This is a genomic window from Immundisolibacter sp. (assembly GCF_014359565.1).
Classification (GTDB): domain Bacteria; phylum Pseudomonadota; class Gammaproteobacteria; order Immundisolibacterales; family Immundisolibacteraceae; genus Immundisolibacter.
The window spans coordinates 1-56826 of the sequence record NZ_JACIZD010000009.1; the positions used below are offsets into that span (position 1 = coordinate 1).

The 56826-nt window shown below is 71.1% G+C and carries 49 protein-coding genes (1 of these 49 only partly in view); 29 read left to right on the forward strand and 20 right to left on the reverse strand.

Annotation, left to right across the window (positions count from 1 at the left end; translation table 11 throughout):
* Positions 1–339 precede the first annotated feature (339 nt).
* The 16 genes from H5U26_RS10545 to H5U26_RS10620 all read right to left on the reverse strand — a co-directional run bounded on the left by H5U26_RS10545 (position 340) and on the right by H5U26_RS10620 (position 18936).
* On the reverse strand, positions 340–996 hold the full coding sequence (locus tag H5U26_RS10545) for a hemolysin III family protein (RefSeq protein ID WP_290619418.1): 657 nt from the start codon (positions 994–996) through the stop codon (positions 340–342).
* A 447-nt stretch (positions 997–1443) separates the two neighbouring features.
* Positions 1444–2817, reverse strand: coding sequence for a glucose-6-phosphate dehydrogenase (gene zwf / locus H5U26_RS10550; RefSeq protein ID WP_290619420.1), 1374 nt, complete (start codon positions 2815–2817; stop codon positions 1444–1446).
* 23 nt (positions 2818–2840) lie between these two features.
* Entirely contained in the window at positions 2841–3821 is a 981-nt protein-coding gene (gene gnd / locus H5U26_RS10555) for a phosphogluconate dehydrogenase (NAD(+)-dependent, decarboxylating) (protein WP_290619421.1), read from the reverse strand.
* Positions 3822–4027: 206 nt separating this feature from the next.
* Positions 4028–4762: a hypothetical protein gene (locus H5U26_RS10560; protein ID WP_290619423.1), complete on the reverse strand. Its 735-nt coding sequence runs from the start codon at positions 4760–4762 to the stop codon at positions 4028–4030.
* 246 nt (positions 4763–5008) lie between these two features.
* A complete protein-coding gene (locus H5U26_RS10565; protein ID WP_290619425.1) occupies positions 5009–6463 on the reverse strand; it encodes a glycosyltransferase family 39 protein in 1455 nt (484 codons plus the stop codon).
* Positions 6442–7950 carry a glycosyltransferase family 39 protein gene (locus H5U26_RS10570; protein ID WP_290619427.1) on the reverse strand — a complete coding sequence of 503 codons (1509 nt, stop codon included), beginning with the start codon at positions 7948–7950 and terminating at the stop codon, positions 6442–6444. The genes H5U26_RS10565 and H5U26_RS10570 overlap by 22 nt, the downstream gene beginning before the upstream one ends.
* Positions 7940–9568: a glycosyltransferase family 39 protein gene (locus tag H5U26_RS10575; RefSeq protein ID WP_290619428.1), complete on the reverse strand. Its 1629-nt coding sequence runs from the start codon at positions 9566–9568 to the stop codon at positions 7940–7942. The genes H5U26_RS10570 and H5U26_RS10575 overlap by 11 nt, the downstream gene beginning before the upstream one ends.
* The gene (locus tag H5U26_RS10580) at positions 9565–10392 is read right to left on the reverse strand and encodes a hypothetical protein (RefSeq protein ID WP_290619430.1); all 828 of its coding nucleotides are present in this window, start codon (positions 10390–10392) and stop codon (positions 9565–9567) included. The genes H5U26_RS10575 and H5U26_RS10580 overlap by 4 nt, the downstream gene beginning before the upstream one ends.
* Positions 10392–11504, reverse strand: coding sequence for a Gfo/Idh/MocA family oxidoreductase (locus H5U26_RS10585; RefSeq protein WP_290619432.1), 1113 nt, complete (start codon positions 11502–11504; stop codon positions 10392–10394). Before H5U26_RS10585 ends, H5U26_RS10580 begins: the two co-directional genes overlap by 1 nt.
* Complete coding sequence (locus H5U26_RS10590) at positions 11494–12165, reverse strand: VTT domain-containing protein (RefSeq protein ID WP_290619434.1); 672 nt, start codon at positions 12163–12165, stop codon at positions 11494–11496. Before H5U26_RS10590 ends, H5U26_RS10585 begins: the two co-directional genes overlap by 11 nt.
* A gap of 16 nt (positions 12166–12181) precedes the next feature.
* Positions 12182–12904 (reverse strand): glycosyltransferase family 2 protein, encoded by a 723-nt coding sequence (locus H5U26_RS10595; RefSeq protein WP_290619437.1) that lies wholly within the window; start codon positions 12902–12904, stop codon positions 12182–12184.
* Positions 12897–14009, reverse strand: a complete 1113-nt coding sequence (locus tag H5U26_RS10600) for a DegT/DnrJ/EryC1/StrS family aminotransferase (RefSeq protein ID WP_290619439.1) — start codon at positions 14007–14009, stop codon at positions 12897–12899. The genes H5U26_RS10595 and H5U26_RS10600 overlap by 8 nt, the downstream gene beginning before the upstream one ends.
* A 152-nt stretch (positions 14010–14161) precedes the next feature.
* On the reverse strand, positions 14162–15460 hold the full coding sequence (locus tag H5U26_RS10605) for a HAMP domain-containing sensor histidine kinase (RefSeq protein ID WP_290619441.1): 1299 nt from the start codon (positions 15458–15460) through the stop codon (positions 14162–14164).
* Positions 15450–16169 (reverse strand): response regulator transcription factor, encoded by a 720-nt coding sequence (locus H5U26_RS10610; RefSeq protein ID WP_290619443.1) that lies wholly within the window; start codon positions 16167–16169, stop codon positions 15450–15452. The genes H5U26_RS10605 and H5U26_RS10610 overlap by 11 nt, the downstream gene beginning before the upstream one ends.
* Positions 16170–16366: 197 nt before the next feature.
* Positions 16367–17815: a cardiolipin synthase gene (cls, locus tag H5U26_RS10615; protein ID WP_290619445.1), complete on the reverse strand. Its 1449-nt coding sequence runs from the start codon at positions 17813–17815 to the stop codon at positions 16367–16369.
* 11 nt (positions 17816–17826) lie between these two features.
* The gene (locus tag H5U26_RS10620) at positions 17827–18936 is read right to left on the reverse strand and encodes an S-(hydroxymethyl)glutathione dehydrogenase/class III alcohol dehydrogenase (RefSeq protein WP_290619447.1); all 1110 of its coding nucleotides are present in this window, start codon (positions 18934–18936) and stop codon (positions 17827–17829) included.
* A 143-nt stretch (positions 18937–19079) separates the two neighbouring features.
* On the opposite strand from H5U26_RS10620, the gene H5U26_RS10625 reads away from it, so the two are divergent.
* Positions 19080–19664: a Uma2 family endonuclease gene (locus tag H5U26_RS10625; protein ID WP_290619449.1), complete on the forward strand. Its 585-nt coding sequence runs from the start codon at positions 19080–19082 to the stop codon at positions 19662–19664.
* A 78-nt stretch (positions 19665–19742) separates the two neighbouring features.
* Here H5U26_RS10625 and H5U26_RS10630 read toward each other — a convergent pair whose 3' ends face one another.
* A complete protein-coding gene (locus tag H5U26_RS10630; protein ID WP_290619451.1) occupies positions 19743–20291 on the reverse strand; it encodes a hemerythrin domain-containing protein in 549 nt (182 codons plus the stop codon).
* 135 nt (positions 20292–20426) lie between these two features.
* Here H5U26_RS10630 and H5U26_RS10635 point away from each other — a divergent pair, with 135 nt between their 5' ends.
* The 13 genes from H5U26_RS10635 to H5U26_RS10695 all read left to right on the forward strand — a co-directional run bounded on the left by H5U26_RS10635 (position 20427) and on the right by H5U26_RS10695 (position 33155).
* Positions 20427–21563, forward strand: coding sequence for a 4Fe-4S dicluster domain-containing protein (locus H5U26_RS10635; protein WP_290619453.1), 1137 nt, complete (start codon positions 20427–20429; stop codon positions 21561–21563).
* Positions 21560–22027: a cyclic nucleotide-binding domain-containing protein gene (locus tag H5U26_RS10640; RefSeq protein ID WP_290619455.1), complete on the forward strand. Its 468-nt coding sequence runs from the start codon at positions 21560–21562 to the stop codon at positions 22025–22027. Before H5U26_RS10635 ends, H5U26_RS10640 begins: the two co-directional genes overlap by 4 nt.
* Entirely contained in the window at positions 22024–22854 is an 831-nt protein-coding gene (locus H5U26_RS10645; protein ID WP_290619457.1) for an FAD/NAD(P)-binding protein, read from the forward strand. The genes H5U26_RS10640 and H5U26_RS10645 overlap by 4 nt, the downstream gene beginning before the upstream one ends.
* 1 nt (position 22855) lies before the next feature.
* Complete coding sequence (locus H5U26_RS10650) at positions 22856–23641, forward strand: hypothetical protein (RefSeq protein WP_290619459.1); 786 nt, start codon at positions 22856–22858, stop codon at positions 23639–23641.
* Positions 23638–24933 carry a Ni/Fe hydrogenase subunit alpha gene (locus H5U26_RS10655; RefSeq protein WP_290619461.1) on the forward strand — a complete coding sequence of 432 codons (1296 nt, stop codon included), beginning with the start codon at positions 23638–23640 and terminating at the stop codon, positions 24931–24933. The genes H5U26_RS10650 and H5U26_RS10655 overlap by 4 nt, the downstream gene beginning before the upstream one ends.
* Positions 24934–24936: 3 nt before the next feature.
* The gene (locus H5U26_RS10660) at positions 24937–25407 is read left to right on the forward strand and encodes a hydrogenase maturation protease (RefSeq protein ID WP_290619463.1); all 471 of its coding nucleotides are present in this window, start codon (positions 24937–24939) and stop codon (positions 25405–25407) included.
* Complete coding sequence (locus H5U26_RS10665) at positions 25389–25649, forward strand: hydrogenase/urease maturation nickel metallochaperone HypA (protein ID WP_290619465.1); 261 nt, start codon at positions 25389–25391, stop codon at positions 25647–25649. Before H5U26_RS10660 ends, H5U26_RS10665 begins: the two co-directional genes overlap by 19 nt.
* Positions 25649–27958: a carbamoyltransferase HypF gene (gene hypF / locus H5U26_RS10670; protein ID WP_290619467.1), complete on the forward strand. Its 2310-nt coding sequence runs from the start codon at positions 25649–25651 to the stop codon at positions 27956–27958. The genes H5U26_RS10665 and hypF overlap by 1 nt, the downstream gene beginning before the upstream one ends.
* Before the next feature lie 3 nt (positions 27959–27961).
* On the forward strand, positions 27962–28195 hold the full coding sequence (locus H5U26_RS10675) for a HypC/HybG/HupF family hydrogenase formation chaperone (RefSeq protein WP_290619469.1): 234 nt from the start codon (positions 27962–27964) through the stop codon (positions 28193–28195).
* 119 nt (positions 28196–28314) lie between these two features.
* Entirely contained in the window at positions 28315–29664 is a 1350-nt protein-coding gene (locus H5U26_RS10680; protein ID WP_290619471.1) for a chloride channel protein, read from the forward strand.
* On the forward strand, positions 29661–30749 hold the full coding sequence (gene hypD / locus H5U26_RS10685) for a hydrogenase formation protein HypD (RefSeq protein ID WP_290619473.1): 1089 nt from the start codon (positions 29661–29663) through the stop codon (positions 30747–30749). The genes H5U26_RS10680 and hypD overlap by 4 nt, the downstream gene beginning before the upstream one ends.
* A 2-nt stretch (positions 30750–30751) precedes the next feature.
* On the forward strand, positions 30752–31798 hold the full coding sequence (hypE, locus tag H5U26_RS10690) for a hydrogenase expression/formation protein HypE (protein ID WP_290619475.1): 1047 nt from the start codon (positions 30752–30754) through the stop codon (positions 31796–31798).
* A gap of 166 nt (positions 31799–31964) precedes the next feature.
* The gene (locus tag H5U26_RS10695; RefSeq protein WP_290619477.1) at positions 31965–33155 is read left to right on the forward strand and encodes a hypothetical protein; all 1191 of its coding nucleotides are present in this window, start codon (positions 31965–31967) and stop codon (positions 33153–33155) included.
* Positions 33156–33260: 105 nt separating this feature from the next.
* Here H5U26_RS10695 and H5U26_RS10700 read toward each other — a convergent pair whose 3' ends face one another.
* Positions 33261–33539 (reverse strand): hypothetical protein, encoded by a 279-nt coding sequence (locus H5U26_RS10700; RefSeq protein WP_290619479.1) that lies wholly within the window; start codon positions 33537–33539, stop codon positions 33261–33263.
* A gap of 349 nt (positions 33540–33888) precedes the next feature.
* On the opposite strand from H5U26_RS10700, the gene purE reads away from it, so the two are divergent.
* A complete protein-coding gene (purE, locus tag H5U26_RS10705) occupies positions 33889–34392 on the forward strand; it encodes a 5-(carboxyamino)imidazole ribonucleotide mutase (RefSeq protein ID WP_290619481.1) in 504 nt (167 codons plus the stop codon).
* Positions 34392–35501: a 5-(carboxyamino)imidazole ribonucleotide synthase gene (locus H5U26_RS10710; RefSeq protein ID WP_290619483.1), complete on the forward strand. Its 1110-nt coding sequence runs from the start codon at positions 34392–34394 to the stop codon at positions 35499–35501. Before purE ends, H5U26_RS10710 begins: the two co-directional genes overlap by 1 nt.
* 244 nt (positions 35502–35745) lie before the next feature.
* Here the strand turns inward: H5U26_RS10710 and H5U26_RS10715 are convergent, their stop codons facing one another.
* A complete protein-coding gene (locus H5U26_RS10715) occupies positions 35746–36657 on the reverse strand; it encodes a patatin-like phospholipase family protein (protein WP_290619485.1) in 912 nt (303 codons plus the stop codon).
* 88 nt (positions 36658–36745) lie between these two features.
* Between H5U26_RS10715 and H5U26_RS10720 the strand changes: the two genes are divergently transcribed.
* Positions 36746–39409, forward strand: coding sequence for an AMP-binding protein (locus H5U26_RS10720; protein ID WP_290619487.1), 2664 nt, complete (start codon positions 36746–36748; stop codon positions 39407–39409).
* Here the strand turns inward: H5U26_RS10720 and H5U26_RS10725 are convergent.
* Positions 39372–40649, reverse strand: coding sequence for an MFS transporter (locus tag H5U26_RS10725; protein WP_290619489.1), 1278 nt, complete (start codon positions 40647–40649; stop codon positions 39372–39374). The two genes, H5U26_RS10720 and H5U26_RS10725, sit on opposite strands and share 38 nt — an antisense overlap.
* A gap of 107 nt (positions 40650–40756) precedes the next feature.
* Between H5U26_RS10725 and H5U26_RS10730 the strand changes: the two genes are divergently transcribed.
* The 12 genes from H5U26_RS10730 to H5U26_RS10785 all read left to right on the forward strand — a co-directional run.
* Complete coding sequence (locus H5U26_RS10730) at positions 40757–41602, forward strand: alpha/beta hydrolase (protein ID WP_290619491.1); 846 nt, start codon at positions 40757–40759, stop codon at positions 41600–41602.
* Between the two features lie 4 nt (positions 41603–41606).
* Complete coding sequence (gene hpaH / locus H5U26_RS10735) at positions 41607–42428, forward strand: 2-oxo-hept-4-ene-1,7-dioate hydratase (protein WP_290619493.1); 822 nt, start codon at positions 41607–41609, stop codon at positions 42426–42428.
* Between the two features lie 105 nt (positions 42429–42533).
* Positions 42534–43754: an MFS transporter gene (locus tag H5U26_RS10740; protein WP_290619495.1), complete on the forward strand. Its 1221-nt coding sequence runs from the start codon at positions 42534–42536 to the stop codon at positions 43752–43754.
* 143 nt (positions 43755–43897) lie between these two features.
* Positions 43898–44545 (forward strand): LexA family transcriptional regulator, encoded by a 648-nt coding sequence (locus H5U26_RS10745; protein WP_290619497.1) that lies wholly within the window; start codon positions 43898–43900, stop codon positions 44543–44545.
* The gene (gene imuA / locus H5U26_RS10750; protein WP_290619499.1) at positions 44542–45156 is read left to right on the forward strand and encodes a translesion DNA synthesis-associated protein ImuA; all 615 of its coding nucleotides are present in this window, start codon (positions 44542–44544) and stop codon (positions 45154–45156) included. The genes H5U26_RS10745 and imuA overlap by 4 nt, the downstream gene beginning before the upstream one ends.
* Positions 45157–45172: 16 nt before the next feature.
* Complete coding sequence (locus H5U26_RS10755; RefSeq protein WP_290619501.1) at positions 45173–46603, forward strand: DNA polymerase Y family protein; 1431 nt, start codon at positions 45173–45175, stop codon at positions 46601–46603.
* An 8-nt stretch (positions 46604–46611) separates the two neighbouring features.
* Positions 46612–49713, forward strand: coding sequence for an error-prone DNA polymerase (locus H5U26_RS10760; protein WP_290619503.1), 3102 nt, complete (start codon positions 46612–46614; stop codon positions 49711–49713).
* Positions 49714–49837: 124 nt separating this feature from the next.
* Positions 49838–50914 carry an efflux RND transporter periplasmic adaptor subunit gene (locus H5U26_RS10765; protein ID WP_290619505.1) on the forward strand — a complete coding sequence of 359 codons (1077 nt, stop codon included), beginning with the start codon at positions 49838–49840 and terminating at the stop codon, positions 50912–50914.
* Entirely contained in the window at positions 50911–53988 is a 3078-nt protein-coding gene (locus H5U26_RS10770) for an efflux RND transporter permease subunit (protein ID WP_290619506.1), read from the forward strand. Before H5U26_RS10765 ends, H5U26_RS10770 begins: the two co-directional genes overlap by 4 nt.
* Positions 53989–53990: 2 nt before the next feature.
* The gene (locus H5U26_RS10775; RefSeq protein ID WP_290619507.1) at positions 53991–55355 is read left to right on the forward strand and encodes an MFS transporter; all 1365 of its coding nucleotides are present in this window, start codon (positions 53991–53993) and stop codon (positions 55353–55355) included.
* 61 nt (positions 55356–55416) lie between these two features.
* On the forward strand, positions 55417–56283 hold the full coding sequence (gene prmA / locus H5U26_RS10780) for a 50S ribosomal protein L11 methyltransferase (protein ID WP_290619508.1): 867 nt from the start codon (positions 55417–55419) through the stop codon (positions 56281–56283).
* Positions 56280–56826, forward strand: partial view of a zinc-ribbon and DUF3426 domain-containing protein gene (locus H5U26_RS10785; protein WP_290619509.1) — the 5' portion only. Its footprint extends 134 nt past the window's final position; 547 of the gene's 681 nt are visible here — the first part of the coding sequence; its start codon is at positions 56280–56282; its stop codon lies beyond the right edge, outside the window. Before prmA ends, H5U26_RS10785 begins: the two co-directional genes overlap by 4 nt.

The window sequence follows — 56826 nt, forward strand, 5'->3', positions numbered from 1 at the left end:
AAAACCCAAAAACACGCCCCTGGCCCGATCCGTTCCACCTTACCTGTGCAGGCTCAGGCCGCAGGGCCACCGCCTCGGATACTGTTCGAACTGAAGATCAGGGTGATGGCCGGCGGCTTATCTGAATTACAGGTTCAACAGACCGCAGCGCTTCCTCAGCCTGTCCAGCCATCGCTCCGGGGATCAGCCGGAGAACGTTCCCCCAGGGGGAGGAGGAGCGTCAAGACGTAAGCGGTTCCAGGGGGCGCTACCGGTACGGCTGGCCCGGTAATCCCGGATTCCGATTCGCTGCATACAAGCTACGTATTGTCGGTACCCGGCGCCATGTTCACTGGCGTGTCACGCGGCATACCAGAGAACGGCGAAGTAATGGCACGTGGCGCCCGCCATGACAAACAGATGCCAGATCAGGTGGCCGTATCGCAGCCTGGAATCGGTTGCGAAAAAGGCCACCCCGGAAGTGTAGAAAAGCCCGCCCGCCAGCAACCAGAGCAGGCCCGCTACAGGCATTCTTTCGAGCATCGGATCGACGGCAATCACGATCAGCCATCCCATCAGCACATAAAGACCGGTGGAAAGTACCGGGTGGGATATCTTGTCGAATATCTTGAGTGTCACTCCGGCCACGGCAACACTCCAGACAAGCCAGACCAGCGTCCAGCCCCACGCACCACGCAGCACCCCGAGCGTGAACGGTGTGTACGACCCGGCGATGAGCAGAAAGATAGCGGAATGTTCGATGACCCGAAAAACGTCCTTGGTCCTGCCTGTGGGTAGCGCGTGATATAACGCTGAGGAAAGATAAAGAAGGATCATGCTAGCGGCGAAGACACTGGTGGCGACCATGAATCCGGTGTCTGCATGCCGTGCCGCGTTTGCGACGAGAAACGGAGTTCCGATAAGTGCGGCAACCAGCCCGGTGCCGTGGCTGATGCTGTTTGCCCATTCTTCCGCTCGTGATTGTTCGCGCTTGGGTTTGGCGAGCGATTTGTTCACGACGTGTCATCCTCCGCAGGCTGCGTTTAGCCGTGCTGGCCTGCTCACTACGCGGATTGGGGGAAACCTGAATAAATTCACCCTGGATTTCTCGGCGTTCGCCATCGGAAAAGTGCGGTTTTCCGATGGCTCACACGATCAGCAGCGTACAGCCGCTCATCTTGGTGGCGCGTCCCTGCGCTGCGGGAAACGAAGCGTTTCCCTGGCGATCTGGAAACCCAGCTACGCGCAACCCTGAGCGGCGCGCAGCAGCGCCAGATACAGGTCAGCGTGGTGGACGTGGCCAAGCCGGTGCGTTGAGAGTAGAGGCAAACTCGGACTTGGGCATCTGGGATGAATACCCAGCCGCGGCCCGGATTGCGTCGGCGCAGCAAGGCCCGTGAATCAAGGGGTTTGTTCCGACTGCCGGCCGGGCTGCATCAGCAAGGGTCGGCAGTTCGTGCGCGATCAGGCCGGATTGCGCCAGCCCCCAATCGACCCCACCAGGCGATCGGCTTCGCGCGGACCCCAACTGCCGCGCTCGTACCGGTACACCGGCCCTTCGGTGTGCAGCACCGGGTCGACGATGGCCCAGGCGGCCTCCACGCCGTCCTGGCGCGAGAACAGCGTCGGGTCGCCGCGCAGCGCGTCGCCGATCAGGCGCTCGTAGGCCTCGCGCGCCTCGGGCGTGGTGTCGCACATGAAAAGCTCTTTTTCCTCGCCGGCCATGTACTCGCCGGGGCTTTTGCTGCGCGCGCCGATGGCGATCGACACCTGATCCGGGCCCAGGCGAAAGCGGAAGTAGTTGGACTGCGGCGGGATCGGTTCCTCGAACACCTGCTGCGGGGGTGCCTTGAGCACGACCACCACTTCGGTGGCGCTGACCGGCAGGCACTTGCCGGCGCGCAGGAAAAACGGCACGCCCTGCCAGCGCCAGGTGTTCAGGCGCAGTTCCAGCGCGGCGTAGGTTTCCACGGTCGAGTGCGGTGCCACGCCCGCTTCGTCCAGATAGCCGCGGTACTGGCCGCGCACCAGGCTTTGTACGGTCAGCGGCGGGATGGCGCGCAGCACGCGCAGGCGCTCGTCGCGCTGTGCCTCGCCCCAGTAGCCGACCGGCGGGTCCATGGCCAGACTGGTCAGCACCTGCAGCAGGTGGTTCTGGACCACGTCGCGCACGGCGCCCAGTTCCTCGTAGAGCGTGCCGCGGCCCTCCACGCCCAGCGTCTCGGCCATGGTGATCTGCACGCTCTCGACGTGGTCGCGGTTCCAGATCGGTTCCAGAAAGCTGTTGGCGAAGCGGAAATACAGCAGGTTCTGCACCGGCTCCTTGCCCAGGAAGTGATCGATGCGGTAGATCGCTGGCTCCTCGAACACCGTGTGCAGGGTTCGGTTCAGTGCCTGCGCCGTGGCCAGATCCCGCCCGAAGGGCTTTTCGATCACCAGCCGGGCGCCGGCGGCGCAGCCGGAAGAACCGAGAAATTCCACCACCGGCCCGAACAGGCTCGGCGGGATGGCCAGATAGAACAACGGATGCTTGGCATCGCCCAGGGCGGCCTTCAGGCGCTCGAAGGTGGCCGGGTCGTGGTAGTCGCCGTCCACGTAGCGCAGCAGCTCCAGCAGGCGCGTTGCTTCCGGCGAGGTCGCCTCGCCGCTGCGTGTGGCCAGACTGTCGCGCACCCGCTCGCGGTACTGCTCCAGCCCCCAGCCGGCGCGCGACAGGCCGATCACCGGCAGGTCCAGATGGCCGCTGCGGATCATGGCCTTGAGCGCCGGGTAGAGCTTGCGGTGAGCCAGGTCACCGGTGGCGCCGAACAGCACCAGGGCGTCGCAGGTTTCGGTCATGGGGATAGCGTCCGGGGTGCGGGTTATTTTTCCTGGTGACCGCCGAACTGCCAGCGCATGGCCGACAGCAGGCGGTCGGCGAAGTCCGCCTCGCCGCGCGAGTCGAAGCGGCCATACAGCGCGGCGGAAATTACCGGCATGGGGACTGCCGTGTCGATGCCGGCCTTGAGCGTCCAGCGGCCCTCGCCGGAATCGGCCACGCGGCCCTCGAACCCTTGCAGGCCGGGATCGTCGCCCAGCGCCGCGGCGGTCAGGTCGAGCAGCCAGGAGCCGACGACGCTGCCGCGCCGCCACAGTTCGGCGATGGCCGGCAGGTCGAAGCGGTAACGGTAGCGCTCGGCGTGCTCGGTGCTGGCGTCCGGCGCCAGGCCGGCCCCGGCGTGCTGCAACAGGTTGAAGCCCTCGGCGTAAGCCGCCATCAGGCCGTATTCGATGCCGTTGTGCACCATCTTGACGAAATGGCCGGCGCCGGACGGTCCGCAGTGCAGGTAGCCGTCCGCGGCGCTGCCAGTCGCCTCGACCTTTGGCGCAATGCCGGACCGCCCCGGCGCCAGGGTTTCGAGCAGCGGTTTGAGGCGATCCACGGCCGCCGCTGGGCCGCCGAGCATCAGGCAGTAGCCGCGCTCCAGCCCCCACACACCGCCGCTGACGCCGGCGTCGACGAAGTCGATGTCGGCCGAGCGCAGCGCCTGTGCCCGGCGAATGGCGGCCTCGAACGGCGAGTTGCCGCCGTCGACGATGCAGTCGCCTGCCGTCAGCAGGGACGCCAGCGCGGTGACGGTTTCTTCCACCGCGCCCGCCGGCAGCATGATCCACACCGTGCGCGGCAGCGTCAGTTTTTCAACCAGTCCCGCCAGGGATGAGGCCGCGACTGCGCCCAGCGCGACGAGTTCCTGCGCCGCTGCCGGGTTGCGGTCGAACACCACACACTGATGGCCGCCGGCGAGTAGCCGGCGGACCATGTTGGCGCCCATCCGGCCCAGGCCGATCATGCCGATTTGCATTGGTCATTTCCCACTGTTGAGGCAGTCCACGCCGGTCTGACCGACGTTGCGGGCCGTCCGTGACGACGGCTTAGACCAGCCGTGATGCCCTTCGGCGGTGATGCTGCCACGGCTCGCCGACGCCGGCGTTGCAGGACGGCGGCGGGCGCTTAAAAGGCCTTGGACCAGGTGTCCAGTCCCGGCAACACCGCGTGTGTAAACCATCCTCAGTGCGCGTTGCGGGCCGGGGGTGACCTGAACAGCAGCAGGCACAGCGTGATGAACGCCAGCAGCACAGCGCTGGCGGCAAAGCGATCCAGGCCGAGCCCACCGCTGGCCAGCGGTTTGTCCAGGAAGTCGCCGACCACGGCGCCGAGCGGGCGGGTCACCACGAAGGCCGACCAGAACAGCACGGTGTGCGACAGCCGCGTCCAGCGGTAGGCGCCGGCCAGCGCGATCAGCAGACCACCGAACAGCGCCATGGCGCCCAGGTACCCCAGACCCGCGGTGTCAGCGGTCCAGTCGCCCAGTGCCGTGCCCAGCGTTTGCGACAGCATGATGGTGAGCCAGTAAAACGCCTCCGCCGCGGGTGTGCCGACCGAACTGATGGTCACCGTGCCGAGCGTGCGCCGCCAGGTGGCGAGCGAGGCGATCAGCAGCAGCGCCAGCAGCAGGCTGCCGCCCGGATAGCCGATGCCCAGCGAGCGGGTGGCGAAGTCGGCCAGCGTCGTGCCCAGCATGGTGCTGGCGATCAGGGCGCTCCAGTACAGGGCCGGATGAAAGCGCCGGGCGACCGTCTGCGCGACTACGCCGGCCGCGAACACCACGGCGAAGATGCCGGTGGCGGCCAGATACCCCAGACCCAGCGACATGGACAGTGCGTCGCCGCCGGTCTCGCCCAGCGTGGTGGCGGCGATCTTGACCACCCAGAACAGCAGCGTGACTTCGGGCACCTTGCTCATGCGCGATATCGGCCAGAAAGCACCACGGGCGCCCGTGGCCGGCTGCCGCTGCGGGGCGGCCCAGGGACATTGGCAGACGGCCAGTTAACGCGGCGTCAAGGCGGCGTGAAGAATGCGTTACGGCCTGAGACGCACCGGTCACATCGCGGATGGTTGGGGGTAGATGCGTGTCGCACCCTTCCGGGAAACGGCCGGCAGCCAGCATGGCGTAACCGTGGCGGCGGAGCAGTGCCGCCGATGTCGCCGTCACGGTGCGCGATCGGCGGTGGGGGTCGAGCAGTCGGCGGCAAGCGTCAGTATTTGCGCGCTGCGCCGGCGCTTGAGGTACGGAGTGAAGCGCTCGCTGGCGCAGCGTTCGATGCCTTCCGGCAGCGCCGGCAGGCGCGCGTCTTCCATGACCAGCCGCACTGGGCCATGCGCCGCCTGCGCGCGCAGCCCGGCGGCGTCGACCACCGGAATCGGTGCGCCGTAGTAGTAGAGCAGCCGCGCATCGACCGGCGCGAGGCTGAGCACTGGGCCGGGACTGGCGCGCAGCGCCGCGGCCAGTTCGCCGAGACCCGTGTAGCGGTAGCGGTACAGCCGCGCCTCGCCGAAGGCGTAATAGCCGGCCCAGCCGACTGTCAGCAGCAGGCCGCCCAGGGCGATGACCTGCCAGCGCCGTCGCGACACGGCAGCGAAATCGGCCAGGCGCACGCCGATCAGTACGGCGGCGGCCGGATAGGCCGGCAGCAGGTACTTGGCGTGCTTGTTGGCCAGCAGCGACAACACCAGCAGCGGCAGCAGCAGGCCGGACAGATGCAGCCGGCCGGCCGGTGTGGCCCGCCAGACCCGCCAGCTGGCCCGCGGCGTGGCCAGCACGATCAGGCTCAGCGGCGCAAAGTCGCCCAGCAGCCACAGCAGGTAATTCCATGGCGGATCGAAGGCCATGCCATAGGCCTTGCCGGCCAGATCGGTGGCCGCCACCGGCGCCCACACCGCCGCGCCGAGCTTGGCCGTCACCAGCGCATACCAGGGCAGGGCAATCAGCAGCGCCAGCGCCCAGCCGCGCCAGTGGCCGAGCGCGTCGAGCGCCGCCCGCTGGCGGTGAAACAGGTAATGGCCAAGCAGCGGCGCCGGAAAGAACAGCAAGGCCACCGGCCCTTTGGTCAGCAGCGCCAGGCCCAGCAGCGCGTAGGCCAGATCCAGCCAGTGCCGGCGCCGATCGCTGAGCAGCCAATGGCTGGCTGCCAGCCAGGCGCCGCCGGCCAGCGCCGCGAACAGCATGTCGATCTCGGCGCGCCGGGCGAACATGCTGAAGCCCACGTTGCACAGCAGCGCCAGCACGGCAAAAGCCGCCGCCCATGAAGCGGTCGGCGTCTGGCGGCGCACGGCGCCATGCAATCCGGCCAGCAGCGCCAGCGCCGCCAGCGCCGAGGGCAGGCGCACCGCCCAGGCGTCGGCGGCGCCGCGCAGGTGGGCCACAGCCAGGCCCAGCCAGTAGTGCAGCGGCGGCTTGTCAACGTACACCGCGTCGTTCAGGCGCGGCACCAGCCAGTCGCCGCTGGCGTGCATGGTCTGGATCACCGCCGCGCGGCGGCCCTCGTTTTCCGACAGCAGCGGCAAGGCGCCGAGCCGCCACAGCAGCACGGCCAGCGCGAGCAGGGCGACGGTCGCGCCGTAGCGGCGCGCCGGTTGGGTGATCAGGGTCGGTTCAGCCGCCACAGGCTCAGCTTGGGTTGGATGAGGAGGGCCTCGGCCTGCCAGCCGGGCGGTGGATCGAAGCGCTCGCCGGGCGCGAACAGGTACAGCGTGCCGCGCGCCGGCAAGTGTGCCGCCAGGTCGCCGGGCTCGACCGTCGGCACCAGCGCCTGCGCATAAAAGGCCAGTTCCACCTCGCGCAGGCCGAGCGCCAGCAGCGGCGCCCGGCCACGCGCGGCCTGGCCGGCCGCGCGCAGTTGCGCTGCAGTATCCGCATGGCGCGATAGGCCATAGGCTTCGCCCAGCCGGAAGGCACCCGTCATGACCACCGCCAGCAGCAGGGCGCCGGTCATGGCCTGCCGCCGACCGAGCCAGAGCAGGGCCACGCCGGCCAGCAGCGGCGCCAGCAGATAGCGCGCTCCGAGCAGCCAGGCGAAATAGCCGCCGGCGGCCAGCAGCAGGGCCGCGAAGCCATAGGCGGCCGCTTGCCAGGCGCGCGGCCGCGGCAAGCCGCTTGCCAACGTCTGACCGCACAGGATCGCCAGCGCCGGCGCCAGCAGCAGCGCGTACTGGATCTGCTTGTTGGTGTTGAGGCTCAGGACCACGAAGGTCACCAGCAGCCAGATCAGCACATAGCCCTGCAGGGCATCGCTCGGCCAGCGCCGGTAACGCCAGGCCAGGACCGGCAGCAGCGCCGACCACGGCGCGAAGTACAGAAACACCCGCGGCAGGTAGTACCAGGGCGGGCCGGGGTGGTCGCCGTGCAGATAGGTCTCGCTGATTTCGCGACCGAGGATGGCGGCCGTCGCCTCCGGGTGGTGCCGCCACAGCCACAGATACCAGGCGCCGCCGACGATGATCAGCAGCGCCACGCCCGGCGGCCAGATCAGCGTCCGCAGGCGCGTCCAGTGCCGGTTCAGGCCACACCACACGAGGCCCGCGAGCAGCGGCAACACGGCCGGCGGCAGACCCTTGGCCAGCGTACCGCCGGTGATGGCGGCCCACAGCACGGCCCGGCTGCCGGGCGCCGGGCGCGCCTCGCGTATCGCGGCCCAGGCGGCAAACGCGCCCAGGCTCACGAACAGCAGCAGCAGCGGATCGGTCTCGCCGGTATGGAAAAAACGCAGCGTGATGTGGCTGGAGGCCAGCACCGCCAGCGCGCCCAGCGCCGCCGGCTCGCCGAACTGGCGCCGCGTCCAGGCGGTCACCAGCAGCATCACACCGATCGCCGCCAAGGCCGCCGGCAGGCGGGCGGAGAACTCGTCCACGCGGCCGAGCAGGCGGTAACTGGCGGCGGTCAGCCAGTAGGCCAGCGGCGGCTTCTGGAAACGCAGCTCGCCGTTGAAGCGCGGCGTCAGGTAATCGCCGCTGGCGAGCATCTCGCGCGCCGTCTCGGCCACGCGCAGCTCCTGGCTGCGGCTGATCGGTAGCGCGCCCAGTTGCCACAGGCAGCTGAGCGCCGCCAGCAGCAGCGCGATGGCGGCCGTCCGCCAGCCCGGATCAGTCACCACACAGGTGTTCCTCGGACAGATCGGACGCCAGCAACCTGACCGGCCACAGGCGCAGCGCGCCGCCCCGATAGGGCTGGGCATGAACGCCCGGCGGGGCGGCTTGCCAGCGTTCACACGGATAGACCACGTAACCGTCCCTGTGGGCAGCCGCCCAGGCGGGCAGTTGTTCGTCATGCAGGATGGTGAGCGGTTGGCGCAGGCGACCGAGGAACTGGAACTGGGCGTGGTATTTGCCGACGTGGGCGACCGGTGCGCCGTGCGCCTGCGCGGCGGCGATCCGTTCGGCGAATGCCGTCAGTCGGTAACGGGGAGCCAGTGCCTGCATGGCGCCAGCATAGAAGATGCCGAAACCCAGCGCGAAGACGAGGCCGGTGCGGTAGCTCGCGGTTATGGGATCGCTGCGCTGCGGCCAGCCGATCAGTGCCGCCGCGAGCAACAGCGCGACCGGCACATAGGAAGGAACGTGCCCCATCCATTCCTGTGTCGGGCGAGACCCTTGCAGGTGCGGTAGCACCAGCACGGCCAGGCCGCACACGGCCAGCAGCAGTGCCAGCGGCAGGCCGCTGCGCCGCGTGGTGGGCGTTTCGAGGTCGGCGAGCGCGCGCGCGGCGAGGACCGCCGCCGGCGCCAGCAGCGGCAGCAGGTAATGCGCCTGCTTGCCGCTGATGAGGCAAAAGATCAGCAGCGCGGGCAGCGTCGCGGTCAGGCAAAAGCGCACGCCGGCGTCGCCCGCGCCGCGCAGGCGGGCCAGTCCCCGGTACAGCGGCGGCCACAAGGTCCACGGCAGCGGCAGCGCCGGCAGCAGTTGCAGATACCACCACCAGGGCCGGCGGTGCGAGTAGCTGTGCACCAGCCGGTCGCTGGTCTGGTGGATGCCGATGGCAGCGCCGTAGCTGGCGCCGGCGCGACCGATCGCCGGCCACAGCCAGGCGGCGAGGATGGCCGCACCACCCAGCAGGCCCAGCAGCAGGCCGCCGTACCAGCGCCGCCACTGTCCGGTTTCGTTGCGACCGGCCCACCACCACGGCGCCAGCAGGGCCGCCGGCAGCGTGTGCAGCAGGATTACCGGGCCCTTGGTCAGCAGCCCGCCGCCGATGCCGAGCGCAAACCAGGCCCAGCGTCCGCGCCCCAGCGGCGGCGCAACCAGGGCGTTCAGGCACAGCAGGCTGAACACCGACAGCAGCGTGTCGAACATCACGGCGCCCGTGAACACCTGCCACAGCAGAGCGCTGGCCAGCAGCCAGGGCGCCAGGCGCGCCGCCTTTGGCTGCTGCGGCCACAGGTGTGCCGCCAGCCGGGCCGTGAGCAGCAAGCCGGCCATGGCCGCCAGCGTCGGCGCCAGGCGCGGCCACCATTCGTTGACGCCCAACAGCGCCCAGCCGGCCTGCATGAGCCAGAACAGCAGGGGCGGCTTGTCGACGTATACGGCGCCGTTCTTGTACGGCACGATGAAATCGCCGCGCAGCCACATTTCCCAGGCCACCGACAGGTAGCGGGTCTCGTCGATCGGCAGCAGCGGGCGGCACCACAGCCACAGCAGGCCGGTGAGCAGGGCCAGCGCCAGGGCCGGCCAGGCGCCGCTCGCCCAGCCGGGCGCGCAGGGTTGGGAGCCGCTCATCGTGGCGCCAGGTGCAGCAGCCGGTCGGCGCCCGTCTCTGCCAGGTACAGACCGCCATCGGGCGCCAGCGCGATGCCCTGTGGCTGGCGCAGGTGGCGGGCGATGACCTGCCGGCGGCCGTCCTTGATGCGTACCAGCTCGCCACTGCGGTTCTGGCTGATGACGGCCCACAGGCTGCCGTCGGCGCCGCAGGCGAGCTGGTCGATGCCGTCCAGATCCCCGGCCAGGGTCTGGAGGCCGGCCGGACCCCAGGCCAGGATGCGCCCGCGACCGGATTCGGCGATGCCGATGCGGCCGTCCGGCAGCGTGCACAGGCCCTCCGGCCGGTCCAGGCCGTCCACCAGCGATACCGGCGCGGCGCCCTCGCGCAGCAGCCACAGGTGGCCCTGCGGTTGATCCTGTGCCACCAGCAGACTGCCGTCCGCACGGCGCAGCACGCCCTCCGGACTGTTCATGCGTCCCAGGACGCGCAGGGTCGCGTTGGCAAGGTCGTATTCCATGACACGGCCGTCGTCTTCTTCTTCGGTCACGATCACGGTTCCTGGCCCCAGCAGCAGGCCATCGGGCTCGCCAAAGTCACCGAACACGACCCGCGGTCCGGTCGCAGTCAGTTCGAGCAAGCGGCCGGGCCGGGTTTGCGTGGTGACGTAGCGCGGCCGGCCGTCCTTGTCGAGCGCCAGACTGTCCGGCCGTGGCAGGTCGATCGTGTCGACCAGCTGCCAGCCGGTGGCCAGCCGCAATGGCCACAGCACGCCGTAGCCGGCAGCGCCCAGCACCGCCAGGGCGCCGAGCGCAGCCAGCGCGCTGCAATGGCGGCGTGGCATCAGGCGATCGCCCGGGGCGGCCGCTTTTTCGCCGTCAGCGGTACCCGGCCAAGCGGCGAGTGCTGCGGTGGGCTGCCCGGCACTACCGTGCCGCCGCCGACCCCGGCCTCGTACAGTGCCGTCAGCAGGGCGATGTTGCGCCGGCCTTCGGCGCCGTCCACCAGCCAGGGGTGCGGCGGCGCGCCGCGCAGGGTGTCGATCACCGCCTTCAGGTAACGGGCGTGACCGTTGCCGTATTCGTTCTTTACCGCCTCGCTGGCCGCCTGCATCACCTGCTGCGGATCGTCGCCGTCACCGGCGAAGCGCCACTGGGCCAGTTGATTGACGGCGATGCCGGCGATGACCACCGAGCCGTGTTCCCCAAGCACGCTGAGCGACCCTTCCAGATTGTCCGGGCGCGCCGCCACGGTGGCCTCGTACACGCCGAGTGCCCCGGAGCGAAAGCGCAGCAGGGCGGCGGCGGTGTCCTCGACCTCGATGTCGAGCAGGCGCGTGGCGATCTGGCACTGCACCGACTCCACCGGGCCCATGAACCACTGCAGCAGGTCCAGGTGATGGCTGGCCTGCTGCGACATGACGCCGCCGTCCAGCGCCCAGGTGCCGTGCCAGTCGTCCTGCTCGTAGTAGTCCTGGTGGCGGCACCAGCGCACGCGCACGGTGCCGAGCACCGGCGTGCCGAAGCGCTCGGCTTCCAAGGCCCGGCGTGCCGCCTGCACCGGCGTGTTGAAGCGGTTCTGGTAGACCACGTACAGCGGCGCGTGGTGGGCGGCGCAGGCGCTGATCATGGCGTCGCAGTCGGCCACCGTCAGCGCCATCGGCTTCTCGACCACGATGGCGCGCCCGTACTGCGAAAGGTCGACCACCACCCGCGCGTGGTAACCGGTGGGCACCAGCACGTGGATCAGCTCGATCTCGGGGTGCGCGGCCAGCATGGCGTGGTAGTCGGCGTAGCCCGGCACGCCGTGGGCGGTGGCAGTGCTTGCAGCCTTGGCCGGATCGCTGTCGCACACCGCCACCAGGCGCGCCTCGCTCATTTCGGCGATGGCGTCGAAGTGCTTGTAGGCGACGCGGCCACAGCCGACCACGGCCACGGCGACCGGTTCATGCTTCATAGTGTTCTCCAGGTTCGATTTCCCGCCAGCGGCGGTACACGTGCAAGCCGCCGCCGGCCAGCGCCAGCAACATCAGCGCGGCGGCCGCCACCTGTGCCAGCGACACCCACAGCGAGGTCTTGCCAAGGCCGCTGCCGAGCAGGGCCAGCGGTATGCCTTCCGGCAGAAAGCCCAGAAAGGTGCCGAGCAAGAACACACCGACCGGAGCGTGCCGCACGCCCAGCGCGAGGCTGATCACGGCGCTGGCGATCGGCAGCTGCCGCAGCACGAACACCGCCAGCACCGTGCGCTGATCCAGCAGCCGGCGCAGGCCGGGATGATGGGCCAGCCGCGCCTGCACCCAGGCGCGGCCGGCCGAACGGGCAGTCGAGAAGGTAATGACCGCGCCGAGCGTGGCGCCTAGCTGGGCGTACAACAGCCCGGCGGCGAAGCCGAAGGCCATGCCACCCAGGAAATACAGCGCCAGGCGCGGCACGCCGATGGCGCTGAGCAGTCCACCGCCGAGCACGAACCACAGCGGCGCCAGCGCGCCCTGGCGGTCCAGCCAGGACTTGATCTGCTGATAGTCGTCGAGCCGTGTACCCAGCGACGTGCCGTGCAGCAGGAACAGCACGGCCAGTACCGCGGCCACCAGCAACAACGGCCGGTAACGCGCGCTCATGCGCCGAAAGTGCGCATCAATCTTCCGACACGCGATCCACGCGCAGCGCCCGGCGCTGATACCAGCGCACACCGAAGCAATCGGCCAGGCCCCGCCACAGGCGGTTGTTGATGCCGTACTTGGACACGCCAAAGCGGCGCGCGCGGTCGTTGATGGGGATTTCGGTGACTGCGCCACCCTGCGCCTTGATCAGCGTCGGCAGGAAGCGGTGCATGCCGTTGAAGACCGGTATCTCGACCAGCGCCCGGCGCCGGATCAGGCGATAGGTGCAGCCGGCATCGCGCAGCCGGTCGCCGGTGATGGCGGCCCGAAAGCGGTTGGCGGTGCGCGAGGCAAAGCGCCGCAGCCAGCCTTCCTGGCGCTCGGCCCGGTAACCGCACACGCAGTCCAGGTCGGCGCGCAGCGCCGCCAGGTAGCGCGGAATGTCGGCCGGGTCGTTCTGCAGATCGGCGTCCATGGTCAGCACCAGCTCGCCGCGGGCGGCGCGAAAGCCGGTGGCCTGGCCGGCGCTCTCGCCGCTGTTGATGCGGTGCGTGAGCACGCGCACGCGCGGCTCGGCGGCGGCCAGGCGGGCCAGCACCTGCGCGCTGGCGTCGGTGCTGGCGTCGTTCACGAACAGCACCTCCCAGGGCCGGCCGAGCCCGTCGAGCACCGGCGCGAGCTCGGCCAGCAGTGGTTCGAGGTTGTCCTGTTCGTTGTAGACCGGGATCACCACCGACAGCTGCGGCGCCTCAGGCATGGAACGCCTCCACGGCGTCGCACACGCGCTCGACCTCGGCCGGCGTCAAACCCGGAAACATCGGCAGCGACAGGCAGCTGGCGCAGGCCTCCTCCGCCACCGGCAGGCTGCCCGGCCCCAGATTGAGGCGTGCGTAGGCAGGCTGGCGGTGCAGCGCGATCGGGTAGTGCAGGCCGGTACGTATGCCCAGCTCATGCAAATGCGCGGCCAGCGCCTCGCGCTGCTGGGTGCGCACCACATAGACGTGGTAGATGTGCTCGGCGCCGTCGCGCTGCACCGGCAGCTGCAGCCAGTCCAGGTGCCCCAGGCGTTGCCGGTACTGGTCGGCGATGGCGCGCCGGGCCTCATTCCAGGCCGCCAGGTGCGGCAGGTTCACCCGCAGCAGCGCCGCCTGCAGCGTGTCCAGGCGGCTGTTGGTGCCCTCGAAGTCGTGGCGGAATTTGTCCTCCCGGCCGTGGTTCGAGTACATGCGAATCTTCTTCAGCAGCGCCGGGTCACGGGCGATGACGGCCCCACCGTCGCCGAAACCGCCCAGGTTCTTGGACGGGAAAAAACTGTACACGCCGGCGTCGCCAAAGCTGCCGAGCGCCTGGCCGTGCAGCTGCGCACCGACCGCCTGGGCGCAGTCCTCGACCACCCACAGCGCATGCGCGCGCGCCAGCGGCAGCAGCCGGTCCAGGTCCGCGGCGTGGCCATACAGGTGCACCGGCACGATGGCGCGGGTGCGCGGCGTGATGCGCCGGGCCACGTCATCCGGATCGAGCGTGCAGGTGTCCGGCTCGATGTCGGCGAACACCACCTGCGCGCCGGCCAGGGTCACCGCCTCGGCGGTGGCGATGGCCGTGTGCGCCGGCACGATCACCTCGTCGCCGGGGCCGATGCCAAGCGCATGCAGTGCGGCGTGCAGGCCGGCCGTGGCGTTGGCGACGCCGACGCTGGCGGCGACACCGAGCGCGGTGGCGAATTCCGCCTCGAATACCCGTACCGCCTTGCCGCCGATGAAGTCGCAGTCGGCGAGTGTCTGGCAGGCCGCCGCTTGCAGTGCCGGCAGCAGCGGTGCGTACTGACGGCGCAAATCGACCAGCGGGACGGGTGCATCCGGCATCAGGGCTTCCCGAAGTGGGGTGGAGGGTGCGCGCATGCTAGTGAGCGCACCGTCAAGGCCGCGTCAGGGAACCGTCAGGAAAGCGTTAAGGAAACGCTGAAGTGTTCAGCGCTTCGTTAAGCAAGGGGCATTGCAGGGCACCGGATTCGACGTCACTGCTGCCGGTGTGAGACCTCGCCGCCGAACCACAACTCGAAGCGCATCCCCGCGGGCAAGACCTGCGCCTGCACCTGCCAGCCGCTGCGTTCGCAGATGCGCTGCACGATGGCAAGGCCGAGTCCTTCGCCGCCGGGTATTTCCGGCGCCAGGCGCCGGTGGCGGTCGAAGGCCCGGGGGATGTCGCTTTCCTGCAAGCCCGTGCCGCTGTCCTGCACCACCACCGCGTCGGCGCGTACGGTGATGTGTACCGTGCCTTCCGGTGCGTAACGGACGGCATTGTCCAGCAGGTTGCGCACGGCGACGGTGAGCAGGGTGGGCGGACAGTTCAGGCTCGGTTCGGCCTGTTCCTCCACCACGATGGGCGGCGTGCCGGGCGCCGCCTGTGCGCGTATGCGCCGCACTTCCGCCTGTACCACGGCGTTTACCGAACAGGGCGGGTGCTGACCGGGCGGGGCGGCGGTAGGCGTCCGGCTCAGGGTCAGGAAGGCATCGATCAGGTCCTGCATTTCCTGTGCCGCGAGGTGAATGCGCGTGACGGCGCTGCGCGCGCGTGGCAGAAGTTCCGAGCGGGCCAGCAGGGTTTCGGCAGCGCCGGCGATGATGGCGGCCGGCGTGCGCAGCTCGTGGCTGACGTCGCTGGTGAACAGCCGTTCGCTGGCGATGAACCCCTGCAGTTGCCGCAGGCGCTGTTCGAACACGCGTGCCAGTTGGCCGATCTCGTCGTCGGCAAAGCCGGTTGCCAGGTGCCGGGGGGCGCGCGCCGGATCGGCCCGGCGCACGCGTCGCGCGAGGCGGACCACCGGCTCGAGCACGCTGCTGGCGATCAGTCGGGCGAGCAGGAGCGCCGCCAGCACGGACACCACGGTGCCGCCCAGCAGCACCGCAAACCAGCCCCGCTCCCTGTTTTCCAGCGCGGATGCGTCCCTGACCAGGTAATAACGCCGACCGGCGTGGTCCCGGCGCACCACATGATAGGTGTCGTGGCCGTCGAACACTTCGCGCCAGCCGCGTTCCTGCTGGGCCAGGAACGGTGGCAGTTGCCCTGCCGGCATGTCTGGCGTGACGTAAAGGCGTGTCCGGTTGGCGAGGGTCAGCGGCTGCGGTTGCGGCGTCTCGCCCAGGTGGTTGATCCACCAGTGCAGATCACCTTCGAGCTGGCTCACGAACAGGTTTTCCTCGAATTCCTCGATGGCTACGAACGTGACCAGCGAGAACAGGCCCGACACCGCGGCGGTCATCGCCACAAAGGCCACCACCAGCCGCTGGCGCAGCGGCGTGCGCTTAATCGCCACCGGGCGCTGCCAGGCGGTAACCGATGCCGCGGACGGTTTCGATCAGCGGGCTCGCAAACGGCCGGTCGACCGCCTGGCGCAGACCATGTATGTGCGTGCGCAGGGCATCGCTGTCGGGCGGCAGGTCTGGCCACAGCACGCGTTCCAGTTCGCTGCGCCGCACCAGGCGTGGCGCGGCGCGCAGCAGGGTCTCCAGCAATTTGAGTTCGGTCGGCGTCAGCGCGAGCGCTTGCCCGGCGCGCACGGCGCGGGCATTGGCGACGTCCAGTACCAGATCGGCGAAGCGCAGCAGTGACTCCCCGACCGGTTGGCTGCGCCGCAGCAGGGCCTCGATGCGGGCTTCGAGTTCCGCCAGCGCGAACGGCTTGACCAGGTAGTCGTCCGCGCCGGCGCGCAGGCCCGCCACACGCTGCTCGACCGCATCGCGGGCGGTCAGCATCAGGATCGGCGTGCGCCGGCCCTGGTCGGCCCGCAGCCGCCGGCACAGTTCCAGGCCGTCCAGGCGCGGCAGGCTCAGGTCCAGCACGATCAGGTCGTAGGCGCCGCTGCTGGCCAGGGCCAGCCCGGCGAGTCCGTCGCGCGCCGAATCGAGCTCGTAGCCCTGGTCCTCGAAATAGTCGTAGAGGTTCTGCAGCAGGGCCGCGTTGTCCTCGATGAACAACACCCGAACGCGCGGCGCCGCGGTGTCGCGCTCACGACCCAGAGTCATCGGCGGTCCGGCATAGGGGCTTGGAATGTAGGCTTGTGCCGCCCGGCAGGGTTCGAGGCGGACGCTGCGGCGGGAAAACGGGTTGCCTTGGGGTGTCGATTGTGGCCGCTGCGGGGTTCAGGCGCCATGCTGGACCGCAGTGTTCGCCGAACCGTCGGGGTTTACCGCGGCGCCGGCGGCGTACGCTCGGCCCGGCCTCACAAATACGGCGAGAACAGCCAGCACAGCGCGTCCCGGGTGCGCACGGCAAGGCGGCGCTGGCTGATTTCGGTCAGTGTCACCGGGCGCGAACGCTCCCAGGCGGTCGCGAAATGATCCGCCAGCAGGGTGTTCAGGGCCGCGTCGTACAGCTCGACATTGAGCTCGAAGTTCAGGCGCAGGCTGCGCGGGTCCAGATTCGCCGAACCGACCTGTGCGTAGTCCTCGTCGATCAGCAGCAGCTTGCTGTGCACGAACGGCGGCGGCTGGTAGCGCACTTCGACGCCGTGCTGCAGCAGCTCCCACAGCATGTTGCGCGTGGCCCAGTGCACGTAGGGCAGGTTGTTCTTGCCCGGCAGCAGCACCGACACCTGCACGCCGCGCAGGGCCGCCGCCTGCAGGGCGCCCAGCAGCTCGCGCGATGGCAGGAAGTAGGGCGTCATGATGCAGATGCGCCGTTGCGCCGCCGACACGGCCACCAGCAGCACCAGCGCCAGGCGGTCCAGGTCCTCGTTGGGGCCGTCGGTGATCACCCGGCAGGACGCACTGCCCGGGCCGCTGCCGGCGGGCGCCGGTTCCGGCAGCGCCTGGCCGGTGGCGAAATGCCAGTCCTCGGCGAACACGCTTTCCATCTGGCCGACCACCGGCCCGCGCAGGCGCAGGTGCAGGTCGATCACCCGGTTGCGGCCGCCGCCGGCCACGCAGTGGTAGTCGGCGATGTTCATGCCGCCGGTGAAGGCGACTTCGCCATCGACCACCAGCACCTTGCGGTGATTGCGCATGTTCACGTGCAGGCTGGGCGGCCACAGGCGCAGCGGCAGGAACTCGGCCACCCGCACGCCGGCTTCCTTGAGCAGTGGCCGTGCCCGCGCCGCCGTGTACCACTGGCCAAGGCCATCGATCAGCACGCACACCGTCACGCCGCGGCGCTGAGCGGCCTTGAGCGCGTCGATCAGGTCGCGCGCCGCGCCGCTGGCGCCGAAGATGTAGGTCGACAGGTAGATGTAGCGCTCGGCCGAGCGGATGGCCTCGATCATGGCCGGGTAGGCCTGCTCGCCGTTGTGCAGCAGTTCGGCCGTGTTGCCCGGCAGGCAGGGGCGATGGCTGATGCGGCCGGAGGCGCGGGCAATCGGACCGCCCGGTCCGCCCGCGCTGGCCGGGACATCGGGTGGCGCCGGTTCGGCATCCTCCGCCTGCTCGTAGCCAAACTCCAGCGGCAGCGCAAGGCGCCCGTGCAGGCGCCGGGCACGGGTGCGGATGCGGTTCACGCCGAACGCCAGGTACAGCAGCGGCCCGCCCAGCGGCAGCAGCAGGGTGATGCCGATCCAGGCCAGCGCGGAGCGCGGCTCGCGTTTGGTCAGCAGGGCATGCCAGGCGCACAGTAGGCTAAGGCCCGTGTGCAGGCTAAGGACCAGCCAGCCGACCGCCGCCGGCAGTTCGAATGCCATGCCGGACCGGCCTAGAACAGGATCACGCTGCGGATGCTCTGGCCGGCATGCATCAGCTCGAAGGCGTGGTTGATCTGCTCCAGCGGCAGGGTGTGGGTGACGAACTCGTCCACGTGAATCTGTCCGGCCAGGTAGCGGTCCACGTAGCCGGGCAGCTGCGAGCGCCCCTTGACGCCGCCAAACGCGCTGCCGCGCCACACCCGGCCGGTGACCAGCTGGAAGGGCCGGGTGCGGATTTCCTCGCCGCCGCCGGCCACGCCGATGATGGTCGACTCGCCCCAGCCCTTGTGGCAGCACTCCAGCGCCGCGCGCATCACATCCACGTTGCCGATGCACTCGAAGGAATAGTCGACGCCGCCGTCGGTCAGCTCGACGATCACGTCCTGGATCGGCGCCGCATGCTCGGCGGGGTTCACGCAGTCGGTGGCGCCCAGCTGTCGCGCCAGCTCGAACTTGGCGGGGTTCAGGTCGACACCGATGATGCGTGCGGCGCCGGCCATCACCGCGCCCTGCACGGCGCTAAGACCGATCGCGCCCAGACCGAACACCGCCACCGTCGATCCGGGCTGCACCTTGGCGGTGTTGAGCACCGCGCCGATGCCGGTGGTGATGCCGCAGCCGAGCAGGCACACCTTGTCCAGTGGCGCGGCGGGGTTGATCCTGGCCACGGCGATTTCCGGCAGCACCGTGTATTCGCTGAAGGTGGAGGTGCCCATGTAGTGGAAGACGGTCTTGCCGCGGGCGGTGAAGCGCGACGTGCCGTCCGGCATCAGGCCCTTGCCCTGCGTGGCGCGGATGGCCTGGCACAGGTTGGTCTTGCCCGAGGTGCAGAACGCGCACTGGCCGCACTCGGGCGTGTACAGCGGAATCACGTGATCGCCGGGCTTGAGCGTGGTGACGCCGGGGCCGATGTCCTCGACGATGCCGCCGCCCTCGTGGCCCAGGATGGCCGGGAACACGCCCTCCGGGTCGCGGCCGGACAGGGTGTAGGCATCGGTGTGGCACACACCGGTCGCCACCATGCGCACCAGCACCTCGCCGGCCTTGGGTCCGGCCACTTCGACCTCGTCGATTTCCAGCGGCTGGCCGGCGGCCCAGGCGATGGCGGCGCGTGCTTTCATGAATCGGCTCCCTGTGTGCGTGGCGTGGCAACGGGGCATTATGCCAACGTGCCGCGCTTGCCCGTTGGCGGCCGGCCGAATGTCCCAATCAGCGGCCTGTGCGGCTGCTACCATGCAGCCGGCCGTGATTCCGGAGACCTGTCATGGGGCTGCCCCTGCGCGATCAACAGCTGCATACCTACGGCGAGTACCTGACCTGGCCGGACGACTTGCGCTACGAGCTGATCGACGGCCGCGCTTACGCCATGTCGCCTGCGCCCACGCGGCGGCACCAGCAGGTTGTCGGCGAATTGTTCCGGCAGATCGCAAATGCTCTGCAGGGCCACCCATGCCGGGCCTATGCCGCCCCTTTCGATGTGCGCCTGCCGCGCGGCAACGAGGCCGACGAGGCCATCGACACCGTGGTGCAGCCGGATATCGCCGTGTTCTGCGACCGCAGCCGCCTGGACGAGCGCGGCGCCCGCGGCGCGCCGGACTGGATCATCGAGGTGCTGTCGCCGGGTACCGCCAGCCACGACCAGCTGCTCAAGCGCGACCTGTACGAACGCCACGGCGTGGCCGAATACTGGCTGGTGCATCCGGGCGACCGGCTGGTCACCGTCTACCGCCTGCGGGACGGCGCCTACGGCAAGCCGCACGTGCAGGAGTTCGCCGGCAGTCTCGGTCCAACGATTCCGGACCGCGTGCAGGTCGACCTCGATCTGTTGGCGGGCGCGCTTGCCGACTGATCCGGGTGGACTGAACGGGGCGCGCCACCGGTGTTTCGGGATGCCGGTCGGCGCCGAAGGTCTGGCCTGGCGCGGCCGTTAATGCGCTGCGCAGATGGCCTTGTAGAGCGCCTGATAACGCGCCGGCGTGACTGTTGCGTCGAGCGGATCGCTGACGACGCTGGCGGTGCCTGCGGCGATGTCCCAGTCGGCGTCGCGCAGCTGCTGTTCGGCGCGCGGCAGCAGTTCCCGCTCCTCGCGCTGCAGGTGCGCCCGCTGCGCGGCGATGAATTCGCGGCCGGCGTCCACCAGCCGGTCGCGCATCAAGGTCGCATCGTCCACCTGCACCGCCTCGAGCAGGCCATAGAACGCGGCGCTGTCGTGAAACAGGCGCTCGTGCTCGGCGATCTGCGCCTGGCAGGCGTCGGCGGCGCCGGGGTCGCTGGCCGCCAGACGCGCGAACAGCACGTCCTCGACCGGGTGGTGCAGGCGGTTGGGGAACTCGGTGATGTAGGTCATGGCGTCCAGCATCAGGTCGAAATCCACATCCTCGGCCCGGGCCAGGCGATCGATTTGGGTTTCCAGGACGTTCAGCACCTGCGTCAGGCGCCGGTGATCGTCGTGCAGGCGTTGCGCGAGTGGGTGCATGGTGGAACCTCGCAGTCGGGTGGCATGACACCCATTTGACACCTTCCGGAAGGCATCATGTCGATACGGCCTGGCGAGCGCGTTATTGCGCGAGGTCAGAGCCGTGCACACCCGGAGCGGGTCACAATCGAAACCATGCAAGAGCCACCACACACCGTGAAGCTGATCGACCTCGCCGGCCTGCAGGCGCTGTTCGATGCGCTGACCCGGCGCGGCTACGAGATCGTCGGGCCGGTGCACCGGGACGGCGCCATCGTCTACGACCGCATCGATGCTGTGGCCGAGCTGCCGGCCGGCTGGACCGACCAGCAGGCGCCGGGCAGCTACCGGCTCACGCGGCGCGACGACGACGCGGTGTTCGGCTACGCCGTCGGGCCGCACTCGTGGAAGCGCTATCTGTTCCCGCCCAGGCAGACGCTGTTTTCGGTGCAGCGTCTGGACGACGGCGGGCTTAGTTTCAAGCCGGAGCCGATCGACGCGCCGAAACGCGCCTTCATCGGCGTGCGCGCCTGCGAGCTGGCGGCCATCGGCGTGCAGGACCGGGTGTTCGCCGGCGGCGAGCACGTCGATCCGGCCTACGCGGCGCGGCGCGAGGCGGTGCTGCTGGTGGCGGTCAACTGCGCGGTGGCGGCCGACACCTGCTTTTGCAGCGCGATGGACACCGGGCCGGCGGTGCGTGGTGGTCATGATCTGGTGCTCACGGAGCTGATCGACGCCGCCGGCCAGCGCTTCCTGGTCGAGGCCGGCAGCGCGCTCGGGCGCGAGCTGCTGGCCGGCCTGCCCGGGCCGGCGGCCAGCGCGGATGACATCGCCGCTGCCGGCGCGCAGTCGCAGCGCGTCGCCGCCGGGCAGACGCGCCGCATCGATGCCGCCGCGGTGCCGGCGCTGCTCATGCGCAATCTGCAGCACCCGCGCTGGGACGCGGTGGCGCAGCGGTGTCTTTCCTGCGCCAACTGCACGCTGGCCTGTCCGACCTGCTTTTGTTCGAGCAACCAGGAAGTCACGGATCTGGCCGGCGCCGCGCACCGGGAGCGGCACTGGGATTCCTGCTTCAACGTCGAGTTCAGCCACCTCGGTCACGGCAGCGTGCGCGACTCGGTCAAGGCGCGCTACCGGCAGTGGCTCACGCACAAGCTGGCCACCTGGCACGAGCAGTTCGGGCAAAGCGGCTGCGTCGGCTGCGGGCGCTGCATCAGCTGGTGCCCGGTGGGCATCGACCTGACCGAAGAGGTGGCCGCCATCGCCGCCAGCGACGCGGGGGGCAGGCCATGACGCTGCGCGAACTGGTCGCGAGCCAGCGCTTCTGCCAGGGGCTGAGCGAGGGCCAGTGCGGGGAGCTGGCGGCCTGCGCCAGCGAGCGGCAGTTCGCCCCGGGCGAGTTTTTGCTGCGCCAGCACGCCCCGGCGGACACGTTCTATTGGGTGCTGGAAGGGCAGGTGAAAATCCGGCTCGCCCTGCCGGGGCAGGGCCTGGTGACGCTGGAAACCCTAGGCCCGGACGAGGCGGTCGGCTGGTCGTGGTTTGCGCCGCCGTATCGCTGCCAGTTCGACGCGCTGGCGACCACGCCGACGCGCACGCTGGCCTTTGCCGCCGCGCCGCTGCGGGCGCTCATGGAGCGCGATCCGACGGTCGGTTGCGCCGTGCTCAAGGTGCTGGTGTCGACGCTCAGCGAGCGCGTGCAGTCCTGCCGCCTGCAGGTGCTGGACGTCTATGCCCCGCCGGGAGGACGGCGATGAGCGCGCCCGCCGAACCCACGCTGCCGGCGCCGTACCGCATCGTCGGGCGCCGCCAGGACAGCGCCGACGTGTTTACCTGGACGGTCGAGCCGCTCGGGGAACCGGCGCTCACCTTCCTGCCCGGCCAGTTCAACATGCTGTACGCCTACGGCATCGGCGAGGTGCCGGTGTCGATCAGCAGCGCGGCGGCCGGCGAGCCCCTGCTGCACACGATCCGCGCCGTGGGCAGCGTGACGCGGCCGATGGCGGCGCTGCCGGTGGGCACGGTGATCGGCCGGCGCGGCCCCTACGGCAGCGCCTGGCCGCTGGCCGAGGCCGAAGGCGGCGATCTGCTGATCGTCGCCGGTGGCCTGGGCTTGGCGCCGCTGCGCCCGGCCATCCTCGGGGCGCTGGCCCGGCGTGCGCAGTTCGGGCGGCTGTGCCTGCTCTACGGCACGCGCGGCCCGGCCGATGTGCTGTTCGCGGACCAGCTGGCCGCCTGGCGTGCGCGCGGTGATCTGGAGTTGCGCGTGACGGTGGACCGCGCCACGCCCGACTGGACCGGCGAGGTCGGCGTGGTGACGCGCCTGATCGCCCGCGCCGACGTCGATCCGGCGCGCACCACCGCCCTGGTGTGCGGGCCGGAGATCATGATGCGCTTCGCCGGCGAGGCGCTGCTGCGCCGTGGCGTGCCGGCGACGGCGATTCACCTGTCGCTGGAGCGCAACATGAAATGCGCGGTCGGCTACTGCGGCCACTGCCAGCTGGGGCCGCATTTCATCTGCCGCGACGGCCCGGTGCTGGCCTGGCCACGCCTGGCGGGCCTGCTCGACGTGGCGGAGCTGTGACATGAGCGCAGCCGCCAAACCGCGTCTTGCCGTGTGGAAGTTCGCCTCCTGCGACGGCTGCCAGCTGAGCCTGCTCGACTGCGAGGACGAGCTGCTGGCGGTGGCCGACGGGGTCGAGATCGCCCTGTTCCCGGAAGCCTCCAGCCGCATGCTGCCGGGGCCGTACGACGTGTCGCTGGTGGAGGGCTCGATCACCACCGCGCACGATCGCGAGCGCATCCGGGACGTGCGCGCGCAGTCGCGGCTGCTGGTGACCATCGGCGCCTGCGCCACCGCCGGCGGCATCCAGGCGCTGCGCAACCTGCGCGACGTGGAGGAGTGGAAGCGGATTGTCTACGCGCGGCCGGACTGGATCGACAGCCTGGCCACCTCGACGCCGATCGCCGCCCACGTCAAGGTCGACTACGAACTGCGCGGCTGCCCGGTGAACAAGGCCCAGCTGCTGGAACTGCTGGCCGCGCTGCTGGCCGGGCGGCGGCCGAACGTGGCCACCTCCAGCGTGTGCGAGGAATGCAAGGCCCGCGGCACGCCGTGCGTGCTGGTGGCCCACGGCACGCCGTGCCTGGGGCCGGTCACGCAGGCCGGCTGCGGCGCCATCTGCCCTGCCTACCACCGCGGCTGCTACGGCTGCTTCGGGCCCAAGGAAACGCCCAATCCGGCGGCACTGAGCGAGCAGCTGCTGGCCCTGGGCATGGATCGGGCGGCGCTCGGGCGTTTCTACCGCACCTTCAACGCCGCCGCGCCGGCCTTCGGCGACGAGGCCCAGCGCCATGACCCACAGCCATGACTGAAACCACCCGCACCATCGAGGTCAACCAGCTGGCCCGCGTCGAGGGGGAGGGCGCGCTGCACCTGGCCATCGACGGCGGGCAGCTGACCGTCGCCGAGCTGCGCATCTTCGAGCCGCCGCGCTATTTCGAGGCCCTGCTGCGCGGGCGCGACTGCCGCGAGGCGCCGGACATCACCGCCCGCATCTGCGGCATCTGCCCGGTGGCCTATCTGATGAGTTCCTGCGCCGCCATCGAGGACCTGTGCGGCCTGCGCGTGCCGGCGCCGCTTGTCGACCTGCGGCGCCTGCTGTACTGCGGCGAGTGGATCGAAAGCCACGTGCTGCACATGTTCATGCTGCACCTGCCGGATTTTCTGGGCTACCCGGACGCGGTCAGCATGGCCCGGGAACACGGCGATCTGGTGCGCGCGGCCCTGCGCATCAAAAAGGCCGGCAACGGCATCGTGGCGCTGCTGGGCGGGCGCGAGATCCATCCCATCAACGTGCGCATCGGCGGCTTCTACCGCCTGCCGACGCGGGCGGAACTGGCACCCCTGCGCGATGAACTTGCCTTTGCGCTCGACGCCGCCGAGCAGGCGCTGGTGCCGCTGGCGGCGCTCGATTTCCCGGATTTCGAGCGCGACTACACCTTCGTCGCCCTGCGCCACGACAGCGAGTACCCGATGGGCCGCGGTCGGCTGGTGTCCAGCGACGGCGTGGACCTGCCAGTCGCCCGCTACGACGACTACCTCACCGAACACCACGTCCGGCACTCGACCTCGCTGCACAGCCGCACCGCCGACGGCGGCGTGGTGCACCTGGGCCCGCTGGCGCGCTATGCCCTGAACCACGACCGCCTCACGCCGCGTGCGCGGGCGGCGGCCGCGGCGGCGGGCCTCCCGCCGGTGGTGCGCAACCCGTTTCGTAGCATCCAGGTACGCGGCGTGGAGGTGGTGCTGGCGCTCGAGGAGGCGCTGCGCCTGATCGACGGCTACGTTCCCGGCGACACGCCGGCGGCGGCCTTCGAGCCGCGCGCCGGCATCGGCTACGGCGCCACCGAGGCGCCGCGCGGCGTGCTCTATCACCGCTACGCAGTGGACGCGGCCGGCCTGATCACGGACGCCAAGATCGTCGCCCCGACCTCGGTCAACCAGGCCGTGATCGAGGCGGATCTGCGCCACTACGTGGAGCCGAACCTGCACCAGCCGGACGAGGCGCTGCGCGCCGTGTGCGAAACCGCCATCCGCAACTACGACCCGTGCATCTCCTGCTCGGCGCATTTCCTGAAGCTGACCGTGGAGCGGCGCTGAGCGGTGCGGCTGCGCGTGCTGGGCATCGGCAACGGCGCGCGGCGTGACGATGGCGTCGGCGTGTGGGTGGCTCAGGCGCTCGCCGCGCGGCTGGGTGACAGCCTCGATGTGCGTGTGCTCGGCGACGACGGCTTCCAGCTGGTCGATGCGCTCGGCGGCATCGACGCCGCGCTGTTGATCGACGCCGTGCAGTCGGGCGCGGCGCCCGGCACCGTGCACCGCTTCGACGCCGCGCGGCAGCCACTGCCGCCGGCGCTGCTGCGCTGCTCGACGCACGCGCTGGGGGTGGCCGAAGCACTGGAACTGGCCCGAGCGCTCGGCCAGTTGCCGGCGCGGGTCGCCGTCTACGGCATCGAGGGCGCGGATTTTGGCCTCGGCGCGGGGCTGAGTGCCCCGGTGGCCGCGGCGGCGGCGGGGCTGGTGGAGGAACTCGCCGCGAACCTGACGGACCGGCCATGCACGAACACTCCCTGATCGCCAACCTGCTTTCCCGGATCGACGCCATCGCGTGCCAGCACAGCGCCAAGCGCGTGGTTGGCGTTTCGGTGTGGATCGGGGCGCTGGCGCACATCTCGGCCGGCCATTTTCGCGAGCATTTCGAGGACGGCAGCCGCGGCAGCCTGGCCCAGGGCGCGCGCCTCGACATCGAGGTGTCGGACGACCCCGAGCACCCGCAGGCCCAGGACATCCTGCTGCGCAGCATCGAGGTCGTGTGATGGCGCAGCCGGCGGCCGCCGGCCAGCGCCGGCTGCGCATCCGCGTGCATGGCGCGGTGCAGGGGGTCGGGTTTCGCCCGCAGGTGTACCGGCTGGCGGTGGCGCTGGGCCTGGCCGGCAGCGTGCGCAACGCCCGCGACGGCGTGCAGATCGAGGCCCAGGGCACCGACGCCGCGCTCGAGGCGCTGCTGGACGGCCTGCGCCGCCTGCCGCCGCCGGTGCGGGTGGAGGGCCTGCAGTGCGAAGCCGTGCCGGCGACCGGCGACGACCGCTTCGTCATCGCCGCCAGCCAGAGCGGGGCGGGCGCCGCGCTGCCGCTGCCGGACCTGGCCCCGTGCGCCGATTGCCTGGCGCAGCTGCGCGATCCGGCCGACCGGCGTTACGGCTACCCCTTCATCAGCTGCACGGCTTGCGGCCCGCGCTACAGCATCATCGCCGCCATGCCGTACGACCGCGAACGCACGGCCATGGCGGCATTTGTGCCGTGCGCGGCCTGCGCCGCCGAGTACGCGGACCCAACCAGCCGGCGCTTCCAGCACCAGGCCAACGCCTGCCCGGCCTGTGGCCCGCAGCTGACCCTGTGCGACGCCGCCGGCACGGCCCTGGCGCAGGGCGGGGCGGCGCTCGCCGCCGCCGCGGCGGTGCTGCGGGACGGCGGCATCGTGGCCCTGAAGGGCCTGGGCGGATTTCAGCTGCTGACCGACGCCCGCGACGCGGCCGCCGTGGCGCGCCTGCGCGTCCGCAAGCACCGTCCGCACAAGCCGCTGGCGGTGATGTTCCCGGACCTGGCGGCGGTCCATGCGGCCTGCCGGGCAGGGCCGGCCGAACAGGCCTTGCTGCAATCGCCGGCGGTGCCCATCGTGCTGCTGGATGCCCGGCCCGGCGTGCTGGCCGCCAATCTGGCGCCGGACAATCCGCGCCTGGGCGCCATGCTGCCCAGCACGCCGCTGCACGTGCTGCTGCTGGAGGCGCTCGGCTTTGCGCTGGTTGCCACCAGCGGCAATGCCGCCGGCGAGCCGCTGTGCGCCGACAACGCGCAGGCGCTCTCGCGCCTGGCCGGCATCGCCGATGCGTTCCTGCTGCACGACCGCGCCATCCTGCAGCCGCTGGACGACTCGGTCGTGCAGCTGGCGGCGGGGCGGCCGCAGACCCTGCGCCTGGCGCGCGGGCTGGCACCGCTGGCCCTTGCGCATGCCGGGCGCGGCAGCGTGCTGGCGCTGGGCGGTCACCAGAAAAACGCGCTGGCGGTTGGTGGGGCCGGGCGCATCGTGCTTGGCCCGTACCTGGGCGATCTGGACACCGCCCTGGCGCGGCAGCGCTTGGCCACCGCCACCGCGCGGTTGCCGGCCGTGGCGGGCGGGCAGCCGGCGTGGCTGGCTTGCGACCTGCATCCGGACTACGCCAGCAGCCGCTGGGCGGCGGCCGATCCGCGGCCGTGCCAGACGGTGCAGCACCACCACGCGCACCTGGCCGCGGTACTGGCCGAGCACGCGATCGCCGGCGAGGTGCTGGGCGTGGCCTTCGACGGCGCCGGCCTGGGCGAAGACGGCACCCTGTGGGGCGGCGAATTTCTTCACGGCGACAGCCGGCAGGTGCGGCGCGTCGCCCGCTGGCGGCCGTTCCCGCTGCCGGGCGGCGAGCGGGCGGCGCGCGAGCCCCGACGCAGCGCGCTCGGCTTGCTGTACGCCGCCTACGGCCCCGCGCTCGGCGGCGTGACGCTGGACCTGCGCGAACCCGAGCGGCGCACCCTGCTGCAGGCGCTCGCATGCGGCCTGAACACGCCGCTGACCGGCAGCGTCGGACGGCTGTTCGATGCCGTGGCGGCGCTGCTGGGCCTGTGCCAGGTGATGAGCTTCGAGGGCCAGGCGGCGCAGCGGCTGCAGGCCGCGGCCGAGCAGGTGCCCCGCCAGAGGCCGTATCCTGTTGAGCTTGTGCGCGACGGCGACGGCTGGCTGATCGACTGGCGCCCCATGCTGGCGGCCCTGCTTGGCCAGCGCGCCGCCGGCGGGCCGGTGGCGGCGATCGCGGCGCGCTTTCACGCCACCTTGGCGGCGGCCGTGGCCGGCGTGGCGCAGCGCCTGCGCGCCGGGCGGGTGGTGCTGTGCGGCGGCTGCTTCCAGAACCGGCGGCTGCTCGCCGATACCCGCGCCGCCCTGCAAGAGGCCGGCATCGCCGTGTGGTGGCCGGCGCGTCTGCCGCCGGGCGACGCTGCGCTGGCGTGCGGTCAGGCGGCGGTCGTGTTGGCGCGCGGCGACCGGGCAACACCGGCGGCGCAACCATGCCCAGCGGGCAGCGACGGAGCGAACTGAACCATGTGTCTGGCCATTGCGGGGCAGGTGCTCGAGCTAACCGACGGCGGCGGCCTGTTTGCCCGCGGCCGGGTGGACTTCGGCGGCGCGGTGCGCGAGGTGTCGCTGATCTGCACGCCCGAGGTGGCGGTCGGCGACTGGGTGCTGGTGCACGCCGGGCTGGCCATTGCCCGCATCGACGCCGAGGCCGCCGACCGGGCGCGCCGGGAGTTGGCCCGGCTGGCGGCGGCTCTGTGACCCCTGGGCGCGCCGCAGGCGCCCGCAGGCGGGCCCGGCCGCTGCAGCGGCCTGAAAAGGAGCGCACCGGACGCGCCTTCGTTCACAGATACCGACACTGCAAGCAGGGAGTCTGAGGCGTGTTTTCGCGTGTCCTGCAGGGAGCTTGGACCCGCCACGACTGGTGGTCGCCGGGCCGTTGGCGCCGCCGCCTGGCGTACTGGGGCGGCGCCATCCTGGTCGGGCTGGCGGCGGTGGCCTTCGCCTGGGCATGCGATGCCGCGTTCGATCTGTTCGAGCGCCTGCGCGCCCAGCACCGCGCCTGGCCGCTGCTGGTGACGCCACTCACCTTCGTGGCGCTGGTTTGGGTGACGCAGGGCCGGCTGGCGGCCACCCGCGGCTCCGGCATTCCCCAGGTCAAGGCGGCGCTTTCCACCGGCGATGGCGCCTGGCGCGCCGGGCTGCTGTCGCTGCGCGTGGCGCTGGCCAAGATGGGGCTGACGGTGCTGGCGATGGGCGGCGGCGCCTCGGTGGGCCGCGAGGGGCCCACCGTGCACGTGGGCGCGAGCTTGTTGTTCGTGGTCGGCCGGCGGTTCGGGTTTACCGATCAGGTGAACGGCCGGCACCTGGTGCTGGCCGGAGCCGCCGCCGGCATCGCCGCCGCCTTCAACGCGCCGTTGGCCGGCGTGGTGTTCGCCATCGAGGAGATGGCCGGCGCCTTCGAGGAACGCATGAGCGGCGTGCTGCTGACGGCGGTGATCGTCGCCGGCGTGACCGCCATCGGCCTGCACGGCGACTACGCCTATTTCGGCCAAGTCGAGGCCGGCTTGCCTCTGGGCCAGGCCTGGCTGGCGGTGCTGGTGATCGGCCTGGTGTGTGGCTTCGGCGGCGGGCTGTTTGCCCGGCTGATCCTGCTGCAGCCGCTGCCGTGGCTGCTGCGCCTGCCGCGTTTGGGCGGCCTGTCCCGGGCGCGCGGCGAGCTGCTGCTGGCCGCCGCCTGTGGCCTGGCGGTGGCGGCCTTGACCCTGCTCGGTGGCTACGATCTGCACGGCACCGGTTACCAGCAGGCGCACGCCATCGTGCAGGGACAGGCCGGGCAGGACTCCGGAGGGCTGTACGCGCTGCTGAAGTTCGCCGCCAACGTGTTGTCGTACTGGGCCGGCGTGCCCGGCGGCATCTTCTCGCCGGCGCTGGCGGTGGGCGCCGGCCTCGGCCAGGGGCTGGCGCCGTGGCTGCCGGGCGCCCCGCTGGCGGCGGTGGCGCTGCTTGGCATGGCCGGCTACCTGGCCGGGGTGACGCAAGCGCCGCTGACCGCCGCGGTGATCGCCCTGGAGCTGACCGCCAACCAAAGCCTGGTGATCCCGATCATGGCCACCTGCCTGCTGGCGCGCGGCGCCTCCACGCTGGTGTGCCGAAAGCCGGTGTACGGGGCCATCGCCGAGCGCCTGCTGGCCGGGCATCAGAGCGCCGCCGCGGCGCGCGGGTCATGAGCAGCGCCGAGTACCGCGACCCGGTCACCGTGCGCCGGCTGCTGGATGCCATCGCCGGCACCGTCAGCCGGCCGTGGACGCTGATGGAAATCTGCGGCGGGCAGACGCACGCCATCCTGCGCGCCGGCATCGACCGCCTGCTGCCGCCGGCGGTGACGCTGGTGCACGGCCCCGGCTGCCCGGTGTGCGTGACGCCGGTTGGTGTCATCGACCAGGCGATCGCGCTGGCCGGCCGACCCGAGGTGACGCTGTGTTCCTTCGGCGACATGCTGCGCGTGCCAGGCAGCTGCGGCGATCTGCTGGCGGCGCGGGCCGCCGGCGGCGACGTGCGGGTCGTTTACTCGCCGCTCGACGCGGTTGCCCTGGCCGGCCGCGAGCCGAAGCGGCAGGTGGTGTTCTTGGCGGTCGGTTTCGAGACCACGGCGCCGGCCGCCGCCGCCGCGGTGCGCCAGGCCCAGGCGCTGGATCTGCCCAATTTCAGCCTGCTGTGCGCGCAGGTGCGGGTGGCGCCGGCGATGGCCGCCATCCTGGCCGCGCCGGACTGCCGCATCCAGGGCTTTCTGGCCGCAGGTCACGTCTGCGCGGTGATGGGGTTGGCCGAATACGCGCCGCTGGTTGCGCGTTTCGGGGTGCCGATCGTGGTCGCCGGCTTCGAGCCGGTGGATATCCTGACCGGCGTGCTGCACTGCCTGCGCCAGCTCGAGGGCGGTCGGGCGCGGCTGGAAAACGCCTACGCACGCGCCGTCAGCGCGCAAGGCAACCCGGCCGCGCAGGCGCTGGTCGGCGAGGTGTTCGAGTGCGTGGCGCGCGACTGGCGCGGCTTGGGCGAGCTTCCCGAAAGCGGCCTTGGCCTGCGGGCGGGCTATGCCGATTTCGACGCCGCGCGGCGTTTCGGGCTGGCCCAGACCCCGGCGCCGGACCCCGGCGAATGCCTGGCCGGCGAGGTGCTGCAAGGCCGCCTGCGCCCGGACCGCTGCCCGGCCTTTGGCAGCCGCTGCACGCCGCAACGGCCGCTTGGCGCGCCGATGGTGTCGTCCGAGGGCGCCTGCGCGGCGTATTACCGCTACCGCGGCCCGGTCGCCTGAGCATGGACGGCGCCTGCCCGCTGCCGCTGGACGAGTATCCGGTCGTGCTGCTCGCCCACGGCGGCGGCGGGCGGCTGATGCAGCGACTGCTGGACGGTCTGATCCTGCCGACGCTGGATGTGCGCGCCGGGCAGTCGCTGCACGATGCGGCGCGTCTGGACGAGCTGCTGACGGATGCTGCCGGCCGACTGGCCTTCACCACCGACAGCTATGTGGTGCGGCCGTTGTTTTTCCCGGGCGGCGACATCGGGACACTGGCCGTGTGCGGCACGGTCAACGACCTGGCGATGGCCGGCGCGCAGGCGCGGGCGCTGTCGGTGTCGCTGATCCTGGAAGAAGGCCTGCCGATGCAGACCCTATGGCAGGTGCTGCGCTCGCTGCGGCAGAGCGCCGCGGCGGCCGGCGTGCGCATCGTCACCGGCGACACCAAGGTGGTGGAGCGCGGCCGGGCGGACGGCGTGTACATCAACACCGCCGGCATCGGCGCGGTGCCGGCCGGGGTGAGCATTCATCCGGGCCGGGTACGCGCCGGCGACGCGGTGCTGCTCAGCGGCGACATCGGCCGGCACGGCATCGCCGTGCTGGCACAGCGCGAGGGCTTGCAGTTCGAGACCACCATCGAGTCCGACTGCCAGCCGCTGTGGCCGGCGGTGGCCGCCTTGCTCGACGCCGGCCTGGACCTGCACTGCCTGCGCGACCCGACCCGCGGCGGCCTGGCCAGCGCGCTGGTCGAGATTGCCCGCCAGGCCGGGGTCGACGTCCTGCTCGACGAGGCGGCACTGCCGGTGACGCCCCCGGTGGCGACGGCCTGCGAGCTGCTCGGCTTCGACCCGCTGCACGTGGCCTGCGAGGGCCGGCTGGTGGCCTTCGTGCCGGCCCCGCAGGCGCAGGCCGCGCTCGACCTGCTGCGCAGCGCGCCGGGCGGCGAACAGGCAGCACGAATCGGCGCGGTGCGCGGCCCCGGCGGGCAGGTGACCCTGCGCAGCCGCTACGGCATCGACCGACCGCTGGACATGCCGGCCGGGGAACTGCTGCCGCGCATTTGCTGACGGTGCCACGGCGTTCGGCGGCGCAGGCTGCCATCGAGCGGCGGCTCAAGGCGGAGCTTGATCCGGCTGGCGTTTTGGTTGGCGGGACGGCGGTAAGTTGAGCGTTGGAACACTCGGAAAAACGGCGCAATGCACTACGCTTATTGCGCGGGCTGCGGGGTCGGTGATGTCGCAAATGGATACAAGGACGCTTCTGTTTGGTCTGTTGTGCGTAGTGCTGTTGACAGCGGGACACGCGACGGCCGGGGAAGACCTGCGGCTGTGGGGTAAGCCGGACGAGTTAATGCCGGACTACCGAACCGCGGTGGACGCGTCCGGATATTTGTCGCGTGATCCCAAAGCGAAATATCCCGAGGTGTGGGGGGCCGAGTTGCCCACGGACGGGGTAGGCAAAGCCGAGGATGGACGGATATTTCTGGATACCCAGGGCCGAGTGCAAATCCTCTATGGCTTCGATTTGGATGAGGAACGCGTTCATCGTGCCTACGACTTCTTTGCGAACAAAGTGCTGGCGGAGTGGCGGATGCCGCGCGCCGAGGACGCGGCCAGTGCGCAACAGCGCGCTGGAGCGCGCCACCGGTTCGCGGCCTATTGGCGCGAGCAGGTGCACGTGCTGGTGGCTGAAGAGCGGGGCGGGGTGGCAGTGGAGTACCAAAACGGCAAGGCCGTCCGGACGTATTGGCCCGGGTACCAGTACGAGGAGGGCTTAGTCCTGAGCGTGCATGGGTTTAACGCGAACTTCGAGCGGACGCCCGAGTTCCTGCCGTTTACCTATCACTCCCAGTCAGTTCTCGTGCTGCCAGAGGTAGACAAGAACGCCCGTCCTCCATGGAAGATGCTGATCCGCGTGTACCCGCAGCCGCAACGGCTGCCGATGGACAGCGAGTTGGTGCGGGAGTGCACGTGTGTCGGAAACTACCGTAAAGGTGGTTTCCAAGATCCCACAACCGGACGGCAGGTTGCTCCCCGGTGCCAGGCGGGTGGCGCCTTTAATGCCATTGCGCAGGGATGGGTAGTCCCTGCCCATCCAATCACCTATCGCGGCCGCGCGCTCGATGTCGTGATCGCGGACCTGCGCGATGGCACCTTTCTGGTCAAGGATCGCGGCCGTCCCGCCGTGATCCGCTTCCGGGGCGATCTGGGATCGCCGTACCTTGCCCAGGCAAAAGACCTCCACGTGGTCGATGCATGGGATATGACCCACTGGTTAACAAGAGAGGCCTACGACAAATGGGTGGCTGCCTCGGGGCAGGATCAAGTCGAGCTCCCGCTGCTCGATCCGGCGGCGTTGTTTGAAGTCTTTGACCGGATCGTGGTGGAGAAACTCGAGGCCGGATACCACCCGAAACGCGACTAAGGGCCGGTAGGTTGGGCTGACGCAGGAAGCCCAACATCGTTTACACCGGGAATACCCGAGCACAAAGGTTGCCGGCTGTAACCTGGCGCTTATTGCGGCCGCGGCCTAGCCGGAGGCCGGCCCGCCCTTGCCCGAGCCACCGGTGAGTTCGGTCAGCGTGGCCAGAATCCGTTGCAGCAGACCGTTTGCCGATCCCGGCATGCCTTCCGTTTCGGCTTCTGCCAGTTCCAGGGCTTCCAGCTCCCAGGCGCGCAGCACCTCGACCTTCTCGTCCGTGGTCAACGCGTCGTTGCGGGCGACGTCTTCCGGGGCGGTGAATACGGTGGCCGGGTCGTTGCGCGCCTGTTCCAGCCACGCGGGTGGTTGTCGATGATTGGATGTCATGGTGCGGCTCCAGGGTGTTGCACGTCAGGACGGCACAGGGTGCCCGGCCCGCGGCCGGTCAGTCCAGCCCAATATCGTGTACACCGGGAATACCGGAGTACAAAGGGTGCCGTCAGCAAGCTGCCCGACGGGGCGCTTTAGCCCAATCGGTCCGGCTAGCGGCGCCAGCCGGTTGCCAGCGGCTGCGGTTGGCAGCAGTGTCATGCCCTGACGCACCAGATCGGGACCCGATCCCGTAGATGACGCCCAACAGGCGCTCGTCACGAGTTATCACGCGGCCACCGGTGGCCGACCGGGGTGGTGTACCATCCGGCGCTTTTTTCCGGCGGCCCGCCCGCCCGGGGGAACCATGCAGCAGGAACACGGCGCGGCGCCGCGGGTCGGCGTCATCATGGGGTCGCGCAGCGACTGGGACACGCTGAGCCATGCCAGCGACACGCTGACGGCGCTGGGCATCGCCCACGAGTGCCGGGTGGTGTCCGCCCACCGCACGCCGGATTTGCTGTTCGAGTACGCCGCCGAGGCGGCCGGGCGCGGCCTGCAGGTGATCATCGCCGGTGCCGGCGGGGCGGCCCATCTGCCGGGCATGACCGCCGCCAAGACGCGCCTGCCGGTGCTGGGCGTGCCGGTGCAGTCGCGCGCCTTGCAGGGTGTCGATTCGCTGCTGTCGATCGTGCAGATGCCGCGCGGTATTCCGGTCGGCACGCTGGCCATCGGCGAGGCTGGTGCGGTCAACGCGGCCTTGCTCGCGGCGGCCATCCTGGCTTTGCACGACGAGGACCTGGCGGCGCGCCTGGATGATTACCGCGCCCGCCAGACGGCGGCGGTGCTGGCCGACTCCCTGGAGCCGTGATGCTGCTGCCGGGCGCCACCATCGGCGTGCTGGGCGGCGGCCAGCTTGGCCGCATGCTGGCCATGGAAGCGCGCCGCATGGGCTATCGGGTGCGCGCGCTGGACCCCGATCCTGACGCCTGCGCGGCGCCGTTTGCCGAGCTGAGCTGCGCGCCGCTGGACGACGTGGATGCGGCACTCGCGCTGGCCGCCCACTGCGAGGTGCTGACCATCGAGACCGAACACGTGCCGGCGGCGGTGCTGGCGCAGATCGAAACCCTGCGTCCGGTGCATCCGAACGCCGCATTGCTGGCCACGGTGCAGGACCGCCTGCGCCAGCGCGAGTTCCTGACCCGCCACCGCCTGCCGCAGACTGCCTATGCGCGGGTGGACGATGCGCCGTCCCTGCAGCAGGCGCTGACTGCTGTCGGCCGGCCGGCGGTGCTCAAGACGCGCACCGAGGGTTACGACGGCAAGGGCCAGGCGCGCATCGGCACGAGCGACGATCCGGCCGCGGCCTGGGCGGCGCTCGGCCAGCGGCCGGCGGTGCTGGAGGCATGGGTCGCTTACGAGCGGGAAATCTCGGTCATCCTGGCGCGCGGCCACGACGGCGACATCGCCTGCTATCCGGTGGCCGAGAACGAGCACCGCCACCACGTGCTGCACATCACGCGCGCCCCGGCGCGGGTGGCGCCGGCGGTGGCAGCGCGGGCCCGGGAGCTGGGCGCCGCGGTGGCGGACGCGCTCGGTCACGTGGGCGTGATGGCGGTGGAGATGTTCCTGTTGCCGGACGGCGAGCTGCTGATCAACGAGATCGCCCCGCGCACGCACAACTCCGGCCACTACACCCTGGGTGGCTGCGTCACCTCGCAGTTCGAGCAGCACCTGCGGGCCATCTGCGGCCTGCCGCTGGGCGATCCGGCCCAGCCGCGCCCGGCGCTGATGCTGAATCTGCTGGGCGATCTGTGGGCCGACGATGCGCCGCCGCTGGCGCACATCCTGGCCCACCCGGGTGCGCGACTGCATCTGTACGGCAAGGCGCCGCGGCCGGGTCGCAAGCTCGGCCATGTGCTGGTGCTGGGGGACGATCTGGACGCCGCGCAGGCCTGGGCCGACAGCATCGTCGGCTGAGGCAATCCGTTGTGGGAGGCCCGCCCCGGGCCGAATCTGCCGGGCGGAGGATTCGCGGCGGGGGCGCCGCTCCCACGGGTCAGCCAGCGACTGTGTGGCGGCAGGCGGGGGAGGGCCGACAGCATCGTCGGCTGAGGCAGTCCGGTGTGGGAGGCCCGCCCCGGGCCGAATCTGGCGGTCGGGCGATTCGCGGCGGGGGCGCCGCTCCCACGGGTCAGCCAGCGACTGGCCTGGGAGGGCAGGCTCATTGAGCCTCGCCCAGCAGTCCGAGCAGTGCCGGCAGCAACGCCTGCATGGCCGCCTCGCCGGCGGCGATGGTCTCCGCGGCGCGGTTGAATTCCATCACGCCGATCAGGGCCAGACGCGGCTGTACCAGGATGTCGGGCGGGTCGCCGGCCAGGCGGGTGCGCGTGATCTGGTCCTGCATGATGTTGACGGCGCCGACCAGCACGTCGAAGTAGCCCGGTTGCTGACGATCCTGTCGCAGCAATTGCGCCAGCAGCGTGCTGGCGCCGCCGCGCAGCAGGGCACCCAGGCTGCGGCTGTCGGTGCCATCGTCGATGGGCACCACATCGGTCATGGGCTGTGTCCTGCGCCGTCCGGCGATGCCGCCGTTCAGATTGACCGCCAGCACCAGTTCCGCCCCCATGGCCCGGCATAGGGATACCGGTACCGGATTGACCAGGCCGCCGTCGAGCAGCCACTGACCGTCGAGTTCCACCGGCGCCAGGACGCCGGGCAGGGCCATCGAGGCGCGAATGGCGACGGCAAGGTCGCCCTCGCGCAGCCATACCTCGCGCCCGCTGCCAAGTTCGGTCGCCACGGCGCCGTAGCGCAGGTCGAGCGTCTCGATGGCGGCGTGACCGATCAGCTCGATCAGGGTGCGCGAGATGCGCCCGCCGGCAACCAAGCCGCCACCGGCCGGGCGCAGGTCCAGCTGGCCGAGGATGGCGCGCCAGGTCAGGCTGCGGGCGAAGGCTTCGATTTCAGCCAGTCGGCCGGCGGCATAGGCGGCGCCGACCACGGCACCGATGGAGCTGCCGCACACCACCGCCACATCGATGCCGGCCGCCGTCAAGGCCTTCAGGACGCCGATGTGCGCCCAGCCGCGGGCGGCGCCACTGCCGAGCGCAAGTCCTATGCGCGGTGCTGCCACCGTCGGTGCTCCGTGATACGAAAGGGGGGCGGTGTATGGTACGCGGCCGCCTGGCGGCAGTAGTCACCCAACGGAGGATGCCTTGAGCGTGCAGATAGCCCCGGCCCCGGATATTGCCACCCTGCTGCGGGGCCTGGACGGCTTCGGCGACGCACCGGCGCTGCGCTGGTTTGCCGCCGCCGGCGAACAGGCGCTCAGCTACCGGGAACTTGCGCAGCGCATCGAAGCCGCCGCGGCGCGGTTGCAGGCGCGGGGCCTCAGCCTTGGCGGCCGGGTGCTGCTGCTGGCCGAAAGCGGCCTGCCATGGGCACTCGGGGCGCTGGCGGTGCTGCGCGCCGGCGGCGTGCTGCTGCCGCTGGATGCCCACAGCCCGGACGACACCCTGCAGCATGTGCTCACCGATGCGGCGCCGGTGCTGGTGCTGACCGATGCCGAGCACGCGCCGCGCTGCGCCGGTTGCGGCGCGCCGGTGTTGTTGGTCGATGCCTTGGCCGGGTCCGGCCCGGTGCCCGCCGTGCCGGCCGACACGGGCATCGACCCGGCCAGCCCGGCGGTGATGTTCTACACCTCCGGCACCACCGGGCCGCCCAAGGGCGTGCCGCTGAGTCACGCCAATCTGCTGTACCAGCTGCGCACCGTGGCGGCGGCGGATCTGGCCCGGCCGGGTGACCGGGTGCTGCTGCCGCTGCCCATGCACCACGTGTATCCGTTCGTGATCGGCCTGCTGCTGCCGATCGTCGCCGGCGTGACGCTGCTGCTGCCGGGCGCCACCACCGGCGCGCAGATCATGCAGGCCCTGCGCGAGGGTCGGGCCAGCGTGCTGATCGGCGTGCCGCGGCTGTACCGGGCGCTGCTGGAGGGCATCGACGGGCGCGTGGCCGGCTTGCCGCCGTTGTCGCGACGCCTGCTGGGCGGCTTGCGGGCGGCCGCCCGCTGGTCCGCGCCGCGGCTTGGCACGAGCGTGGCGCGGCGCCTGCTGGCGCCGTTGCACCGCCAGATGGCACCGGACCTGCGCCTGCTGGCCTGCGGCGGGGCGGCGCTGGAGGCCGATCTGGATGTTGCGCTGACGGCGCTCGGCTGGCAGGTGGCGGTCGGCTACGGTCTTACCGAAACCTCGCCCTTGCTCACGCTGCGCATGCCGGGCCAGTGCCGGTCGGGCAGCGCCGGGCGCGCCGTGGCGGGTACCGAGCTGCGCCTGGCGGCGCCGGACATGGGCGAGGAAGATTTGCCGGCCGGCGCCGGTGCCATCGAGGTGCGCGGTCCGGGCGTGTTTGGCGGCTACTTCAACCTGCCGCAGGCCAACCAGGAGGCGTTCACGGCCGACGGCTGGTTTCGCACCGGCGATCTGGGCCGGCTGGAGGCGGACGGGTGCCTGGAGGTGCTCGGCCGTGCCTCGACGCTGATCGTCACCGAGAGCGGCAAGAACATCCAGCCGGAAGAAGTGGAGGCCGTTTATCAGGCCCATCCGCTGATTGCCGAGGCGGCGGTGCTGCAGGTGGATCGGCGGCTGGTGGCCCTGCTGGTGCCGGAGCGATCGCAGTTGGGCGATGCCGACGGCGCCGCCACCGAAGCGGCGCTGCGCCAGGCGGTGGCCGAGCAGTCGCGGCAACTGCCCAGTTACCAGCGGGTGGTCGAGTTCGCCGTCACTTTCGAGCCGCTGGCGCGCACCGCGCTTGGCAAGCTGCGCCGCCACCTGCTGGCCGAGCGCTATCGACAGGCGCGCCAGGCGGCCGGCGGCCCGCCGCCGGAAGCGGCGCCGCTCGCCACGGCCGATCAGGCGCTGCTGCGCGATCCGCGGGCGCGGGCGGTGTGGGATTTCCTGCGCGAGCGCTACCCGGACCGGCCGCTGACGCCGGACAGCCACGTGCAGCTCGACCTTGGGCTCGACTCGCTGGGCTGGCTGAATTTCGGCATGGACATCGCAGCCCGCAGTGGCGCCCAGTTGTCCGAGGACGCCATCGCCCGCATTGCCACCGTGCGCGACCTGCTGCGCGAGGTGAGTCTGGCCGACACAGCGCCGCCGGCGACGCTGCTGGACGACCCGCTGGCGGCGCTGGATGCCGAGCAGCGCCGCTGGCTGAGGCCGGTGCCGGTCTGGCTCATGCCGCTGCGGGCCGTGCTGCTGGGCCTGACATGGCTGCTGATGCGCGTGCTGTTTCGGCTGCGCGTGACCGGTCGCGAGCACGTACCGGCGAGCGGGCCGTTTCTGCTGGCACCCAATCACGGCAGTTACCTCGATGCCCCGGCGCTGGGCGCCGCGCTGGGCCGGCGGGCGCTGCGCGACCTGTGCTGGGCCGGCTGGACCGGCATCATGCTGGCTAGCCCGCAGATGCGGGCGGTCTCGCGCCTGGCGCGGGTGTTGCCGATGGACTCTGAGCGGCGCGCGCTGTCGAGTCTGGCCTTTGGCCTCGCGGCGCTGCGCGCCGGCAATGCGCTGGTGTGGTTTCCGGAAGGCGCCCGTTCCAAGACGGGTGCGCTGGAGCCGTTCCGGCCCGGCATCGGGCTGTTGCTGGAGCACACCGACGTGCCGGTGCTGCCGGTGTACATCGAAGGCGCCTATCAAGCCTGGCCGCTGCACCGGCGCTGGCCGCGGCTCGGGCGGATCAGCGTCCACTTCGGCGCGCCGATCAGGGCGACCGAACTGCTGGCCGGACCGGGCCCCGGCCAGCCGCACGAGCGCGCCGCACGCGCGCTGCGCGAGGCGGTGGCGGGGCTTATCCGCGAGCGTTTGGCCGGTCCGCCGGCACCGTGAGCAGCAGCGCCAGCCCGACCAGCCAAAGACCCAGAATCACCGTCATGCCGACCCGCTGGCTGCCGGATGCCAGCGTCACGGCGCCGACCAGCAGCGGCCCCAGGAAGGCCGTCGCCTTGCCGGACAGCGTGAACAGTCCGAACAGCTGATTGCGCTGCGCCTCGGGCGCCATGCGCGCCAGCAGCGAGCGGCTGGCCGCCTGCGCCGGCCCGACGAAGATGCCCAGCGCCAGCCCGGCCACCCAGAACGCCGTTGCCGACTGCGCCAGCAGCGTGCCGGCGCCGGCCAGCAGCAGGGCCAGCAAGGCGATGACGATGGTGTTGCGGCTGCCGATGCGGTCGTCGAGGTGGGCAAAGCCCACCGCGCCCAGGCCGGCCGTCACGTTCAGCCCGATGCCGAAGGCCAGTACCTGCGTTTCGGTCATGGCGAAGCTGCCGGCGGCGTACACACCGCCAAACGCAAACAGCGTGGCCAGGCCATCCGTGTACAGCATGCGGGCGACCAGAAAGCGCAGCAGCGGCCCCTGCCGCGGCAGCCCGCGCAGGGTGCGCCAAAGATCACCGAGGCTGGCCTTCAGCTCGAAGCGACCGGCGGACGCGTCCCGCCCCGGCAGGCGGGCGGTCAGCAGCGGCAGCGCGAACAGCCCGAACCACACTGCCGCCAGCACGAAGGTGGCCCGCACGTGGCTGGCATCGGCGCGCGGCAACGGGAACCAGGCGCCTTCCCGCACGAAACCGAACAGCGCCAGCAGCAGGCACAGCAGCCCGCCGGCATAACCCAGTCCCCAGCCCCAGCCGGACCAGCGGCCGATGCGCTCGGCCGGCGCCAGGCGCGGCAACAGCGCGTTGTAGAACACGCTGGCCAGCTCCATGCCGATGGTCGCCAGCCCGACCAGCAGCAGGGCACCGATCAGGTGCGGCGAGTGCGGCATCACCCACCACAGCGCCGCGGTCGGCAGCACGCACAGCGCCGTGGTGGCGGCCAGCCAGCGCCGCTGTCCGCCGCCGTGATCGGCAATCGCCCCGACCACCGGCCCCAGCAGCGCCACCGCCAGCCCGGCCAGACCGACCGCCAGGCCCCACAGGGCACTGCCGGTGATGGCGTCCGGTGCCACCTGGCGCGTGAAATAGGCGGCGAAGACGAAGGTCTCGATGACGGTCGGAAAGGCGCTGTTGGCGAAGTCGTACAGCGCCCAGCGGCGCAGCAGGCCGGTGCCGGCGGGTGCATCCTCGGCCGTCATGCGGCGCGGGCCGGTCGCGTCAGCGGCGGGGCGAGGGGCGCGGCTATCATTGCCGCCCTGCGCCGGCCGGCGCGTACGCTTTTTCTTGTCGCCATCAGGAGTTTCCCGTGAGTACATCCGTCGTCGAAAAAAAGATCCCGTCCGGCGCCATCGCCAGCCACGTGCTGCTGGCCGGTGACCCCAAGAATCCGCCGGCCATCCTGCTGCACGGCGCCGGTCCCGGCGCCACGGCGGCCTCCAACTGGCTGCGCTGCGCGCCGGACTTGGCCCGGCACTACTACGTGATCGCCCCGGACCTGGTCGGCTTTGGCCAGACCGAGCTGCCAGCCGAGCTGCCGACCCACATTCTGGGCTGGATCGGGCATCGCGTGGAGCAGGTGCTGGGGCTGATGGACACGCTGGGCGTCGAGCGCGCCCACGTGGTCGGCAACTCGATGGGCGGCGCCTTGGCCCTGCATGCGCTGGTGCAGGCGCCGCAGCGCTTCGACAAGGTGCTGCTGATGGGCGCCATCGGCGCGCCGTTCGAATACAGCTGGGAAATGAAGCGCCTGCTGGAGTTCTACAAGGATCCGCGGCCGGCCCGCTACAAGGAAGTGATCGAGAGCTTCGTGCACGATCCGGCCGCCGTGCCGGGCCTGGACGAGATCATCAAGCAGCGCTACGCGGTGGCCATGGACCCCAAGACCCGCGAGATGACCAACCTGCTGTTCCAGGCGCAGTCCGCCGGCATGAACGACCTGACCGTGCCGGAGGCCCAGCTCGGGCGCCTGCCGCATCCGGTGCTGCTGGTGCACGGCCGCCAGGATCGCATCGTGCCGCTGGACACCAGCCTGTACTTCCTGAAGCACCTGCAGCAGGCCGAGCTGGTGGTGCTGGACCGCTGCGGGCACTGGGCGCAGACCCAGCGCTGGGACGCCATGTACCCGCTGATCGTCAAGCACTTCGGCGGCTGAGGCGGTGGCGCGAACCCTGGATGAGGCGGCGGTGCAGCGCATCGCCGCCGAGCTGGAAACGGCCGAGCAGGCTCGTCGGCCGCGCCGGCAGCTGCGGCGCGAGTTTCCCAATCTGGACATCGACGACAGCTATGCCATCCAGGCCGCCTGGATGGCGCACAAGGCCACGGCCGGGCGGCGCGTGCTGGGCCGCAAGATCGGTCTGACCTCGCGCGCCATGCAGCAGGCCTTCGGCATCAGCGAGCCGGACTACGGCACGCTGCTGGACGACATGTTCTTCGGCGACGGCGAGGTGATCCCCGGCGACCGCTTCATCGTGCCGATGGTGGAGGTGGAGCTGGCCTTCGTGCTCGGCGCGCCGCTGGCCGGCGAGACGGTGTCGATCACCGATGTGCTGCGCGCCACCGAGTACGTGCAGCCGGCAATCGAGATCATCGACGCCCGCACCGAGCGGGTGGATGCCGAAACCGGCCAGCGACGCGGCGTGCTCGACACCATCGCCGACAACGCCGCCAGCGCCGGCGTGGTGCTGGGCGGGCGGCCGATGCGGCCGCAGGATATCGACCTGCGCTGGGCCGGCGCCGTGCTGTACCGCAATGGCGTGATCGAGGAGACCGGTCTTGCCGCCGGCGTGCTGGGCCACCCGGCGGCCGGCATCGCCTGGCTGGCACGGCGTTTCGCCCGCCACGGCGTGGCGCTGGAAGCCGGACAGGTGATCCTGGCCGGTTCCTTCACGCGCGCCCTGCCGGTGACGCAGGGTGACGTGTTTCATGCCGACTACGGGCGCCTGGGCAGTTTCGGCTTCTCGTTTGGCGCCAGCGACTGAGGAAACGCTGACAGTATCGAGCGCTTCCCACGGCGCAGACAGGCGCCTACCGGAAAATTGTGGGAGCCCGGCTGTGCCGCCCTGCCAACAGGACTGTCCGTGTCAATGAATGATTCCCCGGCGCCCGAGGCCGGATCGCCGCCCTTGCTGGCCATCGTCTGCCTGTCGCTGGCCGCCGGGGCGAGCGCCATGGCGATGCGCGTCAACGACGCCCTGCTGCCGCAGCTGGCGCAGATCTTCGGCGTGCCGCTGGCCACCACTGCGCAGGTGGTCAGCTTCTACGCCCTGGCCTACGGCGCCTCGCAGGTGCTGTGGGGGCCGATCGGCGATCGCTTCGGCAAGTATCGGGTGGTGGCCTGGGCGGTGCTGGCCTGTGCGCTGGCCTCGCTGGCGTGTGCCTTTGCCGGCGACTTTGGGCAGCTGCGCGCGGCGCGCGTGCTGGCCGGCATGCTGGCGGCGGCGATCATCCCGCTGTCGATTGCCTGGCTCGGCGATGTGGTGCCTTACGAGCGTCGCCAGCCTGTGCTGGCGCGCTTTCTGATCGGCCAGATCACGGGGCTGGCGAGCGGCGTGTGGCTGGGCGGGGTGGCCGCCGATCACCTGGGCTGGCGGGTGCCGTATTTCGTGCTGGCCGGGCTCTACGGCCTGGTCGGCGCGCAGCTGTTCGTCGGCCTGCGGCGCCTGCCGGCGGGCTCGAGCGGGCGCGCCGGCAGCGCCGTGGCAAGCTCGCTGACGCGCACGCTGGGCGATTTTCGCGAGGTGCTCGGCGGGCGCTGGGCGCAGATTCTGCTGCTGATCGTGTTCCTGGAAGGCAGCTTCCTGTTCGGGCCGCTGGCCTTCATGGCTGCGCATCTGCATCACCGGCTCGGCGTGTCGCTGACGGTGGCCGGCTCGCTGGTGATGGTGTTTGGCGCCGGCGGGCTGGTGTACGCGCTGGGGGCGCGGCGCTTGGTGCGGGGGCTCGGCGAGGCGGGGCTGGCTCGCGCCGGCGCGCTGTTCCTGTGCCTGGGGCTGGGCGCGATCGCCGCCGCGCCGTCGTGGATTTTCGGCGTCCTCGGCAGCCTGCTGGCCGGACTGGGCTTCTACATGCTGCACAACACGCTGCAGGTGAATGCCACGCAGATGGCGCCGCGGGTGCGCGGTGCGGCGGTGTCGCTGTTCGCGGCGAGCTTTTTCCTCGGCCAATCGGCCGGCGTGACCCTGATCGGCTGGGTGTCCGCGCGCATCGGCAGCGGGCCGGCAATCGGCCTTGGCGCCGGCGCGCTGCTGGGCATCGGCCTCGGCTTCGGGCAGGTGCTGGTCCGGCGCACAGCGGCGCAGGGTTGAAGGGAGCCTGGGTAGGCGCAGCCTGGCTGGGCGGTGATCGCCTTCCGGCATGAGGATCGCCCGGCGAAGCCGGGCTCCTACACCAGATGAAGTCAAACCGGCCGATTGCACGGCCGGGCGAGGGGCTATACATTTGTGTAGCCATGACGACAGCACCCGCCCCACTGCCACCCCGCCAGGCCGCCGCGCTGCAGGTCATCGAGCGCCATTTCGAGCGCCACGGCGCCACGCCGACGGTGCGCGAACTGGCGCAGGGTCTGGGCTGCTCGGTGCGTGCGGCGGCGGAGCTGATCGAAAAGCTGGTGCAGCGCGGGGCGCTGCACAAGGTTGCGGGCGTCAGCCGCGGGCTGCGGCTGGCGGCGGCGCCGGCCGGCCTGCGCCTGCCGCTGATCGGCCGCATCGCCGCCGGCCAGCCGATCATGGCCGCCGATCACGTCGAGGACTGGCTGGCGGTCGATCCGGCGCTGTTTCGCCCGCGCCCGGACTGGCTGTTCCGGGTGCAGGGCTGGTCGATGAAGAACATCGGCGTGCTGCCGGATGACCTGGTCGGCGTGCGCGAGGATCCGGACCCGCCGCCGGGCGCGGTGGTCGCGGCGCTGGTGCCCGATCCGCAAACCGGCGACCCGCGCCTGACGCTGAAGCGCTACGCGCGCCGCGCCGGCCAGGTGGTGCTGGTCTCCGAGCATGACGATCAGGTTGCCTTTGCGCCGCAGGTTTACGATCCGGCCACGCCCGGACTGCGCCTGATCGGCGTCTATGCCGGGCTGATCCGGCCGGGGACGGGGCCGTGAATGCGCCCGTTTTGCAGATTCCGGGCGTCTGGCGCGGCGACTGCCCGCGGCCAGCGGCTGCGCTGGCCAGCACGCGTATCGAGGCCCTCGACCGGGCGCTGCTGGGTGGCTGGCCAGTCGGGGCGCTGACGCAGATCGTCGGCACCGAGGCGGGCCTGGGTTTCTCGCTGATCATCCCGGCGCTGGCCGCCTGCACCGCGGCCGGGCGCGCGGTGGCGCTGATCGATCCGCCTTACCTGCCGTATGCGCCGGCGCTGGCCTCGCGCGGCGTCGATCTGGAGCATCTGCTGTGGATACGCCCGCAGGATGCGGCGCAGGCGCAGTGGGCGGCGGAGCAGATCGCCCACAGCGGCCTGTTTGCCGCGCTGGCCTGCTGGGGGGCGCTCGATGGCACGGCCGAGCGGCGCCTGCAGCTGGCCGCGGATGCCGCGCAGTGCCTGGTGTTCTGTTTTCGCACCGGTCGCGCCGATGGCCACAGCCATGCGGCGGTGCGCCTGGCGGTAGCGCCGGCAGCCGATGCGCAGTTGCGGGTGGAGGTTCTCAAGTGCCGCGGCGGGCGGGCCGGTCACGGCCTGCTGCACCGCTGCGTCGACCTGCCGGTGGCGGCGTGAGTAGCGGGCGATCGTCATGCCGTGGATCTGCGCCCTGTTTCCCGATCTGCCGCTGGAGGCTTTGGGCCAGCTTCTGACGCTGGCGCCGGACCGCCCGGCGGCGGTCTGCGAGCACAGCGGCCGCGGCCGCTGGCTGCACGGCCTGAATGCCGAGGCGGCGCGGCGCGGCTTGCGCCGGGGCATGGCGCTGCCCGCCGCCGTGGCGCGGGTGCCGGAGTTGCTGGCCCTGCCGCGCCGGCCGGCGGCCGAGCATGCGGCCCTGGACGCCCTGGCCTGCTGGCTGTACCGCTTCGGCACGCCGGTCACCGTGTGCCGGCAGCGGCAGGCGGTGTGGGTGCAGGTCGGGCCGAGCGCGCACCTGTTTGGCGGCTGGGATGGGCTGGTCGGCGCCTTGCTGGCGGACCTGCCGGCGTATCGGGTGCAGTTTGGCGTTGCCCCGACGCTCGGCTGCAGCCTGCTGCTGGCGCGTGCGGATGCCGGTTTGCAGCGGCCGGTGCGCGAAACCGGCGCCATCGCCAGCGACATCGCCAGCGCCATCGGCGGGCTGCCGCTGGGGCTGCTGCCGTTCGAGGATGCGGCGCTGCGTCTGCTGGCCGGTGCCGGCCTGCGCCGCATCGGCGAAGTGCTCGCGCTGCCGGCCGATGCGCTCGGCCGGCGTCTGGGGGGCACGGCCATGCTGGCGCTGGAGCGGCTGCTGGGTCGTGCCCCGGAGGCCTGGGAGGCGTTCGTGCCGGCGGCGCGCTACCGCCGCCGCTTCGAGTTCGGCGACCCGGTCGCCAGCAGCGAGGCGTTGCTGTTCCCGCTCAAGATGATGCTGGGCGAGTTCGCGGCCTACCTGCGGGCCCGCGACTGCGCGGTCCGGGAGTTCGTACTGCGCTTGCGGGGCAGTGGCCGGCGTGCGCGCGCGCAGCCGATCGGCCTGATGTCGCCCACGCGCGATCCGGTGCGCCTGCTGCGGGTGGTGCGCGAGCAGTTGGAGCGCATCACGCTGGCGGATGGCGTCCTCGAACTGCGCCTCGAAGCGGACCGTTTCGAGCCGGCTGCGGCGATTCAGGACGATCTTTTCGGCAGCAGCCAGGTGCTCGGCCAGCGCCTGCTGGAACTGCGCGAACGCCTGGCGGCGCGCCTGGGCGCGGATGCCGTGCGCCAGATCGCGGTCAGTCCGGACCGGCGCCCGGAGGCGGCCATGGCCAATCTCGGGGCCGATGCCAGGCCGGGGGCGGTGCCCGGCTCGCATCACCCGCCGCGCCCGCCGTGGCTGCTGGCGCAGCCGCAGCGCCTGAGGCCGGCGCGTCTGCTCGGCGCGCCCGAGCGCATCGAGCTGGGCTGGTGGGAGGGCGCGGCGGCGCGCGATTACTTTGTGGCGCAGGACCGGGCCGGGCGCCTGTGCTGGGTGTATCGGGACCTGCACGACGGCGCCTTCTACCTGCACGGCCTGTGGCAGTGAGCGCGGCAGTGCGTCAAGCGCCCGGCTATGCCGAGCTGCACTGCCTGTCGAATTTCTCCTTCCAGCGCGGCGCCTCGCACCCGCACGAGCTGGTGGCGCAGGCCCATGCGCTCGGCTACAGCGCGCTGGCCATCACCGACGAGTGCTCGCTGGCCGGCATCGTGCGCGCCTGGCAGGCGGCCAGGCCGCTGGGCCTGCCGCTGATCGTCGGCAGCGAACTGCAACTGCATGACGGTCCGCGGCTGGTGGTGCTGGCGCCCGACAGTGCGGCCTACGCGCAGCTGTGCGGCCTGATCACCCGGGCGCGCCGGCGCAGCGCCAAGGGTCAGTACCGGCTGGCGCTGGATGATCTGGACGCCGATACCGACCGGCTGTTGGCGCTGTGGCTGCCGCAGTGGCCGGCGCAGGGTCTGGATGAGGTCCGCCTGCGCGGCGAGGCAAGCGCCCTGGCCGAGCGTTTCGGCGAGCGCCTGTGGCTGGCCTGGGAGCGCCTGCTGCATCCGCAGGATCGCGAGCGCCACGCAGCGCTGATCGCGCTTGGCAAATACCTCGGCCGGCCGCTGGTGGCCAGCGGCGATGTGCACATGCACGTGCGCGAGCGCAAGGCCCTGCAGGACGTGCTGGCCTGCATCCGCGCCCACACGCACATCCGCGACCCGGCGGCGCCGCTGTTTGCCAACGGCGAGCGGCACCTGCGCCCGCTCGCCGCGCTGCACAAGCTCTACCCAGCGGCGCTGCTGCGCGAGACGCTCGCCATCGCCGAACGCTGCACCTTTCGGTTGGATGAGCTGCGCTACCAGTACCCCGAGGAGGTGGTGCCGCCGGGCCGGACCGCCGCCGCGCACCTGCGCGCGCTGACCGAGGCCGGCATGCGCCGCCGCTACCCGGACGGCTGCCCGCCGGCGGTGCGGGCGCTGGCCGAAAAGGAACTGGCCCTGATCGGCGAACTGGGCTACGAGCATTATTTCCTGACCGTCGAGGAACTGGTCGCCTTCGCCCGCAGCCGCGGCATCCTGTGCCAGGGCCGCGGCTCGGCCGCCAATTCCGCCGTCTGCTACCTGCTGGGCGTCACCGAGGTCGATCCGGCGCGCATGAACCTGCTGTTCGAGCGCTTCATCTCGCGCGAGCGCAACGAGCCGCCGGACATCGACATCGACTTCGAGCACCAGCGGCGCGAGGAGGTCATCCAGCACATCTACGAAAAATACGGCCGCCAGCGCGCCGCCCTGACCTGCACCGTGCAGTGCTACCGCACGCGCGGCGCGCTGCGCGACGTGGGCAAGGTGCTGGGCCTGTCGGTGCAGCAGGTGGATGCCATCACCCGCGCCCTTGCCTGGTGGGACGACCATACTGCACTGATCGGGCAGCTTGAAAAGCAGGGTTTCGCGCCGGACGGCCTGCTGGTGCGCCAGCTGCTGGCCCTGGCCGGCGAGCTGATCGGCATGCCGCGGCATCTGTCGCAGCACGTGGGCGGCTTCGTCATCTCGCAGCGGCCGCTGTCCGAGCTGGTGCCGGTGGAGAACGCCGCCATGGCGCAGCGCACCGTGATCCAGTGGGACAAGGACGACCTGGATGCGGTCGGCCTGCTCAAGGTGGACGTGCTGGCGCTGGGCATGCTCTCGGCGCTGCGCCGCTGCCTGCAGATGGTCGGCGCCTGGCGCGGGCGGGAATTTCGCCTGCAGGACATTCCGGCCGAGGATCCGGCCACCTACGCCATGATCAGCCGCGGTGAGACCACCGGCGTGTTCCAGATCGAAAGCCGCGCCCAGATGTCGATGCTGCCGCGCCTGAAGCCGGCCACCTTTTGGGATCTGGTGATCGAGGTCGCCATCGTGCGCCCGGGGCCGATCCAGGGAAACATGGTGCATCCCTACCTGCGGCGCCGGCAGGGCCTGGAGCCCGTGCACTACCCGAGCCCCGAGCTCGAACGGGTGCTGGCGCCGACGCTGGGCGTGCCGCTGTTTCAGGAACAGGTGATGTCGATCGCCATCCTGGCCGCCGGCTTCTCGCCCGGCGAGGCCGACCAGGTGCGCCGCTCGATGGCCGCCTGGCAGCGCAAGGGCGGGCTCGGGCAATTCCGCGACAAGCTGCTGCGGGGCATGGCGGCGCGCGGCTACGAGGCCGGCTTTGCCGAGGCCATCTACCAGCAGATCTTGGGCTTCGGCAGCTACGGCTTCCCGATGAGTCATGCCGCCAGCTTCGCGCTGCTGACCTACGCCTCGTGCTGGCTCAAGTGCCACGAACCGGCGGCCTTCTGCGCCGCGCTGCTCAACTCGCAGCCGCTGGGCTTCTACGCGCCGGCGCAGCTGATCCACGAAGCCCGCCGCGCTGGTGTGCGCTTTCGCGCCGTCGATGTCTGCCACAGCGACTGGGATTGCACGCTCGAGGCGGGCGCCGATGGCGCGCCCGAGGTCCGGCTCGGTCTGCGCCAGGTGCGCGGCCTGGCCGAGGGCGAGGGCAGGGCCGTGTCCGCTGCGCGCGCCGCGGCGCCGTTTGCGACCATGGAAGATCTGACAGCACGCGCGGGCCTTGGCCGGCGGGCGCTGGACGCACTGGCCGATGCCGGCGCACTGGCGAGTCTGGCCGGCCACCGCCACGGCGCGCGCTGGCAGGCCGCCGGCACGCAGCGCGGGCAGGGGCTACTGGCCGGCCAGGCGCTGGTGGAGTCGCCCGTGTCGCTGCCGGAGCCGCGCGAGGGGCAGGACATCGCCGCCGACTACCGCAGCCTGGGGCTGACGCTGGGCCGGCATCCGCTGGCGCTGCTGCGGCCGCGCCTGCAGCGCCTGCGCGTGACCCGCGCCGCGGAGCTGGCCGGCCTGCCGGACGGGCGCCTGGTGCGGGTGGCCGGCATCGTCACCCATCGCCAGCGGCCGGGCACGGCCTCGGGCGTGGTCTTCGTCACCCTGGAGGACGAAACCGGCACCGTGAACCTCATCGTCTGGCCCAAGCTGCTGCAGGCACAGCGCGAGGCCATCCTGGGCGCCTCGCTGATGCTGGTGCGCGGCCAGGTGCAGGCGGGGCAGGGGGTGGTGCACGTGGTGGCCGGCCGGGTCGAGGATCAGTCGCGGTTACTCGGCGCGCTGCCGGCCGAATCGCGCGATTTTCACTAGCGGGTTGCCCGGCAGGGCCTTGCCGGCGGCGTGCGCCCTGCAAGCGCAACCGCGGCTTGACCGTATGATCAGCCGTGGGTGTAATGCCGTGCGGACGCCGATCCAGGGGAGAAGAAAACACAATATGACGCATGAACCGTATTTGCCATGCCGCGCACTGGTTGCGGCGGGCCTGCTGCTGGTCCTGACCGCCTGTTCGCGGGGCGACCGGCCGGCGACGTCCGCGGCCGCTGCGGGCGGCGCTCCCCCGGCCCTGCCGGTACTGGTGGCCACTGCCCACCCGCAGGCGCTGACCGACCGCCTGCGGGCCGTGGGTACGCTGACTGCCAACGAGTCGGTGCTGGTCCGCTCCGAGATTCCCGGCCGGGTGGAGCGCATCCATTTCCAGGAAGGCCAGCCGGTCAAGGCCGGTGAGCCGCTGATCACGCTCGACGGCGCCGAGTACCGGGCGCAGGTGGCGCAGACCGAGGCCACGGTGACGGTCAATAGCCTGAACTTCCAGCGCGCCGCCGATCTGGTCAAGACCAACATGCTGAGCCAGCAGGAATACGACCAGGCGCAGGCGCGGCTGGCCGAATCGCGGGCCCTGCTGCAGCGTCACCAGGTGATGCTGGCCAAGACGGTGCTGCGGGCGCCCTTCGACGGCGTGGCCGGCTTGCGGCTGGTCAGTCCCGGCGCCTACGTGCAGCCGGGGCAGGATCTGGTGAACCTGGAGGATATCGACCCGCTGAAGGTGGAGTTCCGGGTGCCGGAGCGCCACGCCACGGCGATGACCGTCGGCCGGCCGCTGACCCTGCGCGTGGACGCCGTGCCGGGCCGCGAGTTCACGGGCGAGATTTACGCCATCGACCCGCGCCTGGACGCCGCCACGCGCACCTTTGCGCTGCGCGGGCGGGTGCCCAACGGCGACGGCCTGCTGCGGCCGGGCATGTTCGCGCAGGTGGAGCTGACGGTCGGCGAGCGGCCGCAGGCGGTGGTGATTCCGGAGCAGGCCATCGTGCCGCGCGGTGACAGGCTGTTCGTGTTCAAGGTGGTGGATGGCAAGGTGGTGTTCACACCAGTCGTCACCGGCCTGCGCGAGCCGGGCATCGTCGAGATCGTCGAGGGCCTCGCGGCCGGCGATACGGTGGTCACCGAGGGCCAGATGAAGCTGCGCGACGGCATGCCGGTGGCGGCCCGTGCGCAGGAGGTCAAGCCATGAAACTGACCGACGTGTCGGTCGAGCGGCCGGTGCTGGCCACGGTGATGAGCCTGGTCATCCTGCTGCTGGGGGTGATCGCCTTCTCACGCCTGTCGGTGCGCGAGTACCCCATGATCGATACGCCGGTGGTGTCGGTGCGCACCATCTACCGCGGCGCCAGCGCCGAGATCATCGAAAGCCAGGTCAGCCAGCCGATGGAGGACGAGCTGTCCGGCATCGAGGGCATCGACGTCATGAAGTCGGTATCGCGCGAGGAAGTGTCGGAAATCACGATCAAGTTTCGCCTGACGCGCGATCCGGACGACGCCGCCGCCGACGTGCGCGATCGGGTCGCCCGTGCCCGCGACAAGCTGCCCGAGGACATCAACGAGCCGGTCATCTCCAAGGTCGAGGCCGACGCCGACCCGATCATGTGGCTGGCCTTCTTCAGCGATCGCCACTCGCCGCTGGAGGTATCGGACTTCGCCGACCGGGTGGTGCGCGACCGCCTGCAGACCATTCCGGGCGTGGCGACGGTGCTGATCGGCGGCGAGCGGCGTTATTCGATGCGCATCTGGCTGGATCGGGAGCGGTTGGCCGGTTACGGGCTCACGCCGCTGGATGTCGAAACCGCGCTGCGGCGGGAGAACATCGAGGTGCCGTCCGGGCGCATCGAGAGTACCGAGCGCGAGTTCACGGTGCTGTCTGAAACGGACCTGCGCACGCCGGCGCAGTTCGACGAAATGATCATCCGCGAGGTCAACGGCTACCCGGTGCGTCTGAAGGACGTTGGCCACGCGGCGCTGGGCGCCGAGGACGAGCGCTCCAGCAACCGCGTCGACGGCGCCCCGGCGGTCGGTCTGGGCGTGGTCAAGCAGTCCACCGCCAACCTGCTGGAAGTCGCCCGCGCGGTCAAGGCCATGCTGCCGGAAATCCAGGCCACGCTGCCGGCCGGTATGCAGTTCAAGATCGGCACCGACCGCTCGAACTTCGTCGAGGAATCGATCAAGGCCGTCTATCGGACCCTGTTCGAGGCGCTGGTGCTGGTGGTGGTGGTGATCTTCGGTTTCCTGCGTTCGCCGCGGGCCACGCTGATCCCGTTCCTGTCGATTCCGGTCGCCATCATCGGCGCGTTTTTCTTTCTGTATGCGCTCGATTTCTCGATCAACATCCTGACCCTGCTGGCGCTGGTGCTGGCCATCGGCCTGGTGGTGGACGACGCCATCGTGGTGCTGGAGAACATCTACCGGCGCATCGAGGACGGCCTGTCGCCGCGCGAGGCGGCGCTGGTCGGCGGGCGCGAGATCGGCTTTGCCGTGCTGGCCATGACCATCACGCTGGTGGCGGTGTTCGTGCCGATGGCCTTTCAGACCGGCACCACCGGGCGGCTGTTCCGGGAGTTCGCGCTGGCGGTGGCCGGCGCCGTGGCGGTGTCGGGTTTCGTCGCCCTGACGCTGGTGCCGATGCTGTGCGGCCGCTTCCTGAAGCCGGCTCACCACAGCCCGGCGTATCAGTTCACGGAACGTTTTTTCGTGGCGCTGAACCGCGGCTACGAGGCCACGCTGCGCCTCGCGCTGCGCGGCTGGGTGCTGGTGCTGGCGCTGGCCATCGGCGTGGGCGCGGCCGGCGCATGGATGTTCACGCAGCTCAAATCGGAACTGGCGCCATTCGAGGACCGCTCCGACTTCGTGGTGCTGATGATCGGCCCGGAAGGGGCGAGTTACGACTACATGTACCGCAACGTGCTCGAGGCGGAAAAAATCCTCACCGGCATCCCGGAGATGACCACCCTGTTCATGGTCGTGTCGCCGGGCGTGCAGCGGCCGGCGCCGGTCAACATCGGCGCGGCATTTGCCACCATCAAGCCCTGGGGCGAGCGCACGCGCAGCCAGTTCGACATCACCCGCGAACTCGGACCGAAGCTCGGCGCCATGCCCGGCGTGCTGGCGTTTCCCATCAACCGCGCCTCGCTGGGCATGGGCGGCTACCGCGAGACGCCGGTGCAGTTCGTGCTGCAGGCCGACACCTGGGAGCAGCTGCAGGTGGCGGTCGACACACTGATGGCGCGGGCGAGCCAGAACCCGGCGCTGCTGAACCTGGACACGGACCTGAAGCTGAACAAGCCGCAGCTGAAAGTGGACGTTAACCGCGACAAGCTGGCCAACGTCGGCATCAGCGCGGCCGACGTCGGGCGCACGCTCGAGACCCTGCTGGGCGGGCGCGAGGTGACGCGCTTCAAGCGCGCCGGCAAGCAGTACGAGGTGATCGTCAAGCTGGCCGACGACGCGCGCCGCCAGCCGACCGACCTGACCGACATCTACCTGCGGGCCGGCGACGGCTCGCTGGTGCAGGTGGACAACCTGGTCAGCCTGCGCGAGGCGGTGGCGCCGCGCGAGCTGAACCACTTCAACCGCCTGCGGGCAGCCAAGATCAGCGCCAACATCGCCCCCGGCCACGCCATGGGCGAGGTGCTGGACTGGCTGGCGGCCGAGGCCCAGCAGGTCCTGCCGCCCGGCGGGCGCATCGACTACGACGGCATCTCGCGCGAGTTCAAGGAGGCCAGCCAGGCGCTGGCGCTGACCTTCGGCCTGGCGCTGGCGTTCATCTATCTGGTGCTGTCGGCGCAGTTCGAGAGCTTCCGCGACCCGCTGGTGATCCTGCTGTCGGTGCCGCTGGCCGTGGCCGGCGCGGTGGCGGCCCTGTACTTCAGCGGCCTCACGCTGAATGTGTACAGCCAGATCGGCATGGTCATGCTGATCGGTCTTACGGCCAAAAACGGCATCCTGATCGTCGAGTTCACGCGCCAGCTGCGCGCCGGCGGCATGGCCGCGCGCGACGCCTTGGTGCAGGCCTCGGTGCTGCGCCTGCGGCCGATCCTGATGACCTCGGCCACCATGCTGCTGGCGGCCGTGCCGCTGGCCCTTGCCGGCGGCGCCGGCGCCGAGTCGCGCCACCCGATCGGCTGGGTCGTCATCGGCGGCCTGCTGGTCGGCACGCTGTTCAGCCTGTATGTGGTGCCGGTGGTCTATCTGCTGCTGTCGGGTCGCGAGGCGAAGCCAAAAGCAGCCGCGCAGCCGCTGCCACACCCGGCCTGAGGATGGCCTCGCCGGTTCCCTTGGCGCGGCCGGGTGTCGCGCTGGCGCTGATTCCGCTGGCCAGTTTCCTGGGGCCGTTCATCGCCACCGCCATCGTGGTGGCGCTGCCGCAGATTTCGGCCGCGCGCGGCTTCACGGTGGGGCAGGCCGGCTGGTACACGAGTGCCTATTTCGTGGCTGCGGCGGTGTTCATGATGCCGGTCGCGCGGGCCGGAGACCTGTACGGTCGCGGTCCGGTGCTGGCGCTGGGCGCGGCCATCATCGCCATCACCAGCCTGTTCGGTGCCTGGGTCAGCGATCCGTATGCGCAGATCGGCCTGCGTCTGCTGCAGGGCGTGGGCTCGGCCGGCGTGTTTGGCACCGGCCCGGCGCTGCTGGCGCATCAGGTGGCGCCCGAGCGGCGCGGCCGGGCGCTGGGCCTGAACATTACCGTGACCTATGTCGGCCTGACTGCCGGGCCGGCGCTGGGCGGCGTGCTCACGCAGGCGTTTGGCTGGCAGTCGGTGTTCTATCTGACCGGCGTGATTGGTCTGGCGGTGGCGATTGCCCTGTGGCGGCTGCTGCCGCACGCGGCGGCCACGGCGCCCGGCGGGCGTTTCGACCTGCCCGGCGCGCTGTTGCTGGGCGGCGCGCTGGGCACGTTCTGGCTGGCCAGCGGCCGGCCGCAGCAGCGCGATGCGCCGCTGCTGCTGGCTCTGGCCGGGCTGCTGCTGTGGGCGTTCATCGCCCACCAGCGGCGCACGCCGCAGCCGCTGATCGACCTGCGCCTGCTGGCGCCCGGGCAGGGCCTGCGCTATTCGGCCGGCGCCGCCCTGCTGCACTACAGCGGCGTGTTTGGTCTGAGCTATGTGCTCAGTCTGGTGCTGCAGCACGGCCTTGGCAGCGGCGCGGCGCGCACCGGGCTGTTGCTGGCCATCCAGCCGGTGCTGCAGACCGTGCTGGCGGCGCCGGCCGGGCGCCTGGCCGATCGTGTGCCGGCGCGGCGCCTGACCATGGGGGGGCTTGGCCTGACCTCGACCGGCCTGGCGCTGGTCACCGTCACCGGCCTTGCCGGCAGCTATGGTCTGCTGCCGGTGGCGCTGGCCTGCATCGGCGTCGGCACGGCGCTGTTCGTGCCGCCCAACCAGCACGCGGCGCTGGCCGCGGTGCCGCCGTCGGCCTTCGGTCTGGCGGCCGGCCTCATGCAGACTTCGCGTTTGGTGGGGCAGATGCTCAGCATGGCACTGGCGGCGCTGCTGCTGGGCGTGCTTGCGCCGCACAGCCGGGCCGATTACCAGCACGCGCTGGCGGTCGGTGGGCTGGTATTCCTGGCGCTGTGTCTGGGCGCCTTCGCGGCGACGGCCAGGCGCCCGGTCGGGGCGGCCTGATGTCCCGCGGCCGCCCGCGGAATGTGTCAGGAGTTTTCAGCTGGACGCGCAGGACGGGGGCATGAGCTGGATCAGTATCGAGTGCCGCGCTGCGGCCGGGAGTCACGATGCGCTGTGTGGGCTCCTGGAGAGCGCCGGCGCGCTGGCGATCACCAGCCTGGATGCCGCGGATCGACCGGTGCTGGAGCCGCTGCCGGGACAGACGCCGCTGTGGCCCGAGGTGTGTCTGAGCGCGCTGTTCGAGGGCGATTACGATCCGGCGCCGCTGCTGGCCTTGCTCGCCAGCATGGGCGTGGCGGCCGTGAGCGGCGCGCGCGTGGCCGATCAGGACTGGGCGCGCAGCGGACAGGATGTGAAGCCGCGCCATTTCGGCGGGCGGCTGTGGGTCTGCCCGACCGGCGCGGCCGCGCCGGCGCCGGACGCGCTGGTGCTGCGTCTGGATGCCGGGCTGGCATTCGGTACCGGCGCGCATCCGACCACGGCGCTGTGCCTGCGCTGGCTGGCACGCAATCCCCCGGTGGGTGGCGAGGTGATCGACTGGGGCTGCGGGTCGGGCATTCTTGCGGTTGCAGCGGCGCTGCTGGGCGCGCAGCGGGTGTGGGCGCTCGACATCGACCCACAGGCCCTGACCGCGACCACCGACAACGCCGCCCGCAACGCAGTGTCGGACCGCCTGCGGGTGATGCAGGCCGAGGAATTGCCGGCCGGTGTCGCGGCCGACCTGATCCTGGCCAACATCCTGGCGCCGGTGCTGGTGACGCTGGCACCGCATTTGCTTGATGCACTGCGTCCGGGAGGCGCTTTGCTACTATCCGGCCTCCTCGAATCCCAGCTGCCGGAAGTGATGGCGGCCTTCGGATCGGCGCTGCGCTTCGATGTGCCGATCATCGACCAGGGCTGGGCCTGCGTGAAAGGGAGCAAACAATGAGCCTGCAATCGGTGCTGCTGCGCTGTCCGGGATGCGGCACCGTGTTTCGCGGCCCGGCCAGCGTGCCGGCACACGGCCGCGTCCGCTGCGGCGTGTGCAGCGAGGTGTTTGCGGCGCAGGCAGACGTCGCTCCGCTGTCCTCAGGACGTGCCGGCCATGCGGCGGATATTCCACGCCCGGCCTATGTGTCCGCGGTCGCGGCCGCGACACCGGCCGCGGGCCTGCTGCCGGCCCTGGTGGTGGTTCTGCTGGTGATGCTGGCCGGGCAGATGCTGTGGCTCGGACGCAACCGCGCGGCCGAGCTGCCGGCCCTGCGGCCACTGCTGGAGGCTGCCTGTCAGCGCCTTGGCTGCAGCCTGCCGCCGTTTCGCGACTTGCGGGCGATTCGTGTTACCGAGGCGCGCGTGACCTCGCACCCGGACTATGCCGGGGCACTGCTGGCGGTGGTCAGGCTCGAAAACGGGGCGCCGCTGGCGCAGCCCTGGCCGCGACTGGCGCTGGCGCTGACCGGCCCCGCTGACGCGGTCGTTGCCGAGCGCATGT

What these genes read in the sequence shown, in the direction of transcription:
- zwf (WP_290619420.1), bottom strand. Translation starts at nt 2,817, where the DNA reads ATGACCGAAACCTGCGACGCCCTGGTGCTGTTCGGCGCCACCGGTGAC.
- gnd (WP_290619421.1), bottom strand. Translation starts at nt 3,821, where the DNA reads ATGCAAATCGGCATGATCGGCCTGGGCCGGATGGGCGCCAACATGGTC.
- H5U26_RS10560 (WP_290619423.1), bottom strand. Translation starts at nt 4,762, where the DNA reads ATGAGCAAGGTGCCCGAAGTCACGCTGCTGTTCTGGGTGGTCAAGATC.
- H5U26_RS10575 (WP_290619428.1), bottom strand. Translation starts at nt 9,568, where the DNA reads ATGAGCGGCTCCCAACCCTGCGCGCCCGGCTGGGCGAGCGGCGCCTGG.
- H5U26_RS10580 (WP_290619430.1), bottom strand. Translation starts at nt 10,392, where the DNA reads ATGCCACGCCGCCATTGCAGCGCGCTGGCTGCGCTCGGCGCCCTGGCG.
- H5U26_RS10585 (WP_290619432.1), bottom strand. Translation starts at nt 11,504, where the DNA reads ATGAAGCATGAACCGGTCGCCGTGGCCGTGGTCGGCTGTGGCCGCGTC.
- H5U26_RS10590 (WP_290619434.1), bottom strand. Translation starts at nt 12,165, where the DNA reads ATGAGCGCGCGTTACCGGCCGTTGTTGCTGGTGGCCGCGGTACTGGCC.
- H5U26_RS10595 (WP_290619437.1), bottom strand. Translation starts at nt 12,904, where the DNA reads ATGCCTGAGGCGCCGCAGCTGTCGGTGGTGATCCCGGTCTACAACGAA.
- H5U26_RS10600 (WP_290619439.1), bottom strand. Translation starts at nt 14,009, where the DNA reads ATGCCGGATGCACCCGTCCCGCTGGTCGATTTGCGCCGTCAGTACGCA.
- H5U26_RS10610 (WP_290619443.1), bottom strand. Translation starts at nt 16,169, where the DNA reads ATGACTCTGGGTCGTGAGCGCGACACCGCGGCGCCGCGCGTTCGGGTG.
- cls (WP_290619445.1), bottom strand. Translation starts at nt 17,815, where the DNA reads ATGGCATTCGAACTGCCGGCGGCGGTCGGCTGGCTGGTCCTTAGCCTG.
- H5U26_RS10620 (WP_290619447.1), bottom strand. Translation starts at nt 18,936, where the DNA reads ATGAAAGCACGCGCCGCCATCGCCTGGGCCGCCGGCCAGCCGCTGGAA.
- H5U26_RS10625 (WP_290619449.1), top strand. Translation starts at nt 19,080, where the DNA reads ATGGGGCTGCCCCTGCGCGATCAACAGCTGCATACCTACGGCGAGTAC.
- H5U26_RS10630 (WP_290619451.1), bottom strand. Translation starts at nt 20,291, where the DNA reads ATGCACCCACTCGCGCAACGCCTGCACGACGATCACCGGCGCCTGACG.
- H5U26_RS10635 (WP_290619453.1), top strand. Translation starts at nt 20,427, where the DNA reads ATGCAAGAGCCACCACACACCGTGAAGCTGATCGACCTCGCCGGCCTG.
- H5U26_RS10640 (WP_290619455.1), top strand. Translation starts at nt 21,560, where the DNA reads ATGACGCTGCGCGAACTGGTCGCGAGCCAGCGCTTCTGCCAGGGGCTG.
- H5U26_RS10645 (WP_290619457.1), top strand. Translation starts at nt 22,024, where the DNA reads ATGAGCGCGCCCGCCGAACCCACGCTGCCGGCGCCGTACCGCATCGTC.
- H5U26_RS10650 (WP_290619459.1), top strand. Translation starts at nt 22,856, where the DNA reads ATGAGCGCAGCCGCCAAACCGCGTCTTGCCGTGTGGAAGTTCGCCTCC.
- H5U26_RS10655 (WP_290619461.1), top strand. Translation starts at nt 23,638, where the DNA reads ATGACTGAAACCACCCGCACCATCGAGGTCAACCAGCTGGCCCGCGTC.
- H5U26_RS10665 (WP_290619465.1), top strand. Translation starts at nt 25,389, where the DNA reads ATGCACGAACACTCCCTGATCGCCAACCTGCTTTCCCGGATCGACGCC.
- hypF (WP_290619467.1), top strand. Translation starts at nt 25,649, where the DNA reads ATGGCGCAGCCGGCGGCCGCCGGCCAGCGCCGGCTGCGCATCCGCGTG.
- H5U26_RS10675 (WP_290619469.1), top strand. Translation starts at nt 27,962, where the DNA reads ATGTGTCTGGCCATTGCGGGGCAGGTGCTCGAGCTAACCGACGGCGGC.
- hypD (WP_290619473.1), top strand. Translation starts at nt 29,661, where the DNA reads ATGAGCAGCGCCGAGTACCGCGACCCGGTCACCGTGCGCCGGCTGCTG.
- hypE (WP_290619475.1), top strand. Translation starts at nt 30,752, where the DNA reads ATGGACGGCGCCTGCCCGCTGCCGCTGGACGAGTATCCGGTCGTGCTG.
- H5U26_RS10695 (WP_290619477.1), top strand. Translation starts at nt 31,965, where the DNA reads ATGTCGCAAATGGATACAAGGACGCTTCTGTTTGGTCTGTTGTGCGTA.
- H5U26_RS10700 (WP_290619479.1), bottom strand. Translation starts at nt 33,539, where the DNA reads ATGACATCCAATCATCGACAACCACCCGCGTGGCTGGAACAGGCGCGC.
- purE (WP_290619481.1), top strand. Translation starts at nt 33,889, where the DNA reads ATGCAGCAGGAACACGGCGCGGCGCCGCGGGTCGGCGTCATCATGGGG.
- H5U26_RS10710 (WP_290619483.1), top strand. Translation starts at nt 34,392, where the DNA reads ATGCTGCTGCCGGGCGCCACCATCGGCGTGCTGGGCGGCGGCCAGCTT.
- H5U26_RS10725 (WP_290619489.1), bottom strand. Translation starts at nt 40,649, where the DNA reads ATGACGGCCGAGGATGCACCCGCCGGCACCGGCCTGCTGCGCCGCTGG.
- H5U26_RS10740 (WP_290619495.1), top strand. Translation starts at nt 42,534, where the DNA reads ATGAATGATTCCCCGGCGCCCGAGGCCGGATCGCCGCCCTTGCTGGCC.
- H5U26_RS10745 (WP_290619497.1), top strand. Translation starts at nt 43,898, where the DNA reads ATGACGACAGCACCCGCCCCACTGCCACCCCGCCAGGCCGCCGCGCTG.
- H5U26_RS10755 (WP_290619501.1), top strand. Translation starts at nt 45,173, where the DNA reads ATGCCGTGGATCTGCGCCCTGTTTCCCGATCTGCCGCTGGAGGCTTTG.
- H5U26_RS10765 (WP_290619505.1), top strand. Translation starts at nt 49,838, where the DNA reads ATGACGCATGAACCGTATTTGCCATGCCGCGCACTGGTTGCGGCGGGC.
- H5U26_RS10770 (WP_290619506.1), top strand. Translation starts at nt 50,911, where the DNA reads ATGAAACTGACCGACGTGTCGGTCGAGCGGCCGGTGCTGGCCACGGTG.
- H5U26_RS10775 (WP_290619507.1), top strand. Translation starts at nt 53,991, where the DNA reads ATGGCCTCGCCGGTTCCCTTGGCGCGGCCGGGTGTCGCGCTGGCGCTG.
- prmA (WP_290619508.1), top strand. Translation starts at nt 55,417, where the DNA reads ATGAGCTGGATCAGTATCGAGTGCCGCGCTGCGGCCGGGAGTCACGAT.